The 48,067-nt window shown below is 37.6% G+C and carries 39 protein-coding genes, 6 tRNA genes, 1 pseudogene, 1 riboswitch and 1 other annotated feature; of the genes and pseudogenes, 11 read left to right on the top strand and 35 right to left on the bottom strand.

The window, feature by feature from the left end; translation table 11 throughout:
• Positions 1 to 190: 190 nt before the first annotated feature.
• The 9 genes from C7Y47_RS21970 to C7Y47_RS21930 form a co-directional block, all read right to left on the bottom strand.
• Complete coding sequence (locus C7Y47_RS21970; protein WP_053485054.1) at positions 191 to 883, bottom strand: AIM24 family protein; 693 nt, start codon at positions 881 to 883, stop codon at positions 191 to 193.
• A 309-nt stretch (positions 884 to 1,192) separates the two neighbouring features.
• A complete protein-coding gene (locus C7Y47_RS21965; RefSeq protein ID WP_142510690.1) occupies positions 1,193 to 2,464 on the bottom strand; it encodes an L-lactate MFS transporter in 1,272 nt (423 codons plus the stop codon).
• 912 nt (positions 2,465 to 3,376) lie between these two features.
• Positions 3,377 to 4,309, bottom strand: a complete 933-nt coding sequence (locus C7Y47_RS21960) for a hypothetical protein (protein ID WP_142510689.1) — start codon at positions 4,307 to 4,309, stop codon at positions 3,377 to 3,379.
• Positions 4,296 to 4,817 (bottom strand): sigma-70 family RNA polymerase sigma factor, encoded by a 522-nt coding sequence (locus tag C7Y47_RS21955; protein ID WP_142510688.1) that lies wholly within the window; start codon positions 4,815 to 4,817, stop codon positions 4,296 to 4,298. Before C7Y47_RS21955 ends, C7Y47_RS21960 begins: the two co-directional genes overlap by 14 nt.
• Positions 4,818 to 4,915: 98 nt before the next feature.
• The gene (gene leuS / locus C7Y47_RS21950; RefSeq protein WP_142510687.1) at positions 4,916 to 7,333 is read right to left on the bottom strand and encodes a leucine--tRNA ligase; all 2,418 of its coding nucleotides are present in this window, start codon (positions 7,331 to 7,333) and stop codon (positions 4,916 to 4,918) included.
• 90 nt (positions 7,334 to 7,423) lie between these two features.
• Positions 7,424 to 7,637: a binding site (T-box leader), on the bottom strand.
• A 101-nt stretch (positions 7,638 to 7,738) separates the two neighbouring features.
• Positions 7,739 to 9,490 (bottom strand): dihydroxyacetone kinase subunit DhaK, encoded by a 1,752-nt coding sequence (gene dhaK, locus C7Y47_RS21945; RefSeq protein ID WP_142510686.1) that lies wholly within the window; start codon positions 9,488 to 9,490, stop codon positions 7,739 to 7,741.
• Between the two features lie 309 nt (positions 9,491 to 9,799).
• Positions 9,800 to 11,524 carry a SulP family inorganic anion transporter gene (locus tag C7Y47_RS21940; protein ID WP_142510685.1) on the bottom strand — a complete coding sequence of 575 codons (1,725 nt, stop codon included), beginning with the start codon at positions 11,522 to 11,524 and terminating at the stop codon, positions 9,800 to 9,802.
• A gap of 65 nt (positions 11,525 to 11,589) precedes the next feature.
• Positions 11,590 to 11,937: an ArsR/SmtB family transcription factor gene (locus C7Y47_RS21935; RefSeq protein WP_142510684.1), complete on the bottom strand. Its 348-nt coding sequence runs from the start codon at positions 11,935 to 11,937 to the stop codon at positions 11,590 to 11,592.
• Between the two features lie 172 nt (positions 11,938 to 12,109).
• Complete coding sequence (locus C7Y47_RS21930; protein WP_142510683.1) at positions 12,110 to 13,288, bottom strand: MDR family MFS transporter; 1,179 nt, start codon at positions 13,286 to 13,288, stop codon at positions 12,110 to 12,112.
• A gap of 211 nt (positions 13,289 to 13,499) precedes the next feature.
• Here C7Y47_RS21930 and C7Y47_RS21925 point away from each other — a divergent pair, with 211 nt between their 5' ends.
• Both C7Y47_RS21925 and C7Y47_RS21920 read left to right on the top strand, forming a co-directional pair.
• Complete coding sequence (locus tag C7Y47_RS21925; RefSeq protein WP_142510682.1) at positions 13,500 to 14,456, top strand: TIGR01212 family radical SAM protein; 957 nt, start codon at positions 13,500 to 13,502, stop codon at positions 14,454 to 14,456.
• A complete protein-coding gene (locus tag C7Y47_RS21920) occupies positions 14,453 to 15,031 on the top strand; it encodes a tRNA (mnm(5)s(2)U34)-methyltransferase (protein ID WP_142510681.1) in 579 nt (192 codons plus the stop codon). Before C7Y47_RS21925 ends, C7Y47_RS21920 begins: the two co-directional genes overlap by 4 nt.
• Positions 15,032 to 15,178: 147 nt before the next feature.
• Here the strand turns inward: C7Y47_RS21920 and C7Y47_RS21915 are convergent, their stop codons facing one another.
• The 3 genes from C7Y47_RS21915 to C7Y47_RS21905 all read right to left on the bottom strand — a co-directional run bounded on the left by C7Y47_RS21915 (position 15,179) and on the right by C7Y47_RS21905 (position 18,422).
• Positions 15,179 to 15,817, bottom strand: coding sequence for a superoxide dismutase (locus C7Y47_RS21915; protein ID WP_142510680.1), 639 nt, complete (start codon positions 15,815 to 15,817; stop codon positions 15,179 to 15,181).
• A gap of 168 nt (positions 15,818 to 15,985) precedes the next feature.
• Positions 15,986 to 17,488 carry an alanine/glycine:cation symporter family protein gene (locus C7Y47_RS21910; protein WP_142510679.1) on the bottom strand — a complete coding sequence of 501 codons (1,503 nt, stop codon included), beginning with the start codon at positions 17,486 to 17,488 and terminating at the stop codon, positions 15,986 to 15,988.
• Between the two features lie 127 nt (positions 17,489 to 17,615).
• Entirely contained in the window at positions 17,616 to 18,422 is an 807-nt protein-coding gene (locus tag C7Y47_RS21905; RefSeq protein WP_132364588.1) for an alpha/beta hydrolase, read from the bottom strand.
• A 135-nt stretch (positions 18,423 to 18,557) separates the two neighbouring features.
• On the opposite strand from C7Y47_RS21905, the gene C7Y47_RS21900 reads away from it, so the two are divergent.
• Positions 18,558 to 19,076, top strand: coding sequence for a gamma carbonic anhydrase (locus C7Y47_RS21900; RefSeq protein ID WP_142510678.1), 519 nt, complete (start codon positions 18,558 to 18,560; stop codon positions 19,074 to 19,076).
• A gap of 171 nt (positions 19,077 to 19,247) precedes the next feature.
• Here C7Y47_RS21900 and metK read toward each other — a convergent pair whose 3' ends face one another.
• Positions 19,248 to 20,444: a methionine adenosyltransferase gene (gene metK, locus C7Y47_RS21895; protein ID WP_142510677.1), complete on the bottom strand. Its 1,197-nt coding sequence runs from the start codon at positions 20,442 to 20,444 to the stop codon at positions 19,248 to 19,250.
• Between the two features lie 324 nt (positions 20,445 to 20,768).
• A riboswitch (SAM riboswitch) is annotated at positions 20,769 to 20,888 on the bottom strand.
• Between the two features lie 617 nt (positions 20,889 to 21,505).
• On the opposite strand from metK, the gene pckA reads away from it, so the two are divergent.
• Together pckA and C7Y47_RS21885 are read left to right on the top strand one after the other, a co-directional pair.
• Complete coding sequence (gene pckA, locus C7Y47_RS21890; RefSeq protein ID WP_142510676.1) at positions 21,506 to 23,092, top strand: phosphoenolpyruvate carboxykinase (ATP); 1,587 nt, start codon at positions 21,506 to 21,508, stop codon at positions 23,090 to 23,092.
• A 122-nt stretch (positions 23,093 to 23,214) separates the two neighbouring features.
• A complete protein-coding gene (locus C7Y47_RS21885) occupies positions 23,215 to 24,171 on the top strand; it encodes an alpha/beta hydrolase (RefSeq protein WP_142510675.1) in 957 nt (318 codons plus the stop codon).
• A 119-nt stretch (positions 24,172 to 24,290) separates the two neighbouring features.
• Here C7Y47_RS21885 and C7Y47_RS21880 read toward each other — a convergent pair whose 3' ends face one another.
• The 3 genes from C7Y47_RS21880 to C7Y47_RS21870 all read right to left on the bottom strand — a co-directional run bounded on the left by C7Y47_RS21880 (position 24,291) and on the right by C7Y47_RS21870 (position 26,146).
• Positions 24,291 to 25,067 carry an alpha/beta hydrolase family protein gene (locus C7Y47_RS21880; protein WP_142510674.1) on the bottom strand — a complete coding sequence of 259 codons (777 nt, stop codon included), beginning with the start codon at positions 25,065 to 25,067 and terminating at the stop codon, positions 24,291 to 24,293.
• Positions 25,051 to 25,515 carry an NUDIX domain-containing protein gene (locus C7Y47_RS21875; RefSeq protein ID WP_142510673.1) on the bottom strand — a complete coding sequence of 155 codons (465 nt, stop codon included), beginning with the start codon at positions 25,513 to 25,515 and terminating at the stop codon, positions 25,051 to 25,053. The genes C7Y47_RS21880 and C7Y47_RS21875 overlap by 17 nt, the downstream gene beginning before the upstream one ends.
• 313 nt (positions 25,516 to 25,828) lie before the next feature.
• Entirely contained in the window at positions 25,829 to 26,146 is a 318-nt protein-coding gene (locus C7Y47_RS21870; protein ID WP_132364602.1) for a transposase, read from the bottom strand.
• A 139-nt stretch (positions 26,147 to 26,285) separates the two neighbouring features.
• Between C7Y47_RS21870 and ytzI the strand changes: the two genes are divergently transcribed.
• The 4 genes from ytzI (at position 26,286) to C7Y47_RS21855 (ending at position 27,974) form a co-directional block, all read left to right on the top strand.
• On the top strand, positions 26,286 to 26,432 hold the full coding sequence (gene ytzI / locus C7Y47_RS21865) for a YtzI protein (RefSeq protein WP_142510672.1): 147 nt from the start codon (positions 26,286 to 26,288) through the stop codon (positions 26,430 to 26,432).
• A 70-nt stretch (positions 26,433 to 26,502) separates the two neighbouring features.
• Positions 26,503 to 26,664, top strand: coding sequence for a hypothetical protein (locus tag C7Y47_RS25105; protein ID WP_185903564.1), 162 nt, complete (start codon positions 26,503 to 26,505; stop codon positions 26,662 to 26,664).
• A complete protein-coding gene (gene yidD / locus C7Y47_RS21860) occupies positions 26,661 to 26,894 on the top strand; it encodes a membrane protein insertion efficiency factor YidD (protein WP_083227137.1) in 234 nt (77 codons plus the stop codon). The genes C7Y47_RS25105 and yidD overlap by 4 nt, the downstream gene beginning before the upstream one ends.
• A 108-nt stretch (positions 26,895 to 27,002) precedes the next feature.
• The gene (locus C7Y47_RS21855; RefSeq protein ID WP_142510671.1) at positions 27,003 to 27,974 is read left to right on the top strand and encodes a metal ABC transporter solute-binding protein, Zn/Mn family; all 972 of its coding nucleotides are present in this window, start codon (positions 27,003 to 27,005) and stop codon (positions 27,972 to 27,974) included.
• Here C7Y47_RS21855 and C7Y47_RS21850 read toward each other — a convergent pair.
• From C7Y47_RS21850 to C7Y47_RS21815, 8 genes and pseudogenes are all read right to left on the bottom strand, one after another.
• Complete coding sequence (locus C7Y47_RS21850) at positions 27,954 to 29,207, bottom strand: transglutaminase domain-containing protein (protein WP_142510670.1); 1,254 nt, start codon at positions 29,205 to 29,207, stop codon at positions 27,954 to 27,956. The genes C7Y47_RS21855 and C7Y47_RS21850 overlap by 21 nt on opposite strands.
• A gap of 497 nt (positions 29,208 to 29,704) precedes the next feature.
• Positions 29,705 to 30,256: a GNAT family N-acetyltransferase gene (locus tag C7Y47_RS21845; protein WP_142510669.1), complete on the bottom strand. Its 552-nt coding sequence runs from the start codon at positions 30,254 to 30,256 to the stop codon at positions 29,705 to 29,707.
• A gap of 622 nt (positions 30,257 to 30,878) precedes the next feature.
• Positions 30,879 to 31,344: pseudogene (locus C7Y47_RS21840) on the bottom strand (hypothetical protein).
• Between the two features lie 53 nt (positions 31,345 to 31,397).
• Positions 31,398 to 32,825 carry an o-succinylbenzoate--CoA ligase gene (locus tag C7Y47_RS21835; RefSeq protein ID WP_142510668.1) on the bottom strand — a complete coding sequence of 476 codons (1,428 nt, stop codon included), beginning with the start codon at positions 32,823 to 32,825 and terminating at the stop codon, positions 31,398 to 31,400.
• A 378-nt stretch (positions 32,826 to 33,203) separates the two neighbouring features.
• Positions 33,204 to 34,022: a 1,4-dihydroxy-2-naphthoyl-CoA synthase gene (menB, locus tag C7Y47_RS21830; RefSeq protein WP_142510667.1), complete on the bottom strand. Its 819-nt coding sequence runs from the start codon at positions 34,020 to 34,022 to the stop codon at positions 33,204 to 33,206.
• Between the two features lie 64 nt (positions 34,023 to 34,086).
• The gene (gene menH, locus C7Y47_RS21825) at positions 34,087 to 34,896 is read right to left on the bottom strand and encodes a 2-succinyl-6-hydroxy-2,4-cyclohexadiene-1-carboxylate synthase (RefSeq protein WP_142510666.1); all 810 of its coding nucleotides are present in this window, start codon (positions 34,894 to 34,896) and stop codon (positions 34,087 to 34,089) included.
• Positions 34,884 to 36,608, bottom strand: a complete 1,725-nt coding sequence (menD, locus tag C7Y47_RS21820; protein ID WP_142510665.1) for a 2-succinyl-5-enolpyruvyl-6-hydroxy-3-cyclohexene-1-carboxylic-acid synthase — start codon at positions 36,606 to 36,608, stop codon at positions 34,884 to 34,886. Before menD ends, menH begins: the two co-directional genes overlap by 13 nt.
• Positions 36,601 to 37,986, bottom strand: coding sequence for an isochorismate synthase (locus tag C7Y47_RS21815; RefSeq protein ID WP_142510664.1), 1,386 nt, complete (start codon positions 37,984 to 37,986; stop codon positions 36,601 to 36,603). Before C7Y47_RS21815 ends, menD begins: the two co-directional genes overlap by 8 nt.
• Positions 37,987 to 38,605: 619 nt before the next feature.
• On the opposite strand from C7Y47_RS21815, the gene C7Y47_RS21810 reads away from it, so the two are divergent.
• Complete coding sequence (locus tag C7Y47_RS21810; protein WP_142510663.1) at positions 38,606 to 39,526, top strand: 1,4-dihydroxy-2-naphthoate polyprenyltransferase; 921 nt, start codon at positions 38,606 to 38,608, stop codon at positions 39,524 to 39,526.
• 92 nt (positions 39,527 to 39,618) lie between these two features.
• On the opposite strand, the gene C7Y47_RS21805 is transcribed toward C7Y47_RS21810, so the two are convergent.
• The 4 genes from C7Y47_RS21805 to dpaL all read right to left on the bottom strand — a co-directional run bounded on the left by C7Y47_RS21805 (position 39,619) and on the right by dpaL (position 43,515).
• Positions 39,619 to 40,545 carry a dipeptidase gene (locus C7Y47_RS21805; protein WP_142510662.1) on the bottom strand — a complete coding sequence of 309 codons (927 nt, stop codon included), beginning with the start codon at positions 40,543 to 40,545 and terminating at the stop codon, positions 39,619 to 39,621.
• Between the two features lie 49 nt (positions 40,546 to 40,594).
• Positions 40,595 to 41,044 (bottom strand): TraR/DksA C4-type zinc finger protein, encoded by a 450-nt coding sequence (locus tag C7Y47_RS21800; RefSeq protein ID WP_142510661.1) that lies wholly within the window; start codon positions 41,042 to 41,044, stop codon positions 40,595 to 40,597.
• 111 nt (positions 41,045 to 41,155) lie between these two features.
• Positions 41,156 to 41,917, bottom strand: coding sequence for a MerR family transcriptional regulator (locus C7Y47_RS21795; RefSeq protein ID WP_142510660.1), 762 nt, complete (start codon positions 41,915 to 41,917; stop codon positions 41,156 to 41,158).
• 386 nt (positions 41,918 to 42,303) lie between these two features.
• Positions 42,304 to 43,515, bottom strand: a complete 1,212-nt coding sequence (dpaL, locus tag C7Y47_RS21790) for a diaminopropionate ammonia-lyase (protein WP_142510659.1) — start codon at positions 43,513 to 43,515, stop codon at positions 42,304 to 42,306.
• Positions 43,516 to 43,667: 152 nt separating this feature from the next.
• Here dpaL and C7Y47_RS21785 point away from each other — a divergent pair, with 152 nt between their 5' ends.
• Positions 43,668 to 44,306 carry an NAD(P)H-binding protein gene (locus C7Y47_RS21785; protein ID WP_142510658.1) on the top strand — a complete coding sequence of 213 codons (639 nt, stop codon included), beginning with the start codon at positions 43,668 to 43,670 and terminating at the stop codon, positions 44,304 to 44,306.
• Positions 44,307 to 44,416: 110 nt separating this feature from the next.
• On the opposite strand, the gene C7Y47_RS21780 is transcribed toward C7Y47_RS21785, so the two are convergent.
• The 7 genes from C7Y47_RS21780 to C7Y47_RS21750 form a co-directional block, all read right to left on the bottom strand.
• Entirely contained in the window at positions 44,417 to 47,194 is a 2,778-nt protein-coding gene (locus C7Y47_RS21780) for an S-layer homology domain-containing protein (protein WP_142510657.1), read from the bottom strand.
• 385 nt (positions 47,195 to 47,579) lie between these two features.
• Positions 47,580 to 47,651 (bottom strand) — tRNA-Glu (locus tag C7Y47_RS21775).
• A 2-nt stretch (positions 47,652 to 47,653) separates the two neighbouring features.
• Positions 47,654 to 47,744: transfer RNA gene (locus C7Y47_RS21770), tRNA-Ser, on the bottom strand.
• Positions 47,745 to 47,753: 9 nt separating this feature from the next.
• Positions 47,754 to 47,830, bottom strand: a tRNA-Asn gene (locus C7Y47_RS21765).
• Positions 47,831 to 47,834: 4 nt separating this feature from the next.
• Positions 47,835 to 47,911 (bottom strand) — tRNA-Ile (locus tag C7Y47_RS21760).
• A gap of 1 nt (position 47,912) precedes the next feature.
• Positions 47,913 to 47,986: transfer RNA gene (locus C7Y47_RS21755), tRNA-Gly, on the bottom strand.
• Positions 47,987 to 47,991: 5 nt separating this feature from the next.
• Positions 47,992 to 48,067: transfer RNA gene (locus C7Y47_RS21750), tRNA-Phe, on the bottom strand.

The following is a 48,067-nucleotide window of genomic DNA, read 5'->3' as shown; positions in this document are numbered from 1 at the left end:
GCACGAAGCGAAGCGTAGGAGGAGGCTCGGCGCTCGCCCGCGGAAAGCGAGCGGAATGCTTCGGAAAACAACAGTAGAGTCACAGTGCCAAATGAAAAAAGCGAGGTATTCAACGATTTAATCGTTGAATACCTCGCAATGTGAAAAGATATAGACTTTTTCAGTGCCCTCCCAAAATGGACACGCTTTTTTAACTATCTTTAGACATATATACTTCCTCAAATGGTTGAATGATGACAAATCCTTCACCTGAAAATGCCATTTGAATGGATTCACCACTACCACGACCGATAAACGTTCGGAAGCTAATATCTGTTTTAAACTCTGGTGCCAGATTACCTGACCATGCTACTGTAGCATGCGGATCTGTATAGACCGTTTCACCAGGCTTCACTAACAATGTTAACGGCTCAAAATGAGTTGTGATAGCTACCTTCCCTCTTCCTTGTAAGGTTACATTAAACAACCCACCTGACATGACTCCTGCCATTTTACGCATTAAATGAATATCCCAATCAATACTTGGCTCAAAGGCAAGTAAATCATTGCCGTTTACACAAATACTTTCATCCTTTAAATCGAAAACCGTTATTTTTTTCCCTTGATCGGCTAAATAAAGTCGCCCCTTACCTTTAGCTTTCATAAGTTGTGTACCTTCGCCTGTTAATGCTTTTTTAAACATTTTACCGAGGCCATGTTCCAGCACACGCTCACGCTCAAACTTAATATCTCCTATGTAAGAAATCATCGCGCCCATTTTCGACCAAACCTCGCCATTTAGGTTAACCTCTAATACACGCTCAGTTTCTAACTCGAAGTATTCATTTTCGTTGTCGTCTTGCTGTGTTTTATTAATAAATTCATTTAAAGAAAATTTCCCCATATCACATTGCCTCCTTATTTATTTTATATACGTTTTAACATATGAAAAGATTCAATCAAGTGCAAGAATTTAAAGGCTCCCTCTTGAAAATGAACCCCTCATTCGCTTTCCGTTACAAAATTTCTCTTTTGGTAGCGAAATCACTTTATTTCCCGTAATGATATTGACATCAGACACCGACTGTTATACATTAAACAGAGATTAATCAAGTGTTATATAACAACAACTACATAAAAAGACCATACAAGCGTCATGTGCGAAATGACACTCATATGGCCGATACCTTCAAGTGCGAATTGAAAGTATAATTTATTGTGTAGCGGAGACGTCCCCAACCTTTTGAGAAGCTTGTTTTAATGCTGTTCGTTTACGTACATCTGCACGTAATGTTAATGAAATAATTAATGAAACAGCTATTAACCCTGTAAATACATAGAATACTGGAATATAACTTCCATAAGCGTTTTTAATTGTACTTACTAAGAGCGGTCCAAAAATACCACCTAAAGACCAAGTCGTTAATAAATAACCATGAATAACGCCAAGTTGTTTCGTACCGAATAAATCACTTGCAAATGCAGGTAGATTCGAGAAACCTCCACCATAGCAACTAACAACTAAGAAAATAAGTGCTTGGAAAATAATAACGTTTGTAGTATGTGGTAAGACGATAAAAGTAACAAGCTGTGCGATAAAGAAAATGACAAAGACGTTCGAACGACCAATATAGTCAGACACAGCAGCCCATATTAAACGACCACCACCATTAAATAATCCCATTATTCCTACCATTGCTGCGGCTCCCGCAACTGATAATCCTACAATTTCTTGAGCCATTGGAGATGCAACAGAAATCATCATAATACCTGCTGTTACGTTTACTAAATGCATCGACCAAAGCATCCAGAAATGCTTAGTTTTCACAGCTTCACGTGCTGACATGACAGCTAAATCTTTTTTCACAACTTCTTTACCATTATCTGCAGCAGCCTTCATATTCGCTGGCATATAACCAGGTTTAGGCGGTGCTATATATGAAGCCCCTAAAATCATTAACGTGAAATAACTTGCCCCTAAAATAAAGTACGTTGTAGAAATACCTACAGCCTCCATTAAGTTAGCTGCGACTGGCGCTGTAATAAGTGCCCCTGAACCAAATCCAAGTACAGCCATACCCGTTGCTAAACCGCGGCGATCTGGGAACCATTTTACTAATGTCGATACTGGCGCAATATAACCAATACCCATACCCAAGCCACTTAGTAAACCATATGTTAACCAATACAATGTTACGGAATCCATTGAAATCGCTACACCCGCACCAGCTTGTCCTGCTCCAAATAGAACAGCTGCTATCATTGCAGATTTACGTGGCCCCATTTTTTCTACTAAGTTACCGAACAATGCTGCTGAAAAACCAGCAAGCCCCATCATTATTGTGAAGGCAACCGTTACGTTCGTTTCACTCCATCCCATCTCTTTGACAATCGGTAGCTTGTATACACTGTATGCATATGCTCCACCGATCGAAAGATGAATAGCGATTGCGGATAATGCAATTAACCATCTATTTTTATTCATAATTTCTCTTTTCTCCCCTCTTTTGCTACCTGTGAAAGTTTTATGAACGTCTCTGTAAAACAATTTACCACTTAGAATTATTCAAATGCAAGATGTTTTTTAAAAAAATATTATTTCTGCAAAAAGTATTTTATTTTCTACCCCAATATTTTTATAACGAAAACCCTACAGTCTCTAAGCAAATAGATGTTTTTTAAACAAAAACCATAACATTTTTTAGCTATCAATATTTTTCTACTCTATTATCCAACTTCACATTAATTATACTGATATAATTAATTTTGTGCATATTTTCACATACAATCTATGTATATTGCATTTTTTCTAACTCTCATTAATCCTGCACATTTCTTTAATAGGGCACAAAAAGATAATCATCATGTAGAAATTTTTAGAATAAGAGAGAATTTTGCAACTTAAATAAACGAATTTCTTTCTCGTAAAAGGATGCTTAAAAACATTGTTAAATGATCTATTTAACTTTATATGGATATTCAATCAAATAAACCCAATACACATTTTGTATATTTCAAAATGAATAATCACTACCCATTCATTTTTATTATTCAAATATATATTTTTTCACTTAAAATGAATCCTGCACATTTTTCAGACTATGGCTAGTAATGCTTTTTAAACTTAAAAGCAACTCAGTTATAACAAAAACTTTTCCTATAGCACACAAGTAAAAAAGTACTTTTTAGAACGATGTTAATAAAACTAAACTCCAAGTGTGGGTCAGTTATGTATACGAACGTATTCTTCAAAGGATTTTACTTTTAGTATTTTTATCGGTTATTAAAGTTCCTCTTCTTAATTACATATTTCAAAACAAGTTATCAATTTCTAGTCATCTATCAAAAAGAGATGCTCTGGAATAACTCGAGCATCTCTTTTCGTTTGTTTCCTTTTCTATAGAAAATAAATGATAAATACAATAATTAGTGGCACTAGTGCAAATGACCCCACCGAAACATAATGTCTTTTTTCTTCACGCCCATAATAATAGTCAATCATAATAGTGCTTACTATAGCGACAGTTAAAAATATGCAAAATGCAGCTGTATATAAAAACCAACCATTTATATTAAATAAAATTAAAGTCGCCCCTTGTATAAACTTAGCAATATACGTTGTACGTTGATGGCTTGTATTTATATATTTTGGTTTCTTTGGAATGCTAAACTTTTTTCGAATAGCTTTTTCTAAAAGCCACCCTAATAAGAAAGCAATTATTAAAAAAGTAAAGATCTTACCAAAACTAAAATCCTTTTCATCTTTTTGCATAAGCGCAATAAATGCTGAGGCAGTATCGTCATCTTTCACTTTATAAAAGACATTTGTATGTCGATCGCTGAAAGCTAGCTGCCCATCGTTTAAGAACATTTTTAGCTGCGAAGCATGCCCATTGTCAAACTCCACCCATACATCACGAAACGCATAATAATCATTATCCATTTTCGATTTAACTGCTTTTTGAAGCATATTAGCAATGAGCCGTGTTTCCGAATCTTTTTTATATGCCTGTTGCACTATGATCCAACCAGTTCTTCCAGCCTTAAAGGAATCTTCCTCCTGATTTCGTGCAATAGTAAACTGTTTAACCTCATGTTGAGCCAGTTCAATAATCGTCGCATGCCTAGATGTATCTACTTGTTTCCATGGCCCAATTACAATTAAAATGAGGATCGTCACGACTGCTCCAATGAAAATCGTTGGATATTGCCATCTACTAGGTTGTTTATTTTGCTGAACTACATCGTGCAAAATACGCTCCTGCAATTGTTGAGAGAAACGTGGGGCTTCTCCAAGCTCTTTATCCAGCTTATCCTTAAAAGATGTCATCTTCTAGCACCTCCCAATGATTTTTGTCCAGTTTTTCCTGCAATATTTGTCTTGCTCTACGTAGTCTTGTTTTCACTGTATTTTCTGTACAGGCAAGAACCTCTGCTATCTCTCGAACCTTTAATTCTTGGTAATAATAAAGAATAATTACTTCTCGGTAGTTGATTGGAAGCTCAAACAAAGCTGCTGTCACAATTCTTCGTTCATCCTTTTCAAGCAAACTTGTTTCTGGCGATCGTTTACTGACTCCAATATGCAGCTTTTCAAATAAAATATGGCGCTTATTTTTCCAGCTTCGTAAATAGTCATGACTTTTATGTACTGTTATTTTTACTAAATATGTTTTTAGTGAGGATCGTTGTTCAAAGCGCTCCTGCTGCCGATAATAGGCAAAAAATACATCCTGAACGATTTCTTCTGCGATAGCCCAGTCCTTTACATACAGATAAGCTACTCGAAGACAGTATTCACCATGCTCTTCCATAACCCTTGCTAAATGCTCACTCAAACAAACACCTCCTATTTCACACTATAGTCGTATCGAACTCTCAGTTGGTTTCGTAAAAAAAGAAAAAAGTGCCCAAATATTGGACACTTTTCACCTTATTATTTCACGACGATATTAACAAGCTTGCCTGGAATGACAATAATTTTCACTAAGTTTTTGCCTGCTATATACTCTTGTACTTTGTCATCTGCAAGAGCTACTTTTTCGATTTCTTCTTTTGAAGCATCTTTCGCTACGATGATTTTTGCACGTACTTTGCCGAGCACTTGTACTGCGATTTCCACTTCATCATCAACAAGTTTAGCCTCATCATATGTTGGCCATTGCGCATATGAAAGTGTTTCTTCATGACCTAAAATCTGCCATAACTCTTCAGCAACGTGTGGAACCATTGGAGCTAGCATTTTCACAAAGCCTTCAGCATATTCTGTTGGAATTACATCTGCTTTGTAGCAATCATTGATGAATACCATCATTTGTGAAATAGCTGTATTGAAGCGAATACCTTCGTAATCCTCTGTCACTTTTTTCACCGTTTGATGATATGATTTTTCAAGTGTTTTGTCATCAGAAGCTTGAATTTTCGCTGCGATTGTACCATCTTCTTCATTGACAAGTAGACGCCAAATACGATCTAAGAAGCGACGTGCTCCGTCCAAGCCATTTGTTGACCATGCAACAGATGCTTCAAGTGGACCCATAAACATTTCATATAGACGTAAAGTATCAGCACCGTGTGAAGAAATGATTTCATCCGGGTTAACGACATTACCTTTTGATTTAGACATTTTTTCGTTACCTTCACCAAGAATCATCCCTTGGTTAAATAATTTGTGGAATGGCTCTTTCGTGTGTACAACACCTAAATCGTATAATACTTTGTGCCAGAAGCGGGCGTATAGTAAGTGTAATACGGCATGCTCTGCCCCACCGATATAAATATCAACTGGTAACCAGCGTTTCAGTAACTCAGGGTCCGCAATTGCTTCTTTATTTGTTGGGTCTATATACCGTATGAAGTACCAGCTAGAACCTGCCCACTGTGGCATCGTGTTCGTTTCGCGACGACCTTTTTTGCCCGTTTCAGGATCAACAACATTTACCCATTCAGAAATATTCGCTAATGGAGACTCACCAGTACCCGAAGGACGAATATTATCTGTTTTTGGTAACATTAATGGTAATTCTGATTCCGGTACTGGTGTCGTTGTACCATCTTCCCAATGAATCATAGGGATTGGCTCACCCCAGTAACGTTGACGAGAGAATAACCAGTCGCGAAGACGGTAAGAGATTTTCTTCTCCCCTACGCCTTTTTCCTCTAGCCATTCAATTGCTTTAGCAATACCGTCCTCTTTGTTTAAGCCATCAAGGAATTCAGAGTTAATGTGCTTCCCATCTCCTGTGAATGCCTCTTTGCTAATGTCTCCACCTTCAAGTACAGGAGTTATCTCTAAACCAAATTCTGTTGCAAATTCATAGTCGCGCTCATCATGTGCTGGAACCGCCATGATTGCACCTGTACCATATGATATTAATACGTAGTCTGCAATCCAAATCGGCATTTTTTTACCGTTAATTGGATTCACTGCATAGGCACCTGTGAATACGCCTGTTTTTTCTTTCGCTAAATCTGTACGCTCTAAATCAGATTTCATTTTTACCTTATCTAAATAAGCTTCAACAGCTTGACGTTGTTCAGCAGTTGTAATTTGCCCCACTAATTGATGCTCAGGTGCAAGAACACAGTATGTAGCACCAAATAACGTATCAGGACGAGTTGTAAACACTGTGAAGTTTTCATCTGTACCATCTATACTAAATGTTACTTCTGCACCTTCTGAACGACCAATCCAGTTACGCTGCATATCCTTAATAGACTCTGGCCAATCAACTTCCTCTAAGTCGTCGATTAAACGATCAGCAAACGCAGTAATTTTAAGCATCCATTGTTTCATCGGACGACGTTCTACAGGGTGACCACCACGCTCTGACTTTCCATCAATAACTTCTTCGTTTGCAAGTACTGTTCCTAGTGCAGGACACCAGTTTACAGCTACTTCATCTACATAGGCTAAACCTTTGTTATAAAGTTGGATAAAGATCCATTGTGTCCATTTATAATATTCTGGATCTGTTGTGTTAATTTCACGATCCCAATCATAACTAAAGCCTAGCTCTTGGATTTGACGCTTGAATGTCGCAATATTTTTCGCTGTAAATTCAGCTGGGTCATTTCCTGTATCCAGTGCATATTGTTCTGCTGGTAAACCGAATGCATCCCACCCCATAGGATGTAGGACGTTATAGCCTTGCATACGCTTGAAGCGTGAAAGGATGTCTGTCGCCGTGTAACCCTCTGGATGTCCTACATGAAGACCTGCACCAGATGGGTACGGGAACATATCTAATGCATAAAATTTTGGTTTTTCTGTTTCATTTTCAGTTTTGAAAGTTTTGTTATCAGCCCAATATTGCTGCCACTTTTTTTCAATTTGTTGATGATTAAAACTCATTATTTTTCCTCCTTTGAATGCGTCATACTTTTCACTTAAAGAATTGACAAAATATTTAAAAAATAAAAAAACTCGTCCCTCTCTTTGTCAGAAAGGGACGAGAGAATTCGTATCTCCCGCGGTACCACCCACATTAGTGATTACACTCGGCTCTTGCTTCCTTAACGCGGAAAGGAACGGCACGCGCTATTTCACGCGGGCAGACTCAGAAGGCGAGTTCAATTTGCTTCCCTACTAGCTCCCACCAACCGCTAGCTCTCTAAAAAGAACCACAAATTTACTATTCCTAAATCACTGTCTTTACAAGTATTGCATTTATTCTAATGGAAAGTACTGAAAAGCACAAGACTTTGTTTACATACTACCCATTTTTGAACAATTCAATGCCTATTTGTGAAACTGCAGCTATTTTAAACTACGAGAAAGCTCCGTAAAAATAACGCCTAGCGCATAAGCACCAGCATCCGGATAGCCTAGGCTTCTTTCACCAACCGTACCAGCGCGACCCATTCGAGCAACGATTTCTTTTGTATATTCAGCTCCTTTAACAGCAGCCTCTGCCCCTTTTTCAAAGGCAGTTTTAAAATCCGCACAAGCAAAAGCACTTTCTGTCCAAACATTTACACAAGGTACTAGTGCATCTACAAGCGTTTTATCACCTACCACTGCCCCTCTTCCGAAAGAGCGCTCACCGATAGACTGTATGCCTTTAAGCGCAGCTTGTAACATTTCAGCAAACTCTCCGACCGTTAATTCGATTTTTCCTTCTACAGTTTTACCCGCAGCTCGGAAAGCCCCTCCCCAAATGGGTCCAGAAGCGCCTCCACAATGCTCCATAATCACCATAGAACACGCATCAAGGAAAGTCCCAATAGTTAAATGTTCCTGACCTAGAATCGAGCCCCATTCTCGTTTTAATTGCTTAAATCCTTTAGCGACGCTCATTCCGAAATCGCCATCACCTGCATGTGTATCTAATTCGCAGAAAGGTACTTCGTTCTTGATAATAATTTCGCTCATTTTATCTACGAGATAAATCATATTATTTAATGTGATGACCTCACTCTTGATAATAGCGTGCTCTTCCACTGTTTCCGTCTCAAAGAAAACTCGTTTCTCTTCTATATTGTCATTAATATCTACGTATTCTACACTATCAACTGGTCCCTCTACCTTAAATGCAGGTGTATTACATTCTTTCGATAGTAATGTTTTCAGCTCATTATCTAGTTTCATTACTGTTAGAGAAATCCCGGCCATATCAATACTAGTCATGTAATTGCCGACAAACGTTCTATTAATTCGTATATTTCTTTTACTTAACTCTCTAGTAACGGCATTGTTAAACAGATAAAGTTCTTGAAGCGGTGTACCGCCAAAGCCATTTACTAAAACAGCAATTTCAACACCTTTATCTAATCCTAAATCTTTCACAAGGTCATTTGTCATACGAATAGCTAATTCATCTGCTGCCATAACTTTTTCACGTTTTCTCCCGGGCTCTCCATGAATACCGACGCCATATTCCATCTCATCTTCACCCAATTTAAAAGTCGGTGATCCACTAGCCGGAACCGTACAGGAAGTTAGTGCTAGACCAATTGTTCGAACATTTGCCGCCGCTTTTTCCGCAACAGCTTTCACCTGCATCAAATTCATACCTTCTTCTGCTGCCGCACCAGCGATTTTATGCACTAACACAACCCCCGCAACGCCGCGTCTTCCTACTGTATAAAGACTATCCTCTACTGCAATATCATCATTTACGCGGACGTACTCTACTCGAATACCATCCTCAGTAGCTAAGTAGGCACCATTTTTAAAGTTCATAATATCTCCGCTGTAATTTTTAATAATAAGCAGTGTACCTTTTTTGCTGGCTGTCGCTTTAATGGCTTGATATACCTGTATTTGCGAAGGAGAAGCAAATATGTCACCGCATACTGCAGCATCAAGCATTCCTTTCCCTATCAATCCCGCATGTGCCGGTTCATGTCCACTACCGCCACCACTAATTAAAGTTACCTTATTTTCATTCATTTCTTTCTTCTTAATTATTTTATATTTTTTTAACAACTCAAGTTCCGGATGAGCCATTACCATCCCATTGCACATTTCCATAACGAGTGTTTCAGGTTGATTCATAATTTTTTTCATTTTTATTCCTCCCCTGTAAGTTTGGTTACATTCTTCGCAGCCTATTCTTCTATAATTATTCATAGGAGATTTCTGCTATGATATGATTTCTATTATTTGAAAGCATATTCTTATTAATTATAGCAAAATGAAAGCGCTTTATCTCAGAAGGACAAAATAAACGATTTGTCTAAAGACACTCGGCTTTTTTATGTTGTAGAGATGATCATCATAACCTCTTAAGCAGTTATTCCCACCTAACTTCTACGTTTTCGTAGAAGTTAGAGGTGGGAGACTTGTACCTGTTGCTTCGCTTTCGGTGAGAATAAATTACTGCCCGTTAACACGGGATAATTTCTGACATTCATGAAAAGCAAAATGCTTACATCCAATACATTTATTTGTATCTAAATAACTTAAAGCCTTATTAATCGCTTCTCCTGTACGCTGATAGAAATTATCTTCACCAATTTCAGCATATAAACCATTTTTTTGTAGTGCTAATTTCACTTCATCTTGCACACCTGTAACTAAAATAGTGCCACCCTGAGCTTTAAAATTCCGGATGACATTACCAAAATATGTCTCACCTGTCGTATCCAAAAAGGGCACTTTACTCATACGTAATATCAAAACTTTTTGTTGTTGTTGAATGGAACTTACAATTGCCTCCTCAAAAGTTTGAGCTGCACCAAAGAAAAGAGGACCTTCAATTGTATAAATACTAATTTGTGGACAGTCACGTTTCTGATGAACAACATGTGATTGTACCTTCCCACTTTCTTTCGAATGATCCGGTAATACTTTTGTTACTACAAGCTTTTCGCTCATACGCTTCGCAAATAATACGACCGCTAACACAAGTCCAACCTCTACAGCTAATGTTAAGCTTGTAAAAACAGTCAGTAAAAACGTAATCATTAAAACGAGGGAATCGCCAGATTTTAATTTAACAATATGCGCAAAATGCTTTTGCTCACTCATATTCCAAGCCACAACCATTAAAACTGGAGCCATACTTGCTAAAGGAATATGTGAAGCAAAGGGCGCTAGTATTAATAAAGTGACTAAGACAAATACACCGTGAATAACCCCTGATATTGGTGATACGGCACCTGTTTTAATATTTGTTGCAGTTCGAGCAATTGCCCCTGTCGCAGGGATTCCTCCAAAGAAAGGAGTGACGATATTAGCAATTCCTTGACCAACAAGTTCTCGATTACTATTATGTTTTGTATTTGTCATACCATCTGCTACTACTGCCGATAGAAGTGATTCAATGCCACCTAGCATGGCGATCACAAAGGCTGGTCCAATAAGTAGCTGAATTCGCTCTAATGTGATATCTGGAATTGCAAAATTCGGTAATGTATTTGGAATTTGACCATAGGCCGTTGCGATCGTGGCAACTTGTTCAGAAAAAAAGAACGTTGCAACTAATGTAGAAAAAACAATGCCTGCTAACGCCCCTGGAACTTTGGGTAAAACTTTAGGTGTTATCAAAATAATGATGAGACTAATGATTGCCGTTAAAACACTATAAAAGTTTGTTGTGCCAATATGCATAACAATTTCTTTTACATTGTCAATAAAATACTCATGTCTTTTAATATTAGTCAAACCTAAGAAATTAGCGATTTGGCCTGTAAAAATAATAACTGCAATTCCTGCTGTAAATCCTATTGTCACGGGACGCGGGATAAATTTTATTAATGAGCCAAGTTTAAATATCCCCATTAAGCACAAAATAATTCCGGCCATTAATCCAGCGATTAGTAAGTTTTCATAACCATACGAAATGACTACCCCTAGCAGAATTGGCACAAACGCACCTGTAGGTCCCCCTATTTGATATTTCGAACCACCCAAAAGAGAAATAAGTATTCCAGCAATAAAAGCTGTATATATTCCATACTCAGGCTTAACACCTGACGCAATAGCAAAGGACATTGCCAGCGGTATTGCCACAATCCCGACAATGATCCCTGATATTAAATCTTTTTTCAAATGATGAACAGAATATCCTTCATATCGTCCTGTAAACAGTGACTTCATCTATAAATCTTCCCTTCAAAATAATAAGCACGGTAAATGTTTCATAAGAACACAGTCTACAAAATTTACATATCCTCTTCATTATTTTCGTTAATAGTCATTTCTTCTAATCTTGAAATTGTATTTATCAAATGATTGTTGAAAATATCCTTTGCAACACCAAGTAATTCCCCAATCATCGGATCGCTTAAAGAATAGTAAACTCTTTTCCCCTCTTTCGTCCCATGCACAATATTTTTGGCTCGTAATACACTTAATTGCTGAGAAACAGCTGAGCCCTCTTTTTCTAAGCAGCTTTGAATTTCATTGACATTTTTTTTACCATCTACTAGTAATTCTAGAATTCTGATTCGTAATGGATGTGCTAAAGCTTTAAAAAAATCTGCCTTAAATTGCTGCAAGCTCTCTTCCACATAAACCCCTCCAAGGAACTTCATTTTCATATATTCAAATATTTGAATATGTATGATTGATTGTACGCCACAATTTGTTGACTTTCAATATCAACTATTAAAAAACGAGCAAAAAACGTGTTTCCCACACATTTTTTGCTCGTTTTGAAAATATTTTTGTTAAATTTAACTATTAATCTGTCACTGTTTTCTTGTTTCGTAAAGGATAATCATAGATAAGGCATGGAATAATCGCAAACAATACAATAATTACTAGGATTAATACGAGAGCAATCATGCCAAACTGATCAACCATAATACCACCAAATAGAGGGCCAATCATACGACCTGTAGTTGCCGCACTATTAATAATCCCTTGATAAAAACCCTGACGCCCTTTTGGTGCAAGCTGATTGGCGATGGTAGGTAAAGCAGGCGTATAAAACATTTCACCAAAAGTTAGCACAACCATTGCTGCTCCAAACATTTTAAAATCACTCGCAAATGCAATGATGCCAAAGGATATTGCGATCAGGATAACGCCAAAAACTAATTGACGCTTCAATTTGTTTTCCCAACGTTTCACTAGCGGCGCAATTAGCGGTTGCCCTAAAACGATAAGTAGGCCATTAATTGTCCAAAGTAAGCTGTACTGTTTCAACCCTAATCCTAGATCTTGCGTATAGGAAGAAATAGTCGCACTCCATTGTGAATAAGCTAGCCAGCATAACACAGAGGATGAACTAATAATTATTAATGCATAAAACGGTGCTTTATTAATAATTCGCTTACTTTCACTCACGACATTCTTCGGTGCAATGCTTCCCTCTTCTAATCGTTTAAAAGTAAAAAACGCTATAAAAAAGAACAATATATACATAGCTAAGTTGACAATGAAGACGTAGTCAAATTTGTAATCAGCAACAACGCCGGCAAGTGCAGGACCAATCGCCACTCCTACATTTTGAGCTAAATAAATTGCGTTAAAAGCCTTTCGTCCGCCCTCAGGCCACGCAGTTCCAGCTAAAGCAAACATTCCTGGGAAGACAATACCCCCACTAAAGCCAAGTATCGTTAAAATCCACACATAATGTGGCCAGTCGTGCCAAATCGTTAAAGCTACTAATGAGGAAATTGTCAAAAGAATGCCCAACATTGTTGATTTATAGCCACCTATTCTATCAAATAAATAACCACCTAAGAGATTTCCTAATACGCCGGCAGCAGAATTCAACATCAACACAAAGCCTGCCATCGCAAGTGATTTCCCTAAATAATCGTGCATATAAATGGCGTTTAAAGGCCATAAAAACGAGTTGCCTGTTGTGTTCACAAACATTCCGATAATTAAAAACCAAACACTTTTTGGCATAGAACGACCTCCATTGTTTCGCTACTCTAAATAGTTAGTTTATGTTGAAAAATACAAAAGCACAAGAAAAATAAATTTACTCTTTTTACTTAGGCTTTAGAATAGTGATAGGTTTCGTTCGGTACCCCTCATGATTTGCTCCAGTCATTCACATAAATCATGACGGAAGCACCAGCACGTGATAAAATATAACGTTAGAGGAGTGAAATAAATGACAGAGACAAACTTTCCTTTTCCTTCAGATGGGAAAAGATATTATACATGGAATCGCTATTTACGTGAGCAATTTGGTCATAAAGTTTTTAAAGTAGCACTAGACGCAGGCTTTGACTGCCCAAATCGTGATGGTACTGTTGCCTTCGGAGGTTGTACGTTTTGTAGTGCCGCAGGTTCAGGTGATTTTGCAGGCAATAAAGTTGATACTATCGAGGTACAATTTGCTGAAATCCGTGACAAAATGCATCAAAAATGGAAAGATGGCAAATATATGGCCTACTTCCAGGCATATACAAATACACATGCACCACTTCCTGTATTAAAGGAAAAATTTGAAGCTGCGTTGGCTCAAGAGGGAGTTGATGGATTATCCATCGCAACGCGCCCAGATTGTCTGCCAGATGATGTAGTTGAATATTTAGCTGAATTAAACGAGCGTACCTATTTATGGATTGAGCTCGGACTTCAGACTGTGCATGAAAAAACAGCAAATCTTATCAACCGCGCCCACGATTATGCAACATATGTGGAAGGTGTTAACAAGCTACGAAAGCATGGTATACGCGTATGCTCGCACATTATTAATGGTCTTCCTCTTGAAGACTATGACATGATGATGGAAACTGCTCGTGAAGTCGCAAAACTTGATGTACAAGGCATTAAAATTCATTTACTACACCTTTTAAAAGGTACGCCAATGGTTAAGCAATATGAAAAGGGCATGTTAGAATTTTTAGATCAAGACGTTTATACAAAGCTTGTAGCAGATCAACTTGAAATTCTACCACCGGATATGGTTATTCACCGTATCACAGGCGATGGACCAATTGATTTAATGATTGGCCCAATGTGGAGTGTTAATAAATGGGAAGTATTAAATGGCATTGATGCTGAACTTGAACGACGTGGAAGCTGGCAAGGGAAATTTTATCGAGCTGAGGTTGCCAAATGAAGCTACAACGTGTTTTACAATATGCACAACAGCTACTAACAGATACAGTTGAAGAGGGAGACACTGTAGTGGATGCCACAGCGGGTAACGGCCACGACGCATTGTTTTTAGCACAGCTTGTCGGCGATGAAGGTCAAGTGTACGCATTTGATGTTCAAAAGAGCGCTGTTGATGCAACTCTCCACCGCCTTTTAGATCATGGCTTAGAGCACCGTGCACTTGTTTTGCATAGAGGGCATGAGGAAGTAGCCAACTATGTACACAAGGCGGTAGCTGCTGCCATTTTCAATCTTGGGTATTTGCCTGGTAGTAATCACAACATCGTTACACAGCCAAATACAACGATACAAGCGATTGAAGATTTGCTAAAGCTGCTCAAAATCGGTGGTCTTATTGTCCTTGTCATTTATCACGGTCATCCGGGTGGTAAGGAAGAACGGGATGCAGTGATAGAATATGTCAGTCAACTTCCCCAAAAATATGTACATGTATTAAAATACGAGTTTCTAAATCAACAAAATGATCCACCCTTTGTGATAGCTTTGGAGAAAATGAAAGATTACTCGTTAAGTTAATTAAACCTTTCGATATAAGGCTTGATTCCGATAGAACATTGGAATCAGCCTTTTAATTTTGACAAGAAAATATCCCCCGATGGCGCGGGGGATAGGGAGGAGTACTTAATTATTACTTTCATGTCAAATTACCTTAATTAACTTAGCTTAGTTAGATTTTAAAAGTGTTTGTTGTTTCATTGCATCCACATATCGTTGATTGACTTTATCCCAATCGACAGTATTCCACCAATTCGTAACAAATTCAGGTCGGCGATTTTGATATTTCAAATAATATGCATGTTCCCATACATCAATAACGAGTAGAGGAATTTTCCCTTCTTTTAAAGGTGTGTCTTGGTTAGCTGTACTCATAATGGTTAATTGTTCGCCATCTAGCACTAGCCAGCCATACCCACTTCCAAAGCGGGTAATTGCTGCTTTAGAAAGCTGATCCTGAAAATTATCAAACGTTTTAAAATAATAATCAATCGCCTTTCCCATATCTGCATTCGCTTTGCCACCACCACAGGGACTCATCAATTCCCAAAACAAACTGTGGCAATAGTGACCTCCACCATTATTTTGTACAGCTGTTTGAATGTCAGCTGGAAGTACATCAAGATTTCGTAACAAATCTTCTAATGACAGATTTTGTAAATCCTTATGACCTTCTAAGACCGCATTTAAATTATTTACATACGTAGCATGATGCTTAGAATGATGAATTTCTAACGTTCTAGCATCAATATAAGGCTCCAACTGATCATAATCATATGATAGTTTCGGTAAATGGAACACAGTCATTTTTTCACCTCCTCCCAAAATGTTTCTTAAAGGAAAGATAATTTCCTTAAAACAAAATATACCTTCTTTTTCTATTGCAGTCAACAGAAAATTTATTTTCTTTTTATAAAATCAAAAAAGCTATCTAATAGAATATTAAAATCTATTAGATAGCTTTCTCTTTTTTATCTATTTATTTTTACGTTTTTCATTATAGTCTACCCAGAAATCTGCTCCTTTAATTCCTAGTTTACGAGGATCAAAAACAGGATCTTTTCCTTCTTTTTTCTGTTTCTCATAGTCCTTTAAAGCGACTATAGCAGGCTTCATAATAATTAATATCGCTAAAACGTTAATCCAAACCATTAGACCTAGCCCAACATCCCCCATTGCCCAAGCAAGATCGGATGTACGGATTGTACCGTAAAATGCAGAAATTAAAATTGCGAATTTAGCTAGCCATATGACGACTTTTTCTGTACCTCCTGAGAATAAATAAGCCACATTCGTTTCTGCAATGTAGTAGTATGCCATAATTGTCGTAAAAGCAAAGAAGAATAAGGCAATCGCTACGAATGGTCCACCAAAACCTGGTAGTGAAGAGTCAACTGCATATTGTGTGTATGCTGCGCCTTCTTTAATACTTTTCGCAAATGTGATTTGTTCTTCTCCAGTTAATTCGCCTTTATTGAAATCACCAACATAAACAAATGAATCAGCGCCCGCTTTTTCATCGTGTACATTATACATACCAGTAAATAAAATCATAAATGCTGTAGCTGAACAGATTAATAGCGTATCAATATACACAGAAGCTGCTTGAACGATACCTTGTTTAGCAGGGTGTGATACTTCTGCTGCCGCTGCCGGATGCGCACCTGTCCCCTGACCTGCTTCATTTGAATAAATACCTCGTTTAACCCCCCATGCAATAGCGGAGCCAATAATACCACCAAAGATTTCTTGCGCTCCAAATGCGCTAGAAAAAATTAATGAAAATACAGCTGGTACTTCTTTAATATTCATTACAATAATAATGATGGCCATCAGAATATATGCTAATGCCATAAACGGTACAATGACTTGTGCAGCATTGGCAATCCATTTTACACCACCGATAATAATAGTACCTAATAGTACGACAATAATAAGTCCTGTTATCCAAGTCTTAACATCGAAAGCGTTTTCAACTGCTGTCGCAATTGCATTCGATTGAACACCTGGCATCAAAATTAACATGGCAACTAATGCGGCAACAGCGAAAATAACTGCAAACCACTTTTGCCCCATTCCTTTTTCTATGTAAAAAGCTGGCCCGCCACGATATTCTGTGTCTTTCTCTTCTTTATAAATTTGAGCCAACGTAGACTCCACGTAAGCAGTTGCCGCACCGATAAAGGCGATTGCCCACATCCAAAAAACAGCACCAGGTCCCCCCATCCCGATTGCTGTAGCAGTACCGGCAATATTACCTGTACCTACTCGACCAGATAATGCAATAGACATCGCTTGGAAAGAGGAAATCCCCTTCTCCGATTTTTCGCCTTTAAACATTAAAACAAACATATCTTTAATGTGTCTTACTTGTAGGAACCGTGTAATGATTGAAAAGAAGAGCCCAATTAACAAAATGCCATAAATAAACCACGGTCCCCACAAAATCTCATTAATTTTCTCAACAATTGTTTCCATTTTACCCCTCCAATTTGAAAAGCATCACTTTAAGTCATTATAGTATTACACTTTTCAGAAAATTACAACATTATATTTAAGTAACAAAAAGTTAGTAATTTTTCTAGTTAATTGGAGAGGAAATTCACTATTCAATTATATAGCCAATTCTTCGAAGAGCATTATTAATAAAATCACGAATATAAACAAAAATCTCGTCACGCTCTACTTCATGAAATAGATTATGATAACAGTTTGCCCATTCTTTGAATTGAAACTCTGTAAATTCCATCTGATAAAGCCAATTCCTTGTTTGTTTAGTTTCAGTAATGTTATCTTTTTCAGCTGTCATAACTAACATAGGCCTATTTGGGAATTCAGCCTTAGGCAATAACACTAAATTGCGCATCATTTGTTGTAGCTCGCGATACCATTTCACTGAAACAACGGATGAAAAAGGAACTTCATCCTTCATCTCATCTCTACCTTCTATACTGCGCGTTAATGATTCTAATGTAATTTCATGGGTCAGTTTCACATTGGCAGTCAAGGCACTTAAACTAGTTAAAGCATTTGAGAGTTTACCCGGCAATAGCTTTAAATGAAGCCATGGTGAAGTTAAAATAATTCCTGCACATTCATATTTTCGTTTTTGCATGGTATGTAGTAATAGAGTCGCGCCAAGCCCATGTCCTATTAAAATGACAGGTAAATTATACGAAAATGCATTCTCGATTAAATTCCTTGTATATTTGTTGTATTCTTTAAAATCTTCATCGTGAATTTTTGAATATCCTACATTTACTCCATGATTAGGTAAATCCCCCATGACTATGTGGAAGCCTTCCAATCTAAGTTTTTCTATAAGCCATGCATACCAACGGTGATTTTCATATGCACCATGAAGAATAGCAACCACAGCCTTTGCTTGTCCATCAGCTTCCCATTTCCACATTTCACATAGTCCTCCTAAAAAATAATTACACAATGATTATATCGGAATATCTAGATCATTTTAATTTTATATTTCCATCATGTTGCGTATTTGATACGATAATATTACATCATAGAAAGAAAAGAGGCGATACTCATGATCTATCCATTTAAAGGTAAAAAACCCAATATCGATCCTTCTGTTTTCATTGCTGATTATGCAACAGTTACTGGCGACGTTACAATAGGTGCTGAAACAACAATTTGGTTTAACACAGTTATTCGAGGAGATGTATCACCAACAATTATAGGAAAAAGAGTTAGTATTCAAGACCTCTGTTGCTTACATCAAAGCCCTAAATATCCACTAATTATTGAAGATGAAGTAACAGTAGGGCATCAAGTAACTTTACATAGCTGTACGATTCGAAAAAAAGCCTTAATAGGTATGGGCTCTATAGTATTAGACGGAGCGGAGATTGGAGAGGGTGCATTCATTGGGGCGGGTAGTCTAGTTCCTCCAGGCAAAGTAATTCCTCCAAATAGCTTAGCACTAGGCCGTCCTGCAAAAGTTGTAAGAGAATTAAATGATGAAGATAAAGAAGATATGGAACGCATCATACGTGAATATGTAGAAAAGGGGCAATACTATAAATCTCTTCAACCAAAAAATTAATTTAACTAAATCAAAGCAGCTCCACGTTTTCTTGGGTAACCGAGCCCTCCATGATTAGGAGCTTATTTTTTTGTTAAAAACAGTGAAAGGGGCTATAAGAATATTGAGCCCCTTTCTGTAATAGTATTTTAAAATATTTTTCCAGATACTTCATTGCTTTAGCTGAATAGTTTATAAACCTGCTTTTTCTTTTAATGCGTCAGCTTTGTCTGTTTGTTCCCAAGGTACATTTAAATCTGTACGACCGAAGTGACCATATGCGGCAGTTTGCTTATAAATAGGACGACGAAGGTTAAGCATTTTAATAATCCCCGCTGGGCGTAGATCAAATAGCTCGCGTACCCATTCTACAATTTCACTTTCCGTAACTTTTCCTGTTCCAAATGTATCAACAGCAATAGATACAGGTTGAGCAACACCAATCGCATAAGCTAGTTGTACTTCAGCTCGATCAGCTAAACCAGCAGCTACGATATTTTTCGCCACATAGCGTGCTGCATATGCCGCTGAACGGTCTACCTTAGTTGCGTCCTTACCTGAGAAAGCACCTCCACCATGACGTGCATAGCCACCGTATGTATCAACGATGATTTTACGTCCAGTTAAACCAGCATCCCCTTTAGGACCACCAATTACGAATCGGCCAGTTGGGTTGATGAAATATTTAGTATCGGCATCTAGTAATTCACTTGGAACAACTGGAGTAATAACGAATTCTTTTAAGTCTGCTTGAATTTGCTCAAGTGTAGCTTCTTCATCATGCTGTGTTGAAATTACAATCGTATCAACGCGTACTGGTACATTGTTTTCATCATATTCAACCGTTACTTGCGTTTTTCCATCTGGGCGTAAATATGCTAATTCACCAGATTTACGTACTTCCGTTAAACGACGAGCTAATTTATGCGCTAAACTAATTGGTAATGGCATAAGCTCTGGCGTTTCGTTACATGCATAACCGAACATTAAACCTTGGTCACCTGCACCAATTGCTTCAATGTCAGCGTCTGTCATAGAGCCTTCACGCGCCTCTAATGCTTGGTCAACACCTTGGGCAATATCAGGTGATTGCTCGCCAATCGCAACAAGTACTGCTAGGTTTTCAGCATCAAAGCCGTATTTCCCACGTGTATAACCGATTTCTGCTACAGTATCACGAACGATACCTTTAATATCTACATAAGTAGAAGTAGTAATTTCTCCTGCTACTAACGCTAAGCCTGTTGTTACTGTTGTTTCACACGCTACACGCGCGTTTGGATCTTCTGCTAAAATAGCATCTAAAATGGCATCCGAGATTTGGTCACAAATTTTGTCTGGATGTCCTTCTGTTACACTCTCTGATGTAAACAGTCGACGGTTTGTCATTTGATTTTCCTCCTATTACTTTTACAAATAATATTTGCGAATTAATACGGTACTCATTACCCATGTCAAGTTCGCCCCTAAGGATTGAACTCTCAAGCCGTTGTTGCTGTCGTTGCACTTTCGTGCAGTAAACATTTGTTGCTGTCATTACGTTTTCGCACAAATAAACAGCTGCTGCTTTTAACACGAGGATTTTCGAAAGATCCGTCATTATAATAAGGAAAGGACTGTATACTTACCTTTAATTCGTTTTTAACAATAAAAAAATCCTTTTCTCACGCTTACTTAACATGAGGAAAGGAATAATGACTTCGTAACCTTTCACTCTTATCGTTCAAGGGAGTTTCCCCTTGCATCAGATTGGCACCAGCGCATGTCGTGAAATAGTTCATGCAGGTTGCCGGGTTTCACAGGGCCTGACCCTCCACCAGCTCGGGATAAGAGTATCCGTTCAATATCTCATAATACGTAAATGGTCGAACATTGTCAAATATTTTTATCTTCTTTCAGCGAGTGTCTTCTCTGGTGAAAGCATGCTGTGGCATAATTGGTTGTATTCAAAGAAAGTATGGGATTTATACAGAAAGGAATTTGGGTTATGCTGTAAATTAAAACAAAATAATCCCTACTCTCCACCTCACATCATGTGTTAACATATGTGTAACCCTTTACAGTACATTTTGTAGCAAAAGCAAAGCGTTAGCTACAAAACATGTGGTGGATGAATATGATTATAGCCCCTTTTTAGTCGAAGACAAGCTCCAACTATAAAAAACAAGCTAAAACTTCACATCCTGTGCGGACCCCATGTTAGCCAAAAGCTTCCAAACACAATTTTGCTGTGTCGAAAGTGAATGTGTGATCACTTGTAAATAGGGTAAAAAGCATTATAAAAACGAATCAATTTACTTTTTGTCGTTTTCTTGAAAAGTAATAAAATCTGAAAAATAATTTCTGAATTAGTATAGATTATTTAAGCAATTGTGTTATACTATTTTTGAAATTAAGAAAATCTCCCTCAGACTCAAGGGAATACTATAAAAAAGGATGGTATTTAATCGATGAATTCAGTAGAAATTGCAAACGAACTGAAGGAATTATTAAACGGCGGTAACATTAATGTTCAACTTTCAGTACCACAATTAGCTGAAAAAGCTACATCTCGTGGTGAAGCTATGTTAACAGTAGATGGCGCAGTTCGTGCAGAAACTGGCAAATACACTGGTCGTTCACCTAAAGATAAATATACGGTAGAAGAAGAGAGCACAAAGGATAAAATTGACTGGGGAAAAGTTAACCGACCAATTTCTTCTGAAGTGTTCGATAACTTATATGTAAAAGTAGTAAAATATTTAAAAGAACGTGAAGAATTATTCGTATTCAACGGCTTTGCTGGTGCTGACAAAGATTCGCAATTAAGCATCCAAGTAATCAATGAATATGCTTGGCACAATCTTTTCGCTCATCAATTATTTATCCGTCCAACTGAAGAAGAATTGGCTTCTCATGTTGCTGACTTCACAGTTATCTCAGCTCCTAACTTTAAAGCAGATCCTGCTATTGATGGTACTGCTTCTGAAACATTCATCATTGTATCACTAGAAAAGAAAATTATCCTAATCGGTGGTACTGAATACGCTGGTGAAATCAAAAAATCTATTTTCGGTATTATGAACTACTTGTTACCACAACAAGGCATCCTTTCAATGCACTGCTCAGCAAACGTTGGTGAAGCTGGAGATGTTGCATTATTCTTCGGTTTATCTGGTACTGGTAAAACAACTTTATCAGCTGATCCTGACCGTAAGCTTATCGGTGACGATGAACACGGTTGGTCTGATAACGGTGTATTCAACATTGAGGGCGGTTGCTATGCAAAAACAATTAACCTTTCTGCTGAAAAAGAACCAGAAATCTACAACGCAATCCGCTTCGGTTCTGTTCTAGAAAACGTAGCTGTTGATCCAGAAACTCGAGTTTGTGACTATGATGATGGTTCATTAACAGAAAATACGCGTGTAGCTTATCCAATTCAATACATCGAAAATATTGTTGATCCATCTGTTGCAGGTCACCCAAAAACAATCATCTTCTTAACAGCTGATGCGTTTGGTGTATTACCTCCAATCAGTAAATTAACAAAAGAGCAAGCAATGTACCACTTCCTAAGCGGTTTCACATCTAAACTTGCTGGTACAGAACGTGGTGTAACAGAGCCAGAACCAGTATTCTCAACTTGCTTCGGTTCTCCATTCCTTCCACTTCCAGCAACAGTTTATGCTGAAATGTTAGGTCAAAAAATTGACGAGCACGGTGCACAAGTATTCTTAGTGAACACTGGTTGGACTGGTGGCGAATATGGTACTGGTAGCCGAATGAAGCTTTCTTACACTCGTGCAATGGTACGTGCTGCAATTGACGGCAAATTAACTGATGTTGAAACAATTCAAGATTCAGTATTCGGTTTAAACATTCCAACTTCTATTGAAGGTGTACCGACAGAAGTACTTAATCCTCGTGATGCATGGGCAGACAAAGCTGCTTATGATAAAAAAGCTGCTGAACTTGCTGGTTTATTCAACGAAAACTTCAAGAAATTCTCAAATGTTTCTGAAGCTATCACTAAACTTGGCGGTCCATTAAAATAATTTACTAAGCAAAGGGAACGATTTCAGTCGTTCCCTTTTTTTTATTCCCTATTTTGAGAATTCTACTTTTCATATTAGTATCTTTGTGTATAATTCATAATAGTAGTTTTAGGAGGATATATATGAAAAAGAAATATAAAGTGATTATTACCATTGTCAGTCTGCTATTAGTATTGTTTGTTGTGGCTGGATTTTTTGCAGGGAATTATTTTTATAATTTTGCCTTAAATCCTAATACTGATAAATCAGATGTGTTTAATGCTCCGCACAATTCTATTGCTGTTAGTCCTAAGGATGCTAAAGAAAAAGAAGAGAGCGAGAAGTGGTTTAAAGAGAATTACAAGGACTCTTACATACAGGCTTTCGATGATTTAAAATTACATGCCTATACACTTAAAAATACCAACGAAACAAATAAATGGGCAATTGTTTTCCATGGATATTCATCTGATGGCTCACAAATGACAAAGTATGCTAAGCATTTTTACGATACAGGCTACAATGTTCTCGTACCTGATGCAAGGGCTCATGGGAAAAGTGAGGGTGACTATATCGGTATGGGTTGGCATGATCGACTTGATGTAGTCTCTTGGATTAATAATGTGATCAGTTCTGATAAAAACGTTGAAATTATTTTGTATGGTGTTTCCATGGGAGGTGCTACAGTGATGATGGCCTCAGGAGAGGAGCTACCTGGCAATGTTAAGGCTATTATTGAGGATTGTGGTTATTCCTCAGTTTGGGATGAATTCTCCTATCAATTGCAAGCACTCTTTAAGTTATCTGAATTCCCCATTATGCAGTTTTCTTCAATTGTAACGAAGTTAAAAGCTGACTATACGCTTGGTGAAGCTGATAGCGTCAAGCAAGTAGCGAAATCGAAAACACCTATGCTATTCATTCATGGAAGTAATGATACATTTGTTCCATCTGATATGCTAGATAAAGTATACGAGGCTGCCAATGTACCGAAGGAGAAATTTATAGTTGAAGGTGCCGGACATAGCCTTGCAGAAAGCGTTGCTGGAGACTCTTACTGGAAAACTATTAATAACTTCTTAGCAAAATATACAGAGTAAATATCTTTTTCTACCGTACAGGTGCCTGATATTAAGCACCTGTACGGTTTTTTAATCTACCTGAGCAATTTTTCGGGCTAGCTGAGCAGTTTTTCAAACAAAAAAGTTCAAAGCGTCATCTATTGACGTTTCATCCATTCACACAGTGCATGTACTGTTGCTCGATTTTCGGCCGGTGGAAACTGATGAGCATAGCGAAGATCATACCATGTTTCATATCTTTTATTAGCATCCTTTAAATAAAATTCTAATTGTCTCGCATGCTCAATATCTACATTTTCATCACGATAGCCATGAATAATAAGTACTGGAGCTGTAATGTGCTCTATCTCAAAAAGTGGTGTTCGAGCGTCATAAGCATCTGGTACACGATTAGGCGTCCCTCCAATAACCCGCTTCATCATCCTGCGCATATCTGTCCGCTCCCAATATGTAGCTGTTGCATCAGATACTCCTGCCCATGTCACAACAGATGTAATATCTCTACGTAAAATAGCAGTCCAAAGCGCCATAATGCCACCACGTGAAAAACCAAAGACATGAATATTATCATTGCAAAACTGTTTTAGCACGTCTACTGCGTATACAGCGTCATACCGATCAGCTCCTGCAAATTCATCTCGACCTTCTCCACCTCGATTGCCACGGTAATATGGAGCAAAAACGATAAAGCCTTGAGCTGCAAATTGCGCGACACGCGAAGGTCTAACCATGCCAATGCTTTGCATGCCTCCCCGTAAATATAAAAAGCCATCATATGTACCTTCTGCCTTAGGTTCCGCTAGTAATCCCTTCACACGTAGGCCATGTGACATATACGTGATTTCCGTTAAACGAATAGCTGGATTAGGCGAAGGATAAGGACGTTTTCCAACGATCTTACCATTGATCATAATGCTTCAACTCCTCCAGCATTTTCTGCATTCCTGCATCCTTCATATGAAAGCTTAAATTTGGATGATGAGCAAATTCTTCATCCGTTAGCCAAGTCATCCCTGAAGTTTCTAAATCAAATTCAATATCCTCCTGCCCCGCAAACTGCGCGGTAAAGACCGTTTTACAAAATAAGATGTCATCATGGACGGCGTATTCTGCAAACCATCTAAGATTTTTCACATGAACACCAGTCTCCTCGAATACTTCCCTAATTGCTGCCTGCTCCAATGTTTCCCCAGGTTCTTGCTTTCCACCTGGAACCTCGACACCACGTCGTTTATGAATCGTACATAACCACTTATTTTCATGTTTTAATAAAATAAGTACATGCTTAGGCTCCGTGTCCAATTCGTCTCTTTTAAAACTTAAATCCACTTGTAAACCATTTAAATCTGTAAATGTAAACATGCTCTTCAACTCCTTATTCTATATTGCATACACTGAGTCGAATCAGCGTTACCGTGATGACCTTTTATTTCACTATAGAGTATTCATGTATGTACAATCAACAGATAAAATCACTAATATTAACTTCCATTAAGCGGTGCGATAGGCGTCTATTAAGAAGTAATACGACATCTACTATTATGTTCATTCGATCTCGAACAATAACAGTGCCACAAATTGACGCCTAAAAACATGTGCTCTTCTCTTATAATTCAAGAGAAATTAGCTTTCATCAATAAAAAAAAGTCACTGATGTTTTTCAGTGACCCTACCTTTAGACACGTTTATTGAAATATGGAAGTTGTTCAACAAATGCCTTCGTATCCGCATCCCCATACTCATGAACAAGTGCATAGATTTTTTTTAATCGCAAATCAATTTCATCATTTTCTCTATCAAGATGATACTGTATATATGGCAATTGCGCACGCCACGCATTCGCGATTTCTAACATTTGCATTTGCTGAAAAATCTTTTCAAATACATCTAATGCTTGGCGATCTATGTTAAGTTCAAAGTTCCACTGTCCTGCATATGGATTTGTATAATACGTTCTATTGGCAAGTGAAAAATATACACGTTGACGATCCATCTCTACAAAACACTCCTTTTACCATAGTATGGTGGTAAAATGACTGTTTTATTCGCTGGAATGTCAAACTTCCTTCACAACTAAGGTAGATGATCTAATTTATAATAGGGAGTAAGGAATAAGGAACGGAGTGAATGCCATGAGTTTAATCACACTCTTAATTGTAGGAGCAATCATCGTTATTTTAGTAACGGTCGCGACTATTATTAGTGTCAATCGTGCGTATGCTTTTAAACATACCGTTGATGAAAAACCTCAACAAAGCTTTCATCAAGATGATGACTAGTTCAATTTGTACATTTTTTTAAGACATTCTTTTATAATATAATTAACAAATAGAATTTGGAGTGAACGCAATGGGAGTACCATTACCAATAATCATTATGATCGCAATGATGATGCTTATGTTTGGCGTTTCAGTCATTGTCTTGTTGAAGAAAAAAAGCAATTTCTTTACACAAACTATCGATGCTAAACCTAAGCAAATCAACACTCAGCAAAAGGACAAACAACTATGAAATATCCCTTTATATGGCTCATTAAGTTTTACAGAAAGTTTATATCACCTATGACGCCGCCATCCTGTCGCTTCTATCCTACATGCTCTTCTTATGGACTTGAAGCTTTTCAAAAACACGGTGCCATTAAAGGATTCTATTTAACAATTAAACGTATATCAAAATGCCAGCCATTCCATCCAGGTGGCTTTGATCCAGTACCTGAAAAATGGCCTTCGAAAAAGAATTAATTTTCGAGGGTCATTTTTTCTTGTGCTTTTTTCAAATGTGCGTTATTATAGAAACTGTTCAAAAAAATAAATCGTAATGATTACTATTTGAAAGAGGTATACTATAAGATGAAAAAAGTATTTTTGTTATTTTTAATTACAGTTCTTGCCCTATTCACTGCTGCCTGTGGGAATAAATCAGCTACATCCAAACAGTCTGAGAAAAAGGATAAATTAACAATTTACACAACTGTCTATCCATTAAGTTATTTTGCACAACGAATTGGTGGCGATTTTGTAGAGGTTTCTTCAATTTATCCTGCTGGCGCCAATGAGCACACATTTGAGCCAACACAAAAAGATATGATGAAATTAGCAGATGCCGATATATTTTTCTATATAGGCTTAGGGCTAGAAGGCTTTGTTGAAAATGCTAAAAAGACTCTGGCTAATGAAGATGTAACAATGGTAGCAACTGCAGATCAGGTTTCAGATGAAAAATTAGCTGTGAGCACAGGTCACTCTCATGATGATCACGAAGATGAAGATGAACACGGGCATGAGGACCATGATCATGGTAATGTAGATCCACATGTTTGGCTATCTCCAACTATTAGTCAAGACTTAGCACTTTCCATTAAAAACACTCTAGTTGAAAAAATGCCAGCACAAGAAGCTACATTTACAGCTAACTACGAGGCATTAGTAAAAGAACTACAAGATTTAGACAATGAATTTAAAGCTATGGCTGATCAAGCGCAAGAGAAAACGTTCTTCGTATCTCATGCAGCATTTGGCTATATCGCAGGACAATACGGCTTAAAGCAAGTTCCAATAGCCGGTTTAAACTCACAAAACGAGCCTTCTCAAAAAGAACTTACGGCGATTGTTGATAAAGCAAATAAATTGCATATTCACTACATTTTATTCGAGCAAAATGTCTCTTCTAAATTAGCTGAAGTTATCCAAAAAGAGGTCGGAGCAGAATCTCTTGTCTTACACAATTTAAGTGTTTTAACAGCAGATGATGTAAAGAATAATGAAACTTACTTCACCCTTATGAAGAGAAATATTAAAACTTTAAATACTGCAATGAAATAGTCTTTTGCAATTGCGTCCGTAATCGTTTGGACACTCGCTGAAAGAAGTTAAATAAACACAAATAAATGAGTAAGGAGGTGCCCCGAACAAAGTATGGGGCACCTCCTTTATTATGACGTACTTTTCTTGTGGCATTCTTTTTTCTACTCTATAAATACTAATTAGCCCTTTTTTCTTATGGATAGCATTTTGTGTTATCTTTCGATTACCCTTTACTTGGGCTATATTACTTTCTAAAATGATTGGTTCCCATTCATTTAAATGCACCTGAACAAAATTATCGCTGTTATTACTTTTTAAAAGCAGTCTAGACTGTACTATTAATTGTTTAACTGTTTGTTTATTGTTACTTAAAATGAATAGCCCTTTATCAAAGGCAAAATGACTATCCAGTATTGGTTTCGTAACAACTTCAACCTTATCCGTTTTTTGTAAATCAACATAAGCTTCACTTGTAGCAGCTGGGAAACTCGCATAGTCCCAAGAGTGATCCTGAGCTAATTGGCGATCAGACACTAAAAAATAATGATAACGGACCTCACCTTTACGATCAGGCAATGGATCATCCCATGTAACATCGATATGATACCATTCATTATCAAGCTTCACTAAGACCCAAGCGTGTAATTGTTCCCCTACATTTCCTGGTACATATTGTACCTCAAAGCCTAGCTTCTCTAGCATTCGATAAAGCACTAGAGCATACGCCTGACAAACTCCCTTGTTCTCCGTAAGCAATGTGTAGGGAGAATATTGACTTCCTTTTGTGTCCTTCGAATATTCAGCAGATAGAACGATAAAATCATGTGCAGCCTGTATTTTCTGCAATTCACTTAATCCATGCATAGGTGTAATAATATTCGTCAAAGTCTGTTCTACGAATACCTCCTCTTCCTGTGTAATATGATAGGTAAACACAAAACTAATGACAATATTATTGGCATAGCCATCATATTTCCATTTAAAACTAGAAATATTGGCGTAAATATATGGATCCTGAATAGCATGTTTTACAAGCTCTGATAGTTCATCTTTTATTTCCGACGTATTACCAGTATAACGAATATCAAATTCAGTAGATAATTGCATGACTTGTTTTTGAATAAGATGTTGTAGTGTTTCTATTGTATTGGCCGTTGCGATATTCTTTTGTTCATAGTTTGCGAATACTTGCACATGACTCATTTGTAGAACAAATAATATAATGACAACATTATATATATATTTTCTCATATGAGTCTTTCTCCTTTAATAACTAGTTTATGCGTGTAATTTCTTATTATGTTAATGAATGATTAATTTAATCGTAAAATTCCTTAAAAATGACTTATCAAAATTATGCCTCGGCATAATTGCGTCCAGAATCGGCTTTGTACTTACACAAAGCCGATTCTGTGACATCCGTCGGAAGCTTTTGGCCAACAATTTTTTTTTGCGCGAAAGCGAAGCGGCAGCAGCAACAGTACGATGCGGGTCACTCAGTCGTTGCCACAGGACGTGGCGTTCTTAAACTGAATTCCTCTATTTCAGCGAATGTTTGGACACCCGTTGAAAGAAGTTAAAACGATTAAAAGAAGCCTTCTTTGAAACTAAATATATATAGTAAAGCCTGTATCGTTGATTACCAAGTAATCATTGATACAGGCTTTTTTAACGCCTTGTTATTTTAAGTGCAAATTTCACAATTTTATTTTTAATAAAACAAGAGTTGTTAAGCCGACTCTTGTTTCTTAAATTTTCAAAGCAGGTTTTAATGCTTCCCATTCTTCTCTTAAAATGCCCATACGAATAGAATCATAATAATCGTCTTCATAAAAGCGTACTTTTCTGATACGAGCTTCCATTTGCATACCTAACTTCTCTCCAACCCGAATCATTCTATCATTCCCTGACCAAGTAGTTAAACCTACTCTTTGAAGTGGTAATGAATTAAATATATGGTTAAGCCAAAGTTTTAGTGAACGAGTTCCTATTCCTTTATTCCAATTTTGACCTTCGTGTATAACTATACCTATTTCCAACCAGACAGATTGTTCATCTTCAAAATAATAAGAAACAATCCCATATACAGCTTCATCTACTGTGATAACCCACATATTTTCTTTACCAACCCATGTTGGTGCAGTTTCCATGAATTTTTCAAATGGAATAGATTTATGCGGAAAGTAAGGTGCATCCCATTTCTTCCATTCTGGTGCATCTTCTTTATAAATTAACTCCCATAGTTTCGATAAGTCTTGCTCCTCAATTGGACGGATTATTAATTCGTTATCTTTGTACATACAATTCCTCTTTCCAATAATTTTTTAAATTCATTGATTGAAAAGAAGATTCCCTCTACTTTTCAATCACCTTGTTGAAATGAATATGTTTCATCTTTATCACACCTTTCCTCGTTATGTTACAATTGTATCATTTATCCAATTTTGATATAAATAAGTTTTTTAAAAAAAGAGAGCGCATTAATCTATTACTAACCCCCATAGACCTAAGAAAACCTAATTCTGTCGGAGAGCATCAAGCAACTTCCTCCGCTTATATTAGCACTACGCTTTAGCGAAAAAAAACACATGATGGCTCAAGTGGCTCATCGGATGCCACCATGAAAGCGCCATATGGAACGGAAATCAACCCATTCACTATGCACATCACTCTAAAAAATATAGTCATATAATGAGCTCCATTTAGAGGGTTCATCTGTGCAAAAGCGATTATAAAGATCCCCTCGATAAATTTTATTTTTCAACGACAATTACAAAGGAACTTTTTAACTAATGCTAATGGGTTCACTTGAAGGCGAGTTATTTTAAACCCACAAATTTTTTCATTACTTTTTAGCAATACTTTTTCCATTCTATAAAAGTAAAAATAAACACATAAAAGAGCATCGATTCCGATGCTCTTTTAATATGAAAATTTATTAAATTCTTTTTGTCTCAGTAATTTAGGTTCATCATATGAAATAATATCGATTGTATGGTTTAAACAAGGAATTTGATAGTGAACAAACTGCTTTTCAGGAAAAATATCTTCAACAATGTTCCCTCTCCAAATATCTTGATTTAGAGTAAATTCTAAAAAGATTACCATCGGAAATTTCGTAATCATCCATTACCGTAAAAGATTCATTAATAATGTAGTAAGCAGCATATGTTTCAAAATCCAATTGCAAAATTGGTAGATTGTCATCAATATCAATTGAGGATGCCTCTATTTCAACCTTATCTGTAATTTTCACGAACTCCTTGGTATTGTTCAAATTACACCTATCGATTAGTACTCTCAAAGAATTTTCTTCTGGTTCAAACAATTTGTTTAAATAGATAGATCCTTTAAATTTCATTGCTTTACCCCCATTTTGAAAATCTATCTTAAAAAATTAAATCCTTAATGTCAAACACCTATAATGGAGGCTTCTTTTTGTTATTCGTGGATTAATTTTCTACGAAGTAGCTTATTGGCACCGTTTCGAGGGAGCTCGTCCGTAACAATAATTTCTTTTGGTATTTTATATTTCGCAAGCTTCTTTTGACAAAATACTCGTATTTGCTCTAGCTGTACTTCTTCTTTTAATACAACAAAGGCGATTGGTACTTGCCCCCAAGCATCATCATCAATGCCGCATACTCCCGCTTCCTTAACAGCAGGGTGTGTAAGTAGTACATTTTCGATTTCAGCAGGATAAATATTTTCGCCACCTGAAATAATTAAATCAGCCCGACGATCAATGACAAATAAATAACCATCTTCATCTATATAACCAATATCCCCAGTATGAAGCCATCCATCAATCATTGCATTTTTGTCGGCAAAACGACCAATATACCCTGGTGTAACATGTGGGCCACGTATGCAAATTTCTCCTTCACCATTGTCATTCGGCTCAGCAATGCGAATTTGATTGAAAAATAATGGTTTTCCCGCAGAACCAATTTTTTGCATCGCATCTTCATTTGCTAATGTTGCAGTTTGTGACGAAGTTTCAGTCATACCATACGTTTGGGCTACAGCTAAATTTAATGCATACGCTCTCTTTAAATAATCTTCTGGCACTGGTCCACCACCTGCTAGCATCATTTTAAATTTCGGTGAGGCTTGTGCGTTTTTCTTTTCAAGGGTATGTAAAATCCTTTCCAATGTGACAGCGACTACCGACATATGTGTAACCTCGCCATCCATAATATTTTTGGAAATAGCTTCTGCATCAAATTGATCATATAAATGCACTTTATTGCCGTACAATAGTGAGCGCACTAAAATAGAAAAGCCACTAATATGAAAAAGTGGTACAGCACATAACCAAGTATCCTCCGCATGCAAACCAATATTTAAAACGGAGGCCGTTGCACTTGCCTGGTGATTTCCGACAGTTTGACAAACGCCCTTTGGAAAACCAGTCGTGCCAGATGTATACATAATCGATGTTGTTTGGTTTAAAGACCATTCTTTCGTAATATCAATAGCCGCTTCCGTACTTTTTTCTATAGTAGAAAATAAATAATAAGACGTATGTGATGGTAATTTTTCAACATCCTCATCTGCAATTAATACTGCCATAGCTTTTGAATCCTCTAGCTGATAGGCAATTTCATCCTGTGTTAGCCTACGATTTAGCATGACCATTTCACATTGTAAATGCATACACGCGTACATCATAATGACCAAGGAAGGCTTACTCGGCCCCATTATGGCAATACGGTCTCCTTGCTTAATATCCAGTGCTGTAAGTTGACGTGCACGTTTTAACGATAAATCATTTAATTCTTGAAATGTCCAAGTCTGCCCATTATATGTTAAACCGTTTCGTAAAGGTGTTAAATACGCTCGCTGTAAAATCCAATTTAAATACATCTCATTATTCCTCCAATCAGCCTAATCTTACCGCTTTATCTCATCATCCGTCTATTCAGTGCTCCGACATGATTTTCTGCTACTTTATTATACAATTTAGGTCACTTGATAAGCTGTCCCGTTGCTAAAGTATGGCTTTCTGCAGCTAGAACATGAGTTTCCGCCGTTAAAGTATGGCTTTCCGTCGCTATTGCATCTTGTTCCGTCGCTAAAGCTTCATGGTCCGTCGCTAAAGCTTCATGGTCCGCCGCTATTGCACGAGCTTCCGTCGCTAGCCATAACTTTCCGCCACTCTAGCAAGTTTATCCGTCTCGCCTCTTTAGATATACAAAAAGCTCGTATCTCATTAAGATACGAGCCGTTCAACGTTTCAGATAATCAAGGGAATCTTGGGAATTGACCGAAATTTGGTTGACGTTTTTCTTTGAATGCGTCACGACCTTCTTTAGCTTCATCTGTTGTGTAGTAAAGAAGAGTAGCGTCGCCAGCCATTTGTTGAAGACCTGCTAAACCGTCTGTATCTGCATTCATTGCTGCTTTTAAGAAGCGTAGAGCAGTTGGAGACATTTGTAGCATTTCTTCACACCATTGTACAGTTTCATCTTCTAGTTGCTCATAAGGAACAACCGTGTTAACTAATCCCATATCAAGTGCTTGCTGTGCGTCATATTGACGGCAAAGGTACCAAATTTCACGCGCCTTTTTATGTCCGATAATACGTGCAAGATAGCCTGAGCCATACCCAGCATCGAATGAACCAACTTTTGGTCCAGTTTGTCCAAAACGAGCGTTGTCAGCAGCAATTGTTAAGTCACAGACAACGTGTAATACGTGTCCTCCACCGATTGCATAACCTGCAACCATTGCTACTACAGGTTTTGGAATAACACGGATTAAACGTTGTAAATCAAGAACGTTTAGACGTGGGATTTCATCTTCACCAACGTAGCCACCATGGCCTCGTACTTTTTGGTCTCCACCTGAACAGAAGGCATGCTCACCTTCACCAGTTAAAATGATTACTCCAACATTTTTGTCATCACGTGCACGTGAAAAAGCATCGATCATTTCCATTACCGTCTTTGGTCGGAATGCGTTGCGTACTTCTGGACGGTTGATCGTAATTTTTGCGATACCGTTATAGAACTCATACTTAATGTCTTCATAAGTATGTAAACTTGTCCATTGACGTGTCATTGAATTGCCTCCTAATAATTAAATTCGTCTCGTTCAAAATCGAGGCGATAACGTAAAAATTATATTACGTTAAATACTCCCCTACTATTGTAGCAAACTCAGCGGGATTTTCCACATGAATTGCATGTCCTGCGTCATTTACCGTCGCATGCTTGGCATTTTTTAATAACGCTTTCATTTCTAGTGCGATTTTACAAAATTTCTCATCAAGTGAGCCTGTAATTAGTAGAACAGGAAATTCAAGCTTCTCCAATGACATCCAATTCGATGTCTGACTGCCTGTACCAATCCCTCGTAAACTACCTGCCAAGCCTTCCTCCTTCTGAGAAAGTCGTTCTAATCGAATAGCTTCTTGTACACTATGCGATAAACGCTTTTGAGATTCAAACAAAGGAATGTTCTCCCACGCATTAACAAATGATAACAAACCGTTACTAATTATTTTTTCAGCTAAAGCGTTATCTCTCTCACAGCGTTCAGAACGCTCCTTAGAAGTTCGTAAGCCTGGAGAAGCACTTTCTAAAATGAGCTTGTCAATGCGTTCTGGGTAGAAGGTTGAATACGATAACGCAACTCTTCCTCCCATTGAATAGCCTAGCAGCGTAAATTTCTTGAGCTGTAGCTGGCCAAAAACTTCCTCTAAATCTTGGATTTGTTCTTGCATAGAGAAACGACTAATTTGTTGAGGTATAGCTGTTTGGCCATGGCCAATTAAATCAATGGCAATCACTCGTACACTAGGTAGAGCTTTCGCTAAATTTCGCCATGTAGCCGAACTACCTGTAAAACCATGCAATGCAACGAGCGTTTGCTCCGCTTCTTCATTCCAGATTTCTACGTATGTTTCAAGCCCTCGAATCATTAGCTTTGCCATGCTTTTAACCCTACGTTAATGCGATTCCATAGTGCACGATGCGCATACACATTTTCCTCTCGATTCGTGAAAATTTCAATTAAGCGCATTGGTCGTTTTTTCATCGTAGTAAACTTTACTGATAGCTCTGAAATATCATCTACTCGTATATAATCCATATCATACATATTGGCAATATCATGGAATTTAAGGGCTGTTGGCGTACCAAATAAATCTTCATAATGCGCCTCAACTTTAGCTTGTGGTAAATAAGAGAAAATACCGCCACCATCATTATTCATAACGATTATTGTCAAATTACATTCCTGGTATCTTGAAGCAATGAGACCGTTGACATCATGTAAAAAGGCTAAATCGCCAATAAGCAAGTAGGTTTCACGGTTATTCCCTTGACTAAAGCCCATTGCAGTTGATACGACACCATCAATACCATTCGTTCCACGATTCGCAACAATCCGAATATCCTTCGGTGTCGCCATTAAAAACGTATCAATATCACGCACTGGCATACTGCTACTAACAAAAATGTCACTGCCATTCGGAATCAATTTTAGTAATCGACTTACCATTGCTCCCTCATCAATCGCACCGTCAGCATAATGTTCAATATACTCAAGTGCAATATCATTAGCATCTTGCCACTCAGCTAAATACTCTGTTTCTAGTGCTGTTTCAGAGATTTCTAATTGCGTGAGCCACTCACCAACACTAGCATGAACAAAATGAGTAGACACACCTGTAGAATCACGGAACATCGGATCTTCATCGACAACAATATAAGCATTAGGCTGAGATTTTGTAATAAATTGCATGATAAATTTAGAAACAGGCTGTGCTCCTAAACGTAGCACCGTATCTGGTTCAACTAATGCTTTAAAATCTTCACTTTTCATAATGGCATCATACGTCGTGATCATATAAGGCAGACAATCTTCTGGGACAGATGACCGCATATTAGATAAACTCTCGACAATGACCGGCCATTTTAATTGGCGAATAAACTCCCACATAGTTGTTAAATCTGTACCGAGTGCTAGCTCACCAATAATAATAAAGCCTCTTTTGGTTGCACGTAAAATCTCCGATAGCTCTTGTTGAGTATCCTTTGAAGGTACTAACTGACCCATACTGCTATGCTTAAATATCGCTTCTGGAAGTTCCTCTTGAAAATCAATCAACAAAGGTTCTCTGAACGGTACATTAATATGCACTGGTCCATATGGTACGCTCATTGCCACTGCTACCGCACGTGCAGTATGACGCTCAATAAACGGCAATGTTGGTGCGGCACCATCTGCCAAAGGAAAATCCACGCTCCATTTGACATTTGTACCATATAAATTCGGCTGATTAATAGCCTGTGGTGCACCCACCTCTCGCAATTCATGTGGACGATCAGCTGTAATGACGATTAACGGTACACGAGCATAGCTTGCTTCAACAATGGCAGGAAAATAGTTTGCCGCAGCTGTTCCCGATGTACATAAAAGAACAACAGGTTTTGCTGTAGCCTTTGCAATTCCTAGCGCAAAAAAGGCAGCTGATCGTTCATCAACTTGACGATACATATGAAGCTGTTTCGTTGAAGCAAATGCATAAGCTAAAGGTGTCGAACGTGAGCCAGGGCTGACAACAACGTTTTCAACACCAGCTTGTACTAGTGATGCTACCATTTTATAAACATAATCCGTTAATATTTTCCGTTCACTCATGTAATTGTCCTCCTAGCGCACGAAGCATTGGACGGAATTTTACTAATGTTTCCTCATATTCAGATTGTGGCTCTGAATCTGCTACAATACCGCCACCAGCATATAAATAAGCTTTGTCCTTCAGTAAAGCAGCCGAACGAATGGCCACTGCAAATTCCCCATTGCCGTCAGCATCTACCCAACCAATTGGAGCAGCGTAAAGCCCACGATTCATAGGCTCATACTTACGTATAGCTGCCATTGCCTCTTTCCTTGGCACACCGCCTAAAGCTGGCGTTGGATGCAAAGATTTTGTCAGTTGTAATATTGTTGCCTCATTATTTAACTGACCTTCAACAGGTGTATATAAATGTTGTATATCTCTAATTTTTAGTAAGCGTGGGCCATCAGGTATTGTCATCTCTATACAATTTTTATGGAATGTTTCCGCAATCATATCGACAACATATTGATGCTCGCCACCATTTTTCGAATCATTTAATAAGCTTTGTCCAAAGGCTTCATCTTCCTCTGCTGTCTTACCACGTTTAATAGAGCCTGCTACACAAGATGAAAAGGCTCGCCCCTCTTCTACTTTTACAAGACGTTCGGGGGACGCACCAAAGAACAATAATTTTTGACGTTCTAAACCAAATAAATAGCTCTCTGGCTGCTCATGAATAATTTGTGAGAGTACCTGTGGTGAAGAAACTTGTTCTTTAAATTGCAATGCTAGTGAGCGTGCAATAACGACTTTATCTGCTTTCTTCTGCTTAATCAATGCTGTTACTTGGTCAATCGAAGCTAAATACGGCTCCTTGTATGGCTCAAAGTAACTTGTGATTTCAGGCTTTGAATACGTTTTCACTTCTTTTACTTGAGCTGCATGAATTAAATGATCTCGCTCTTTACGTAGCGCTTCAAATTGAGTTGCTGCTTGCTCATTTTTTGAAATAAGATGAATACTTACAAACGCTTTGTCATCACGAATAACAAGCTGGTAAGTTGCAAGTGCAAAATAAGCCTCTGGAAAGTCTGTCCATTCCCCAGTTACTTCATTTTGTGGATCGAATGTGAATCCGCCAAACAAAATTGGCTGTAGCTCGCTTTGTCCCTTCACACAGTTTTTCGTTAAATTTTTCCACTCTGCTTCTATTGCATCGAAGCGATCATTTTTGGCGTTACTTTGAATCGTATAGGCATGTCCTAGCCCTACTAATGTCATTGTTTTTTCTCTATTTTGCCAATAAAATCGTTCACCTTTATAATGCTCCTCGCCCGCTGCATAAAATGCGAGCGCCGATAAGCGACTAACTTCAATTGTTTCCATATAAAAATGAAGGCTTTGGCCCAAAGAGTCCACTTCTATCTCTGTGGCTTGGTACCACTTCTGTTGCATGAAAATTACCTCCGTTGTTGCAATGTACATAATGAATGACGCACGGTATGTTTTGTACTCGTTCTACACTTTCTCATAAATATCAACTGCTTTGGCTTTTCTTTGGATCATCACCAAAACGTGTGGTTGATTTCCGTTCCGACCGGGCGCTTTGTAGCTGCCGCTTTGCTCGCTCCAGGGTCTCGGGCCAGCACGAGGTTGGTCACGAAGGCGTTATCACAGGATGTGATGGTTTTAGCCTTCGTTCATCCCAAAGTAGTCGCCTTAGCCTCACTCCAATCAACTTATTTACATAGTAGACGTTTTAACAAATGTCATCCAAACTTTTGGTGATGAACCTTTTCTTTAGAACAAATTGACCAAAACTTTGCATAATGACATGAGCATTTGTACTTTTTTACATCATATTTTTTCTTAAAATAGCCGTCATTTTTTATTTGCTAGCCTATTCTTCGTACTGTTGCTATTATCTTAATTATTGTTTTCAGTTCATAAATGCATGTTCTATTGTATCATTTTTTTTATTGAACTGTATGTAATAAGCTGTGAACCTATCCATTTTCTCATTCTTCGTATAAAATAAGAATAGTCTACAACATTTGAAGGAGAGAAAGACCTTATGACCAAAGTCATTGAAGCTGATAGGGGTTTTAAAGTTTGGTGGCATTTAACACGTCCACATACTTTAACCGCTTCATTCGTTCCAGTATTTTTAGGAACAGCGATTGCTTTAGCAATTGAAAAACAAACAATTGATTTTGGACTATTTTTTGCTATGCTCATTGCAAGTATGCTTATACAAGCAGCAACAAATATGTTCAATGAATATTACGATTACAAATTAGGATTGGACAATGAAAATTCTGTCGGTATCGGCGGAACGATTGTGCGTCACGGTGTTCAACCAAAAACAATTATGATGATTGCCTTAAGCTTTTACGCAATCGCTATACTGCTTGGCATTTACATATGTGCCTCAACCTCTTGGTGGCTTGCTGCTGTTGGGCTTTTTTGTATGCTTATTGGTTTTTTATATACTGGCGGACCATACCCAATAGCCTATTCACCATTTGGAGAAATTGTCTCTGGCGCTGTTATGGGAATGGGGATTGTTTTAATCGCATTTTATATTCAAACGCTTACTGTGACATTAGACGCTGTTTTGCTTTCAGTACCGAGTATGATTTTAGTTGGAGCTATCATGCTGTCCAACAATATCCGTGATATCGTTGGCGATACAGAGGGTGGTCGAAGAACGCTTGCTATTTTAGTAGGTCGAGATAATGCCATTTCTGTGCTATCTGGCTTTTTTATCGTTTCATATTTATGGGTAATCGCTCTTGTAGCAATTGATGGTATTACTTTTTGGGCTCTAATCATTTTCTTAAGCGTTCCAAAACCACTTCGTGCGATCCAAATTTTCCGAGATAAAAAAGAAGCGAAAGAAGTTATGCCTGCGATGAAATTTACAGCGCAAACAAATACATTCTTCGGCTTCCTCTTAGGAATCGGTTTATTAATTCAATATTTCTTTTATTAATATTAATCAATTATGCCTCAGCATAATTGGTCCGGAACCGGCTTTGTGCCGAGAGGCATTGACTTCTGGGAGAAGTTAAAGATGCAGCAGCTTTAACGGGCTGCTGCATCTTTTACATAGCATCTAAAATTTTCACTTGCAATACCACGAACTTCTTCGGTTGAAAAATGTTCACGTAACGCCTCTAACAAATTTTGTGCCTCTCCTGCGTGTGCTAATCCTTTTACAGTTGTATCTATTCCATCGAAGTCTGAACCTAGTCCAAGGTGCTCTATCCCTACTATATTCACTAGATGCTTCACATGCGCTACTAAATCATCTAGCGTAGCATTGTCATGGATAAAAGGCGGGTAGTAAACAACATGAATATGCCCTCCATGCTCGACAAGTGCTTTTGCCTGAGCGTCCGTTAAATTTCTTGGATGATCACAAATTGCACGTGCATTGCTATGGCTCGCAATAATACGCTTCGCTAATGGTAAGACATCCCAGAAACTCTGTTCATTTAAATGCGAGACATCGATAATAATATCTCGCTCATTTAGCAAGTTAATAACCTCTTTACCAAATGATTTTAAACCAAGGCTTACATCTTGTTCAGCACCGTGGGCCACAGCATTTTCTTCATTCCACGTTAAGCCGACTAGCTTCACTCCTGCATCTAATATTGCAGAAAGCTTTGCTAAATCTTCGCCGATTGGACCACAGCCCTCTAAGCTTAAAATTGCACCAATTTCATGCGGAGCTAAAGTATCTAATTGCGACCAATCCGTAATATGCACCATGCCCTCAGTTTGTAATACATGTGTATGGAAGGCTTCAATTTGCCGCACTGCCTCTAAAAATCGCATAGTTTGCGGAATTTTAGGATTAATAAAAATAGCAAATACTTGTGCCTTAACACGCCCTAATTGTAGTCTCTGTCGATTAGCTTGCAAACGTACATCATCTTCAAATTTTGCCGCTTCTAAAGTTGTTAATTTCAATAGAGCATCGCAGTGTAAATCAATTATGTCCATATCCTCACCCCCATACAGCTATTATACTGCCTGTGAGCGAAAATGCTTACTAACTTTTATCTTGAGGTGTATCAGAAGAGCCAAATTCCTCAAGTTCTATGAAATCATCCGATCTTGGCGTAGAAGACAACACATCTTCCTCTACTGGCCTTAAATTTTCTTCTCTATGCTCTGCGTGCTCAACACATGTCAATGCTTTCGGCATAGCTTCTAAGCGACCAATAGGAATCTCTTCACCACATACAGCACATTTACCATACGTACCGTCTTCCATCGCTTGTAGCGCAGCTTTTATTTCTTCAGCATCGTCACCCCGGTGCTCGTCAATCGCCATTTCCGTTAGCTGATCTGTTAAATCACTCGCATTGTCAGCTGGATGATTATCATAATTAGATAGCTCTGTCGCTTGTGGACGCTCTGATTCCTCAAGTCGCTTCTCTATTTCCTGTAGTTCTTGCTCTAATTGCTTCCTTAATTTTTCCATTACTTGTGGGTTCAAAAAAATCTCCTCCTCATGCCTTCATTTTTTCCTAAATTCATATTTCTAAAACATGAAAGCATGCGGTTGAATCACTTATTTTTTTGTATAATTTATCTTCATTTAGTACATTTACGCCAGAGTGAAATTGATGATGGCATCATGTAAAAATTGTGCTGCTCCTTTAGAAACACGCTCATCGTAATATGCTGAAAAGCGTTCATCCGCTAAATACATCTGAGCTATACCTGCATGTGCCTCTTTAGAATATTGTGACCATGTAAAGCTAAGCCAACGCTTATGAAGTTCTGCAACCTCCATTGCCACATCGTTGTTCGTATCGCCGATATCCATCGCTTCTTTTAAACGATTAAATAATTGCTGTTCTAGCTGTTGCATTGCTTCATACTGTTCCTCTGTCATATTCATTACCTTTGCATTTGATGCATCAACTGTTTTATCACCATATTTTGCACGAATTTCTTGACCATATTGCTTTTCATTTTCCTCGATTAGCTTCTCTTTTAGTCCAATAAATTTCTCTTCATTTGCCATCGGTTGTTCCTCCTCAATAGATTGAATGGTTTTTTCTACTGTTTGTAATATCTTTTCCAGCTGCTCCTTGCGTTTCAGTAAAGCAGTACGATGATGTTTGAGTGTCGCTGTATGTTGAAAATCAGGCGCTTTAATAATTTCCTTAATTGTTGCTAGCTTCATATCTAATGCTCTATAAAATAAAATTTGCTGGAGCATATCAACTTCAAACTGTCCATAAAATCGATAGCCCGCCTCATTCGTTCTTGCAGGCTTTAGTAATCCAATTTCATCATAATAACGCAGTGTTCTGGTGCTAACCCCGGATAATTGAGCAAGCTCTTGAATTGTATATTCCACATTTTTTCACCTCCACTAATGCTACTGTAAATGTTTACGCAACGTTAAGGTCAAGAAAAAAATTAAGAAAAAACGTTGGGTTGATTTCCGTTCCGACTGGCGTCGATGATCCGACCCAGTAAATAAAAAAAGCAAACTAGAACGTTTTATTAACACTAGTTTGCTTTTTCTTTAAAATCAATTATGACTCGGCATAATCCGTAGGGTTTAGGCCAACAAATGTTTTTTGTGCGAAAGCGAAGTGTCAGCAACAGCATGACGTTGGCCACTTAGCCGTTGCCACAGGGCGTGGTGTGTTCTTAGACTAGTTCATCTATTTTAGCGGATGTCTTTTGTACCGAATGCGTAGCGACAGGTATAAATGTTTGGACATCCACTAAAAGAAGTTAAATTTTCGCATACTTGCCATGCCACACAATATTTCTATAGTTTTCTACATCTGTGTCACCTTCAGTGTTAATAAACAACACTCGAGAATTTCCATCTAATTGTAATGTTTCCTTCAGTTCTGTATATTGCTCACTCGTCATCAATTCATAAAAACATCCAACTGGGGCAGCTCCCGATTCTCCAGCAATAATTCGTGCATCTATCGCTAGTGGATTTCCTAGAATACGCATACCTATTGCGGCAACTTCTTCATCACAGCAAATACTTACTTTCGTATAAGTCTTTAACAGGTCCCAAGCAAGTGGATTCGGCTCACCACAAGCAAGACCTGCCATAATTGTTTGCATCTCTCCACCAACTGTTACAAACTGTTCATCTCCTGCTTTAAAGCTTTCATAATAGCAATTTGCTACAAAAGGCTCAACTAAGACAAATGTAATCTCTTGCTCATAATATTGTTGTAAGAAGGCTACAACTGCCCCTGCAAAAGATCCAACCCCAGCTTGCAAAAATACATGGGTAGGTGCTTTTTCCAACTGCAGGGCGGCTTCTTTTATTAGTGTTGTATAGCCTTGCATTATCCATAACGGAATTTCTTCATAGCCTTCCCACATCGTATCTTGAATAACGACCCATCCATTTTCTGTTGCTAGTTGTGATGTATAACGAACTGTATCATCATAATTCATTGTTGTTATTTCAGCATATGCACCTTCATTTTTAATATTTTGGAGGCGCTCCTCTGCACTACCAGCAGGCATATAAATGCGAGCTTTCAAACCAAGCTCTCTAGCAGCCCATGCCACTCCACGACCATGATTGCCATCTGTCGTTGAAATAAACGTTAAGTCCCCTAACTGCTCCTTTATTTCAGGTGATTTAAGCTGGTCAAACGATAGATCATCAATATTTCTATCTAACTTTTTAGCAACGTACTGCCCAATTGCATACACGCCACCAAGTACTTTAAATGCATTTAAGCCAAATCGATAAGATTCATCTTTTACCACAATACTTTGTACCCCTACGAATGATGCAAAAGTATTTAAGCATCGTAATGGCGTACTTTCAAATTTCTCATATGTACGCTGAAATTTACTAACGCGATTTACTTGTTCTGGTGAAAAATGACGTAGAAAAGGTACTACTTGTTCTACATTCTTCTGTAACAAATATTGTTGGTTGTTAGTCCACAATAATTTCCCCATCTATATCCCCCTAGTTTTTGTACTATTTTCATCTTAGCTTATAGATTTGCAAAACAAAACTATATTACATACTTTAATAAAAAAAGAAAAATTTGAATCCTTTTGATAGGATGTATCGTATATTTACCAACATATTAAATTGGAGGTATATAATGGATAATTCATATAAGATAGCGATAATAGGAGGAACAGGGAAAGTAGGAAGGCATATAGCTGCTCAAGCCATACAAAAAGGATATCATGTTCGGATGCTTGTTAGAAATCCTGAAAAGTTACTGGATAAAAATGATGCAATTGAAATAGTGAAAGGGCAGGTACAGGATATAGAAAACATCCGAGAACTTCTTAAAGATAGTCAAGTTGTTATTAATACATTTGGTCAACCAACTAAAGAGGAACCTATATATAGCAAAGTTACAAATAATATTTTTAATGTGATGAAAGAATTAAACATTAGTCGTTATATAGGTGTTTCAGGTGGTTCTCTAACGATTAAAGAGGACGAAAAAAGCATGATGAATCGTTTAGGAGCAAAGATATTTGAAGTTTTTCTTTCAAAAATGATGCAAGATAAAAAATTGGAATGGGAATATTTATTAAATAATAAACAGATCAAATGGACACTAATTAGATTACCGTTTGTAAAAGATAGCTTAACATCCAATCAGATAAAGGAAAACCTGACGGATATGCCTGGTACAAAAATTACGAATCAAGATATAGCCACCTTTATCATTGATCATATTGATAATACAAAATACGTGCATAAAGCACCGTTTATCTCTCATTAGTGAAATCGCAATAAAAAGATATAAGAAAATAGCATGCTGAGAATATATCCAGCATGCTATTTTTTAATTAAAGATAAATCGTAGGAAATTTTTGCTTAATCCCTTTTTATTTATCTTTGTACTGTAATTGTTTGAGAAATGAAATCTAATTTATTCCCATTGAAATCCATAATATTATTACGAGGTGAAGCTTGAATCGTAACACTTCTGCCGTTATCAAATAAATAGCCATTCTGAGGTATTGTAATTAATACTCTATCATTACCTTGTGGATAGGTAGTTCCTGCTACCGAAGAACCATTCACAGTAATATTAAAATCCAAATTATTAACGTTTATTACTGGTTCACTGAAAACAAGCTCTAATGTTTGTGAATTACTAACATTAACAGTTACAACCTTTGGTGCAATATTTTCTTTAAGGTTAATGGATGTTCGCACCTCATCAAATGGTTCCATAGAGTTTGCTGCTCTTAAGCCTTTAATCGTGAAGTTGCGTGTGCCATTAAAATAATTTGAATCCTTTTTCAATGTGAGCTTAATACGATTTAAATTGGATCCCTCTACAACAGCACTTTCTACCTGAGCATTATCAATGCTATAATTTTGAACATTTTGAGCAAGTGCTGGATCAACAGGATAATTGAAATTTAAATAAACAATATTATTATCTTTAATAGAATAATCTGTTGCAGATGTTTGAATTGCATTGTATTGCGATAAAGCTAATTTATTGCCATTTATATTTAAATCACCGTTACGTGTAAATTTAACATTTTGCACTTCAATGACTGGCACACCGTATAAATTAGTAACATTAAATAAATTTAATTTGCCGTCGTAAAGAGCTCCCTTTGTATCATACATGCCTAGCAGTCCTGCCATTTTAACACGTAATTTCGTAGGTTGATCTTTTACAATCTGAATATCACTTTGAGGTCCTCTTGATACCTCATATAAAATGTAATTATTCACGAATTTTCCAGTAAATGATGCTTTTGCGTTAACGCCTAACTGTACTGGCTTATCGAAAGTTAATTGTAAATATTCTACACTATCCTCGTAAACAATTTCAGAATTCATTAGGGCTGGCGCTCTGTCATCTCTTATAAAGTTATACGCTGTTGAGAATGTTGCCGTTTCACCTGATAAGTCGGTTATTACACGACTAGAAGCTGTCCCAATCGTTGTAATTCCTTGAAGCGAGCTTTTTGGATCCACCGTAACATTAAATAAACGACCATTTTTAGGATCTTTCTCTACAGAATTCACAGAAATTGAAGTCTGGCCGCTTTTCACTGAAAGGTCATATGAATAAAGTGGTTGAATCTCCTCTGAGAACAATAGCTGGAACGTATTTGGTCCAGTTTGTGTAACAGAAGATAGTGTCGGTGGAACACCATCCTTATCTCCCTTTTTCACTGTTACAGTTGAAGGGTTTGGTGAAATAATATTCCCTGCTATATCTGTTGACGCTACGAATGTAATTTGAACAGCTGTACCAGGTGCTAAATACACACCATTTATTGTTGCAGCTGATAAGTCAAATGTCGCTTCAGTTGAGTTTTGCTCAATGCTTCCAACTACATTCGATACCTTTGTACCATTTGCTAATGTAAATTGAATGCGTTCATTTGGAAATGCTGCCATTGGCTTAGAAAACTGCACTTTAACGATTGAAGAATTTTTTCCTTGCGTTGTTCCTAAAATCGTAGGTGCTTGTGTATCTCCAGCAATAACAAAATTCGCATCTACTTTTTGAAGCACTGCGCCCTTTTCCGCTTTGATGTTGCTGAACACATAACGATGTGTACCTTTTAATGATTCATTCATTGTAAAGGTGATTGATTTTTTATCAGCGCTGATTTCTGTTTTTATAACCGATAGTGCTCTTAAAGTATCCACATTAGAGAAAGCTACAACATTATCCTGTAATTTCCCATCTGCTTTTATAACAGAAAGTGGATCAATAGCTTGGTTGAAAACAACTTTAATCTGAGAAGCATTAATTCCCTCAATGGATTGTACATTTAACTCATTCACTTCATATGTAACAACAGCGAAATATGGTTTGTCATTAATTTTGAAATCTACCTTCGTTTCCACATTTTCAGTAAGCGGTGTCGCTAATGTTACCTTATGGCTTGTCCCATCTGTTAATGTTACCTGTAGTGTTTTTGCATCTATAACTTTAACTGTTTGGATGGACACTTCGGGTCCTCTTACCATTTCACTGATATTCGTCATTGAACGATGTAAAAATGACGAAAATTGACCACGTGTTAGTGTTTTTTTCGGATTAAATGTCTTTACGTTTGTAATTTTTGCATATTCTAATGCGATGATAGCCTCATGATTTTCTGGTGAAGCTACTTTTAAATCTGTAATAGATGATTTAAAGTTTTCTTTTTTATACATTGCAATTAAATCGATATCGTAAACTTTTTCAATTGCACGTACTAAAATAGAAGCCATTTGTTCGCGCGAGATATACTCGGAAGGTAATAACTTGTTGTTAGTCCCTTTGAAAATACCAGTATCATTTATAAGCGCTGCATATTGTAGTAATTCTTTATCTTTTGAAGATGTAGGCATGTCTGTAAAACGTACTTTTTTATTGTAGTCTGCTGGTACTTGGAAGTGTTCTAATACAAGCCATTTCCCTAAAAATTTTGTTACATTGCCTTTCGTAAGGACCCCGTTTGGCCTAAACGAACCGTCCGGATATCCAGCTACAATTTTTGCATCTGCTAGTGCCAAAATGGCCTCTTTATGGTCATTTTTTGCAATGTCTGTAAAGTTAGCCGCACTTGCAGTAGGAACAACAGCTGCAGCAATCAAAGCAGCAGAAGCTGCACTCATAATCCATTTACCCTGCTTTTTTTTCACATTTATTACCTCCTATGAATTCTATTCATTCCCATTATAAAAGAAAGATAGCTATATTCCAAAGGATATACCAATATTATAGCTATTTACCATGGATTATTTGTCCAATTCAATGGTGAACACATATTTTTTCTATATGAATTGCCTAATTTTATGGGAGACGCGGATCTTAAGGTTGGTTTTTAGCTTTTTAGATAGTTTAGAGCAAAAGCCAAATGAAGGTTATACACGATTGTCTCTAAACGTGATAAGCGGAAGAATGATAAATAAGCAGACTAGCTATTCTAACTACAACAGCGGTTCGACGGAAAGAAATTTTCGTTGTTTGATAAAGTACCATAAAAAAAATGCAGTAGATGTACATTACATCTACTGCATTTCAGTATGACCCGTACGGGATTCGAACCCGTGTTACCGCCGTGAAAGGGCGGTGTCTTAACCACTTGACCAACGGGCCAATGGCGGAGAAGGAGGGATTTGAACCCTCGCGCCGGTTACCCGACCTACACCCTTAGCAGGGGCGCCTCTTCAGCCTCTTGAGTACTTCCCCACAAAGAAATGGCTCCGAAGGCAGGACTCGAACCTGCGACAACCTGATTAACAGTCAGGTGCTACTACCAACTGAGCTACTTCGGAATAATGGTGGGCCTAAATGGACTCGAACCATCGACCTCACGCTTATCAGGCGTGCGCTCTAACCAGCTGAGCTATAGGCCCTTGGAGCGGGTGATGAGAATCGAACTCACGACATCAGCTTGGAAGGCTGAGGTTTTACCATTAAACTACACCCGCAAATATGGTGGGTCAGGACGGAATCGAACCGCCGACACTTAGAGCTTCAATCTAATGCTCTACCAACTGAGCTACTGACCC

The sequence above is a fragment of the Lysinibacillus sphaericus genome (genome assembly GCF_006864135.1).
Lineage (GTDB): Bacteria > Bacillota > Bacilli > Bacillales_A > Planococcaceae > Lysinibacillus.
This window is presented reverse-complemented; position numbering and strand designations above follow the sequence as displayed.

Coding starts and splice junctions, on each gene's coding strand:
- C7Y47_RS21970 (WP_053485054.1), bottom strand. CDS start 883: ATGGGGAAATTTTCTTTAAATGAATTTATTAATAAAACACAGCAAGAC.
- C7Y47_RS21965 (WP_142510690.1), bottom strand. CDS start 2,464: ATGAATAAAAATAGATGGTTAATTGCATTATCCGCAATCGCTATTCAT.
- C7Y47_RS21960 (WP_142510689.1), bottom strand. CDS start 4,309: ATGACATCTTTTAAGGATAAGCTGGATAAAGAGCTTGGAGAAGCCCCA.
- leuS (WP_142510687.1), bottom strand. CDS start 7,333: ATGAGTTTTAATCATCAACAAATTGAAAAAAAGTGGCAGCAATATTGG.
- dhaK (WP_142510686.1), bottom strand. CDS start 9,490: ATGAAAAAAATTATGAATCAACCTGAAACACTCGTTATGGAAATGTGC.
- C7Y47_RS21940 (WP_142510685.1), bottom strand. CDS start 11,524: ATGAAGTCACTGTTTACAGGACGATATGAAGGATATTCTGTTCATCAT.
- C7Y47_RS21930 (WP_142510683.1), bottom strand. CDS start 13,288: ATGCCAAAAAGTGTTTGGTTTTTAATTATCGGAATGTTTGTGAACACA.
- C7Y47_RS21925 (WP_142510682.1), top strand. CDS start 13,500: ATGACAGAGACAAACTTTCCTTTTCCTTCAGATGGGAAAAGATATTAT.
- C7Y47_RS21920 (WP_142510681.1), top strand. CDS start 14,453: ATGAAGCTACAACGTGTTTTACAATATGCACAACAGCTACTAACAGAT.
- C7Y47_RS21915 (WP_142510680.1), bottom strand. CDS start 15,817: ATGACTGTGTTCCATTTACCGAAACTATCATATGATTATGATCAGTTG.
- C7Y47_RS21910 (WP_142510679.1), bottom strand. CDS start 17,488: ATGGAAACAATTGTTGAGAAAATTAATGAGATTTTGTGGGGACCGTGG.
- C7Y47_RS21905 (WP_132364588.1), bottom strand. CDS start 18,422: ATGTGGAAATGGGAAGCTGATGGACAAGCAAAGGCTGTGGTTGCTATT.
- C7Y47_RS21900 (WP_142510678.1), top strand. CDS start 18,558: ATGATCTATCCATTTAAAGGTAAAAAACCCAATATCGATCCTTCTGTT.
- metK (WP_142510677.1), bottom strand. CDS start 20,444: ATGACAAACCGTCGACTGTTTACATCAGAGAGTGTAACAGAAGGACAT.
- pckA (WP_142510676.1), top strand. CDS start 21,506: ATGAATTCAGTAGAAATTGCAAACGAACTGAAGGAATTATTAAACGGC.
- C7Y47_RS21885 (WP_142510675.1), top strand. CDS start 23,215: ATGAAAAAGAAATATAAAGTGATTATTACCATTGTCAGTCTGCTATTA.
- C7Y47_RS21875 (WP_142510673.1), bottom strand. CDS start 25,515: ATGTTTACATTTACAGATTTAAATGGTTTACAAGTGGATTTAAGTTTT.
- C7Y47_RS21870 (WP_132364602.1), bottom strand. CDS start 26,146: ATGGATCGTCAACGTGTATATTTTTCACTTGCCAATAGAACGTATTAT.
- ytzI (WP_142510672.1), top strand. CDS start 26,286: ATGAGTTTAATCACACTCTTAATTGTAGGAGCAATCATCGTTATTTTA.
- C7Y47_RS25105 (WP_185903564.1), top strand. CDS start 26,503: ATGGGAGTACCATTACCAATAATCATTATGATCGCAATGATGATGCTT.
- yidD (WP_083227137.1), top strand. CDS start 26,661: ATGAAATATCCCTTTATATGGCTCATTAAGTTTTACAGAAAGTTTATA.
- C7Y47_RS21855 (WP_142510671.1), top strand. CDS start 27,003: ATGAAAAAAGTATTTTTGTTATTTTTAATTACAGTTCTTGCCCTATTC.
- C7Y47_RS21850 (WP_142510670.1), bottom strand. CDS start 29,207: ATGAGAAAATATATATATAATGTTGTCATTATATTATTTGTTCTACAA.
- C7Y47_RS21845 (WP_142510669.1), bottom strand. CDS start 30,256: ATGTACAAAGATAACGAATTAATAATCCGTCCAATTGAGGAGCAAGAC.
- C7Y47_RS21835 (WP_142510668.1), bottom strand. CDS start 32,825: ATGTATTTAAATTGGATTTTACAGCGAGCGTATTTAACACCTTTACGA.
- menB (WP_142510667.1), bottom strand. CDS start 34,022: ATGACACGTCAATGGACAAGTTTACATACTTATGAAGACATTAAGTAT.
- menH (WP_142510666.1), bottom strand. CDS start 34,896: ATGGCAAAGCTAATGATTCGAGGGCTTGAAACATACGTAGAAATCTGG.
- menD (WP_142510665.1), bottom strand. CDS start 36,608: ATGAGTGAACGGAAAATATTAACGGATTATGTTTATAAAATGGTAGCA.
- C7Y47_RS21815 (WP_142510664.1), bottom strand. CDS start 37,986: ATGCAACAGAAGTGGTACCAAGCCACAGAGATAGAAGTGGACTCTTTG.
- C7Y47_RS21810 (WP_142510663.1), top strand. CDS start 38,606: ATGACCAAAGTCATTGAAGCTGATAGGGGTTTTAAAGTTTGGTGGCAT.
- C7Y47_RS21805 (WP_142510662.1), bottom strand. CDS start 40,545: ATGGACATAATTGATTTACACTGCGATGCTCTATTGAAATTAACAACT.
- dpaL (WP_142510659.1), bottom strand. CDS start 43,515: ATGGGGAAATTATTGTGGACTAACAACCAACAATATTTGTTACAGAAG.
- C7Y47_RS21785 (WP_142510658.1), top strand. CDS start 43,668: ATGGATAATTCATATAAGATAGCGATAATAGGAGGAACAGGGAAAGTA.